Source organism: Streptomyces rubellus (assembly GCF_036323805.1).
Lineage (GTDB): Bacteria > Actinomycetota > Actinomycetes > Streptomycetales > Streptomycetaceae > Streptomyces.
The window spans coordinates 1-55,766 of the sequence record NZ_JAZDCX010000021.1 but is presented as its reverse complement, the minus strand read 5'-3'; the positions used below and the strand labels follow the sequence as shown (position 1 = coordinate 55,766).

Below are 55,766 nucleotides of genomic sequence, written 5' to 3'. Positions count from 1 at the left end.
TCCGGCCGCACACGCGGAGGACAGCAGCTGGGCGTCCAGGAGACTGCCGTCCATGAACCGGCTGCCCCTGGAGTAGGCCCCGAGGACCAGCTTCGCGAGCGGCAGTGCCCCGGCGGGCCGGCGCAGCAGCGGCCCGGTCCACGACGCGACGGACGCGTCGAGCTCCGCGGCCGGTACCACCCTGTGGAGGACGGACAGCTCGTGCGCCCGTTCTGCGTCGAAAGGGGCGCAGGTCAGGATGAGCTCGCGGATCCTGGCGGCCCCCGCCTCGCCGATGAGGCGGGGCAGGACCCCTCCCCAGACCGGTGCCACGCCGAGCGCGACCTCGGGGAGCCGGAAGCGGCAGGTGTCCGCGCCTATTCGCAGGTCGCAGAAGACCGCGAGGGCAAGACCGGCGCCGATGACCCTGCCGTGCAGCCGCGCGACGGTGACCGCGGTCGTGGTGTCCAGGGCCTCGCACACCCGCCGGGCCTTGTCCATGATCACCCGCAGCTCCGCACCGGTGGGGTCGGCCCCGAGTGACGTGGTGAACTCCTCACGGTCCGCACCCAGGCAGAAGTCGTCCCCGGCGCCCGACAGGACAAGCACCCGGATCCCGGGGCGGTCGTTCAGCCCACCGAGCACGGTGAGCAACTCGTCCAGGACCTCGGCGGTCAGGGTGTTGCCCGTCTCGGGGAGGTTCAGCCGGACCCGCAGCACGGGGCCCTCCCGGCTGACGCGGAGTGTCTTGTAGCGGCCTTCGTACCGGTCGCCGGGGTGGTCTTCGGGCCGGTCGTCGATGCTGGGGGTCACGGATACCTCAGGGTGTTGTCACCGGCAGTGTCAGCAGGCGGCGGAAGGCCACCCGCGGCGCCCACTCGGGTCTGCGGGCGAGCCGGAGTGCGGGGAAGCGGCGCAGGAGAGCGGTCAGCAGTGTGGCGGCCTCCAAGCGCGCCAGGGGAGCTCCGAGACAGTAGTGAATGCCGCCGCTGAAGCTCAGGTGGGTCGCCCTGCGGCGGATGTCGAAGACCTCGGGATCGTCGTGGTGGGCGGGATCCCGGTTGGCCGCGCCGACCATGAGGTGCACCATCTGGCCGGCGCGGACATCGATGCCGGCGATGTCCGTGTCCCTGCCGGCGACCCGGCTCACCACATGCGTGGGGGCGTCGTAGCGCAGCACCTCCTCGACCGCCGCGGGCACCTGTCCGGGGTGCGCGCGCAGCCACGCCCACTGCCGGGGGTGCTCCAGGAGGAGCCGCACCATCGTCGACAGCAGCGTCGAGGTCGTCTCCAACGCGGCCAGCAGCACGAACAGGGAGAGGTAGTACACGGCCTCGTCGGCGGCCTCCCGGTCGGGCTCCACCTCGTCCCAGGCGCGTATCCACGCCGACACCGGATCGCCACCGGGCTTCGCGCGCCGCTCGCGCACCAAGGCGGTGAAGTACTCGCGCAGCCGTGCCGTCGCGGCGTCGGAGAGCGCCAGCTGGCTGGCGGAAGGCAGCAGTTCCTGCGCGAACACCTGGTCGTGCGTCAGCTCGCGCAGCAACGGGTAGTCGGCGACGGGCAGCCCGAGCCACCGGCCGATGACGGCCACCGGCAGCTCCTCGCTGACCAGTTCGCCGAAGTCGGCCTCGCCGCACTCCAGTTCGTCCGTGAAGCGGTCGAGCAGTCCCTCGGTGATCTCTTCGGTCGACAGCCGAATGTCCTCCAGGGAGCTGCGGTCGAACATGTTCCCCGCGGTTCTGCGGACCCTGGTGTGCTCCGGGGGGTTGAGTCCCGGCAGTGTCCGGCTCATTTCCCGGGAGGAAGGCGCGTTCCAGCGTCTCGACTCTCCCTGGCGGGCGCGCCATCCGCTGTCCGGCACCAGCCAGTCCCGGCTGCGCAGGATCCGGTCGCACAGCCCGTAGGAGGTGATCAGGTAACCGCCCCAGGGAGCCGGGACGACCTCTCCCAGTGAGCCGAGCTCGGCGTAGTGGGAAAACGGATCGGCCTGTCCCTTCGGTGTCCGCAGCCGGGATAACAGTGCGACCACGGAGCGTCGGTCGACGGACTGAGCTATCGCAGGCTCCACAGCGGGGGACTCCCTTGAACGGTCAACTGAATGGCCAGTTCTGCCTACCCGCGAACTTTATTGTTCATGTGTGTTCAAAGGATTGCATTCTGTTACATACGTCACATTCCCTTCAGCCAGGACAGGAAGGTGCTCCAGCGGTTCGTCCTGGCCTGCTGGGGGTGTTGCCGTCCGGCCGACGCGGGCCCGGCACCCTGGCCGATCGCGGCGGAGGGCCGCCGGGGCGGCGAGACCGGTGTGAAACGGACGGGCAGCGCGGTGAGGGTCCTGCTCCAGGGCGTCGGCTGCCACATCAGGTCCTCGAAGGCCACGGCCAGGTCGACGTCCGTCATACGGTTGAGCAGCCTCTCGATGGCCGCGACCCCGATCAGGATGGCGGGGTCCTTGGCCGGGCAGACGTGCGGGCCCGCGCCGAAGGCAAGATGCGCCTTCCCCCTGAGCGAAGAGGAGTTGTCGGAGAGGACGGGGTCCGTGTTGGCGGCCGCGAAACTGATGACGACGGGCTGGTCGGTCTCCAGCACCCTGCCGTCGAGTTCGGCGTCCTGCACCGGATAGTGAACGGCGTAGTTGGCGATGGGGGCGAACCGCCACAGCACCTCGTTGACGGCGTCCTCGACCAGCAGTCCGGTCGAGTACTGGGTCCCCGAGTACTTCTCGTCGCCGAGCATGAGAGCGGCACCGGTGCTGATGAGGGACATCAGGGGCGCCGTTCCGCCGGACAGCAGCGTGACGAGCTGATTGACCAGTTCGTCGTCGGAGAGACCCGCCGGGTGCTCCATCAGCCGGGACGTCACGTCGTCGCCGGGTGCCTTCCGCTTGAGGGCGACCAGCTCGTGGAGGGCGGTGCCGAGGACCTCGTTGGCCCGCTCGGCGTCGATCCCCTCGAAGATCCCGGAAATGCCGAAGATGACCCGGTCGCCGACATCGGCCGGGCAGCCGAACAGTTCGCTGTACACCAGCAGGGGAAGTTGCTGGGCGTAGTCGGCCACCAGATCGGCCCTTCCCCCGGGCCGGTCGGCGAACCGGTCGATGAGGTAGTCGGCGACGCGCTCGACATGGCGGCTCAGCCGGTGCGGGTCCACCGTGGCCAGGCTGTCCGTCACCGCCTGCCGCAGCCGTGCGTGCTCGGCGCCGTCGGAGAACAGGGCGTTGGGCCGGTACGCCATCATCGGCAGGGCGGGGCTGTCGGCCGGGACCCGGCCCTCCCGCAGGGCGCGCCAGCGGCGCGAGTCCCGCACGAAGGTGCCGGGATTCTGGAGTATCTGCAGAGCGGCCGGATAGCTCGTCACCAGTTCGGCCTCCACCCCCGGGGCCAGCTCCACGGGCGCGCTGGCGCCGAACCGGCGCAGATGGGCGTAGTAGCTCTCCGGGTCGGCCCCGAACTCGGCGGTGTACAGGGGGACTCGGCCGTGGGCCGGGCAGCCGGGCGGGGGCTCCGGGGCTCCGGGGTGCTGCTGCATTGTTTCTTCGTGCTCCTAGCTGAGGCGGGAGTGGAGATACCCCACGAGAGTGATCAGTGCGTCGGCTGAGGACTTCTGGTCGCGGACGTCACAGGGGACGATGGGCACGTCGTCGGGCAGGTTCAGTGCTTCGCGGATCTCGTCCACGGAGAAGGTGCGTGTTCCGTCGAAATGATTCACGGCCACGGTGCACGGCAGTCCGTACTGCTCCACCAGATCCAGGATCGGGAAGGAGTCGCCCAGACGCTCCGGGTCGACGAGGACGAGAGCTCCCAGCGCGCCCAGGGAGAGGTCCTCCCACAGTTGTTTGAAGCGCTCCTGGCCGGGAGTGCCGAACAGGTACAGGACCAGCGTCTCGCTGAGGGTCAGACGGCCGAAGTCCATGGCGACCGTGGTCGTCGTCTTGTCCGGCGTCTCCGAGAGATCGTCGATTCCCACGCTGGCCTGCGTTATTAACTCCTCGGTGCGCAGCGGAGTGATCTCGGAGATGTTTCCGACGAGGGTCGTCTTCCCGACGCCGAAATGACCGACGATGAGAATCTTCACCGCCGTCTGTACGGATGCCCCCACATACAGGTTGTCATGCGAAGTGGCTTCGGAGGCCATGCAGCACATCCTCAAGAAGTTGCCTGTCGGCGCGCTCGGCGACAGGCACCGGCGCGCGGGTGTAGATGAGCTTGCTTTCCGCGAGGTCAGAGAGAACGACCCGGACGACTCCCAGCGGCAGGCCGGTATGCCCGGCGATCTCCGCGATCGAAAGGAAGCCGCCCGAGCACAGTTCCAGGATGCTGCGGCTCTCCGGGTCCAGTACCCGACTCTGCTGAGCCTTCTCGGACGCCGTGACCAGTGTCGTCACCGAGAATTCCCTGTCCGAGGGAAGAGTGCGGCCGCTCGTGATGACGTACGGCCGCACTAACTCGCCGACCACCTCGAAATCAGGCTCTTCAGTCACTTGCCCTCGACATTCTCACGAGGAGGTGTGGTCAGTTCCTTACCGAGTCGCTGTACGAGTTGCTGCATACGGAAAGTGATGTCACCCATGTCGACATCGGCCGACGCCGACACGGCGAGGTACGCGCCCTCGCCGGCGGCGACGAGGAACACCCACCCGTGGGAGAACTCGACGACGGTCTGTCGCCAGCGCGAGGGGTGTCCGGGGTCGACGAACTCGGCCGTGGTGCGGCTGAGGGACTGCAGGGCGCTCATCGCGGCCGACACGGTGTCGGCCAGATCGGGGCTGACGTCCTGGGTCTTCCCCCTGCGCAGTCCGTCGGCGGAGAGAAGGATCGCGTGGCGTGCCCCGGGTACCTTGAGAACGTCCTCCAGCATCCATGACAGGTCCTGTGTGATCATCACGATTCTGTTCCTTCATGGCTTGCGGCGGTGGGCCGTCGACCGGTCTGCGTGCCGCGCTGGAAGGCGGCCATCCGGGCGGCGGCCCGCTCGTTGTCCAGGTCCCCGTGGTCAGGCGTGTCCTCCGGGGCGGACGGCTCCTGCCGGGTGCGCGCGACGGCGACGGGTTCCTGGCGTGCGGCCCGCTTCGGCAGGCCGTTGGTGGTGCGCTGGGGGGAGCGCGGCGTGTCGGCCGGGCCCTGCGGGGTGGCGGTCACGACCGGGCTGTTCCTCCGCTCGGTGCTCTCTGTGGTCAGGAGCTCTTCGGGGAGACGCACAACCGCTCGCACGCCGCCGTAGGGGGAGGTGGAGCTGACGTCCACGCTGAAGCCGAAGCGGTCGGCCAGTTCCGCCACCACCGGGAAGCCGAACTGTGGGGGATTGCCGAGGTCGGAGAGGTCGGGTTTGAAGCTGCCCGAGAAGAGCGCGGCGGCCCTGCGCTTGTCCTCCTCGCTCATGCCGACGCCCGCGTCGTCGATGACGATGCACAGTCCCCGCGGGACGGGCTGGAGATTCACCTCGATGGTCGTCCCGGGAGGCGAGTAGCTCGCGGCGTTCGCCAGCAGCTCGGCGACCGCCAGTGCCACGCCGCTGACCGCGCCGGGGACGACGGCGAAGCTGCTCTGGGAACGGATCTTGACACGCTCGAAGTACCGAATCTGCCCCTGGGCGCTGCGGACCACGTCGTAGACGGAGGCGGGCTGTTTGCGTCGCCCGGAGAACCCGCCGCACAGGACGGCGATGCCCTGGGCGCGCCGGGCGAACTGCGCGTTGGTGTGGTTCACGTCGAGGAGCGACTGCAGGATCCGGTGCCCGCCGTACTCCCGCTGGAGGTTCTCGAGGACGACCTGCTGCTCGCCGGCGAGCCCCTGGAGGGTGCGCATGGCGGACTTCAGGACCGCCGCGGTCCTGGCGTCGGCACTTTCCTGCGCTTCTCTGACCGCCTGGTCGTGCCGCTTCTCGAGCTCGCCGCAGCGGGTTTTCAGTTCTGTTAATTCCGCGCGCTGCTGCACGGCCTTCCGTCTGCCGCGGGTGATTACCACTGCGGCAACGAGCGCTACAGCGATCAGGCTCCAGAGGAGGGGGTCCTGCAAGTGCTGTGTCATGAGCTCTCTTCTGCTGAGGGGCTACAGGGTGGCCGGACGTCGGGTAGCCACAACTGAGGGATGCGAAAGAGTGCACGGGGGGCAGCCGATCATGCTCCTTGCCTTCCGGATGCTACTGGGGCCGTCGGTCACGACGGGTCCCGGTGGAGTAACGGCCGATAGGTGCGGAAAGATGACTGTTTTCCTCGGAGGCATGATTGCGTGGCAAGTGCTCCTCGATCCTAGCCCACGGTTTGACGCTGTGACCAGGGATATCTGTCCGGCTTTGGTGTGCTTGAGATTGTTTCGCCCCCCTCCCTTTTGTGGATGTTTTGAGGGGGCGGCTCGCCGGAAATGTGACCGCGATGCCGTCATGCGAAGTCACCTTCCTCCGGTTGTTCCGGGGAATACCGGACATGGGTGCCTATCGTCCGCTTGGGGGGCCGCGGAGCGGCTCGGCGCGGCGGTCCGCGCGGTCCGCGGAGAAGCCGCTCAGCCGCCGGCCTCAAGCCGGCTTGAGGCCGGCGGCTATGCTCGGCGCCATGACCGACCGAGACGGACGCCTTTCCATCGGCGAGCTGGCCGCCCGTTCCGGCCTGGCCCCCTCCGCCCTGCGCTACTACGAGGAGCTCGGACTGATCCACTCCGAGCGGACCTCGGGCAACCAGCGCCGCTACCCCCGTACCACGCTGCGCCGGGTCGCCTTCGTACGGGCCGCCCAGCGGGTCGGCCTGTCCCTGGAGGAGGCCGGAGCCGCGCTGGACCGGCTGCCCGTGGACCGGGCGCCCACCGCCGGCGAGTGGAACGCCGTGGCCCGCACCTGGCAGCGGCGGATCGACCGAAGGATCGCCGAGCTGGAGCGGCTGAAGGAGCGGCTGACCGGCTGCATCGGCTGCGGCTGCCTGAGCCTGCGCAGGTGCGCTCTGTCCAACCCGCGCGACGTCGCCGGGACGCACGGCCCGGGCGCCCGCTATCTGGTGGAGGAGGACCGGCCGGAGCCGGAGCCCGCCCGCTGAGCCGCGCGGGCACTCCCGGGCCGCGGGACCCGGGCGGGTACGGACCGCGGCCGCCGGACGGAACCGGGGGCCGGTGCCACCGGACGGTACCGCCGGGACACGGCCCGGTCAGGGACACCCGACCCGCCACCGGGCGGCCCCGGCGCTCCGGCGCCCCCGCCGGGACGCCGTCACTGACCGGCCGCCATGGGCATCGCGCACACCAGGCTCTCCGGCGGCCCCGGCCGCGCGTAGTACCAGCCCTGGGCGGAGTCGCAGCCCAGCCGGCGCAGCTGTGCGGCCTGGGCCGCCGTCTCCACGCCCTCGACCGTCACGGCCAGGTCGAGGGCGTGGGCCAGCGAGACGATGCCGTCGACGACCTTGAGGTCGACGGGATCGGCCGGATCCTGCTGGAGCCCCTGGGTGAAGGAGCGGTCCAGCTTCAGCGTGCTCGCGGGCAGCCTGCGCAGACTCGCCAGGTTGGAGTAGCCGGTGCCGAAGTCGTCCAGGGCGATGCGCACCCCCAGGTCGGCGAGCCGTCTTAAAGGCTTCAGCTCGTCGTCGTCGGCCCGGATCAGGGCGCTCTCGGTGACCTCCAGGCACAGCGAGGACGGATCGAGCCCGGCGTCCCGCAGGACCGCCACCGTCTCCGTGACCAGTTCCGGGTGGCGCAGCTGCCGCGGCGAGAGGTTGACGTTCACCCGCAGCGGCCGGGTGCCGCCGATGCCCCGCACCTGCCACTCGCACGCCTGCCGCACCGCCTGTTCCAGCACCCAGCGGCCCAGCGGGACGATCAGCCCGGTGTGCTCGGCCAGCGGGATGAAGCGGTCCGGGCCCAGCACCCCGTGGCGCGGATGGGCCCAGCGCACCAGGGCCTCGGCGCCCTCCACACTGCCGTCCGCCATCCGCACCAGCGGCTGGTACTCGATGAAGAACTCCTCGTTCTCCAGGGCGGCGGGCAGATGGGTGGTCAGCGTGTGGCGGCTGATGGTGCGGGCGTCGGAGTCGGGGTCGGCCAGTTCGTAGCGGTTGCCGCCCCTGGCCTTGGCCCGGTACATGGTGATGTCGGCGCTGCGCAGCACCTCCGCCGGGGTCAGCTCGGCGACCGGACCCTCGACGATGCCGATGCTGGCGCGCACCGTCAGCTCCCGGTCGCCCAGGCAGATCGGGGAGGACAGCGCGTCCAGCGCCCGCCGGGCCAGGTCGGTCACCTCCGAGCGCGCCACCGGGTCGCTGACCAGGGCGACGAACTCGTCGCCGCCGATCCTGGCGACCAGATGGCGCTGCGAGGCCACACAGCTCTGCAGCCGCTCGGCCACGTTCACCAGCAGCCGGTCGCCCATGGCGTGACCGAGGCTGTCGTTGACCGTCTTGAACCCGTCCAGGTCCAGGTAGCACAGGCCGATCCGGGTGGTGCCGGAGCCCGGGGAGAGGGCCTGCTCCAGGCGCTCGAAGAACATCGTGCGGTTGGGCAGGTCCGTCAGCGCGTCATGGGTGGCCTCGTAGCGCAGCCGCAGGTTCAGCAGCCGCCGCTCGGTGATGTCCTCCATCAGCGCCAGCATGTACCGCGGCTCGCCGTCGGGGTCGCGCAGCAGCGAGACGTTCAGGTTGGTCCACAGCACCGTGCCGTCGCTGCGCGTGTACGGCTTCTCCATCCGGTAGTGGTCGCGCTCGCCGCGCACCAGCTCTTCGTGGATCCGCCAGACGCTCGGCGAGTCGTCGGGATGGACCCAGTCGGAGACCTTGCGGCTGCGCACATGGTGCTCCGAGCCGCCGAACATCCTCGCGAGCGCGCCGTTGACGTCGAGGATCCGCCCGTCCATGTCGGCGATCCCGATGCCGATCGTGGCGCCCTCGAAGACCGCCTTGAACCGTGTCTCGCTCTCGTGGAGGGCCTTCTCCACGGCCTCCCGGGCGGCGAGCGCCGCACGGGAGAGGGCCTCCTGCTCGGACCGGGTGCGCTCCTGCAGAGCCTGGGCGAACCCGGCCGAGACCGCGTGCTGGAGCCGGGCGCAGCGCGCCCGCCCCTCCTCGGTGGGCAGCACCGCCGGATCACTGCAGTACAGCAGCAGGTAGGCGTCCACCACGCCGAGCACCTGCGGCAGCGAGTCGGGGGACGTGCAGTGCGCCTCGACCAGCGCCGCACCCACCTCGCGGCCCGGGGAGGGGTCGAAGGGGCGGCCGTGCAGGGCGTCGCCGAGCAGGTGCGCCAGCGGGAGGAGGAAGTCCTCGAACTCCGCGCGGGTCATCGACGTGGCCGTGGCGGGGTAGACCGCGCGGCTCCAGATCCTCGCGAAGCGGCGGTACCCGTCGTTCCGGTCTGTGGAGCCGTCCGGCGCGGGAGCGCGGCCGGACCCGGAGAGCTCCTGGGCGGACGGGTTCACGCCTTGCGTCCCACGCCGCCGAAACCGGTGTAGGCCACTGGGTCCTCCTCCTGGTCGGCCGGGGCCTCCGGATGCCAGTCGGGCATGGAGACCAGGCCGGGCTCGACCATCTCGAAGCCGTCGAAGAACCGTTCCACCTCGGAACGGGAGCGCATGATCAGCGGTGAACCGATGTTGCGGTAGACGCCCTCCACCCGGTCCCCCTGCTCGGGCCGGCGCGGGCCGCCCTCGACCGAGGCGTGGGTGAGGATCAGCAGACTGCCGGGGGCGAGCTCGTCGCGCAGTTCGGCGACCTTCCCCCACGGATCGTCGGCGTCCTGCAGGAAGTGCAGCACCGCCACCAGCAGCAGGGCCACCGGCCGCTTCAGGTCGAGCAGTCGGCCGACCTCCTCGCTGCCGAGGATGTCCCCGGGGTCCCGGAAGTCGGCGGCGACGATCCCGGTGCGGTGCTCGTCGCCCGTCAGGACGGCCCGGCTGTGGGCGACGGCCACCGGGTCGTTGTCCACGTAGACGACCCTGGCCCCGGGGTCGGCGGCCTGGGCGACCTCGTGGACGTTGCCGAAGGTCGGTATCCCCGAGCCGATGTCCAGGAACTGGGTCACCCCCTCGCGGACGGCGAAGCGGACGGCCCGGCGCATGAAGGCCCGGTTGGCCTGCATGATCTTGGGGAGTCCGGGGAACGCCTCGATGGCCCGCCGCGCGGCCTCCCGGTCGGCCTCGAAGTTGTGCGATCCGCCCAGGTAGTAGTCGTAGATGCGGGACACGCTCGGCACGGACAGGTCGATGCCCTGCGGAGCCCAGGCGGGACGCTCCATCAAAGTCTCCAACTGATCGCCGAATATGACAATGGGACTCCAGAGGCTACTGATCCCAGGCGGACAGGTACACGGAAACGAGCCGACGACGTTCCGGTCGCAACCCGCTACGTATAGCTTGCCCCGGTTCCTCCGTCCGGTTAATCGCGGCGGCGGTTGTGTTTTTCGCCGACCGCGGGGGATACCCGGGGAGAATGAGCACCAACGACCACAGCGAACTCCCCTTGCCCGACTACGACCAACTGTCCGTGGGCGAACTGGAGCACCGCGTCCGGTCCCTTCCGCATGAGGCTCTGGAACAGCTGCTCCGTTACGAACGCGAACACGCGGACCGTGCCCATGTGACCGCGGTGCTGACGGCCCGTCTCCGCCAGCTGGAGGAGGGCAGCCCCCAGTCACCCGGCAGCAGTGTGCCGCCCTCCGCGCCCAAGGGCGAGCCCGGCGGCTCCCCGGTCAGTCCGGCGACCTCGCCGGAACCGTACAACCCGCCGCCGCACGGCACCCCCGACCAGCCCGCCAGGCCGGTGGGCAACCGCTTCCGCTGAGGCGGTGACCGGGGAGGCTCCCCGGTCCGCGGCGAGCACGTGTGCCGGGCGCGGAGGCCGTCGGCTTCCCGGCGGAGCTTCCAGGCCACCGCGCCGGCCGTCCGGCCCGCGGTGGCCGCGAGCCCGTGGCGGGCGCCCGCCCCCGGAGGCCTTCCCCTCCGGGGGCTTCGCCGTGGCCGGGCGCCGGTGTCCGGCCGGACGTCAGCCCTCCGCGGCGCGGGTGGTGGGCAGCAGCCGGCGGATGTCCGGCGGCAGGACACGGCAGACCTTGAGCATCAGCTCGGGGGAGACCGCCGCGTCCAGCACCTCCAGCACCGCCGTCGCCTCCCGTATCGCGACGTCCTCCGAGGCCCGGGACCGCCAGGCGACCCGTCCGGCGAAGGCGGTCAGGTCGAACGGCTCGCCGCGGGTACGGGACTCGGCCCGCTGCCGCGGGGACGCCTCGTGCCCGGCCACCACCCTGCGCAGGGGCTCCGCCGCCTCCGTGGGCAGCTGGGCGGCGAGATGGTCGGCCACCCCGTCCGGTACGCGTTCGGCCAGCGTCTCCAGGGTGGCCCGCAGCGCGCGTTCCGCCGCCTGCCGGTCGGGCAGGTCCGCGTGTGCCTGGACCTGACCGGTGAGTTCCTCGTAGCGCATGGTGGACACCTCTCTTCCCGTCTCTCCCGGTGTGCCGGGTCCTCCTCCCCGGCGGGTGACCGCCCGGAGGGGCGCCGACACCTGTCGTTTCCCGTGCGGCACATCGGGCACGCGTCAGAAATCGGACCAATCGGAGGTGAGAGACGTGCCGGGACGGAAGGAGCTCCCCTCGACCCTGGAGCGCTCCCCGGAGGAGGCGCAGCGCACCTGGATCAAGGCCCACGACTCCGCGGTCAAGGAGTACGGCGAGGGCCGGCGCGCCCATCAGACCGCCTACGGCGCCCTCAAGCACAAGTACGAGAAGGTGGGCGACCACTGGGAGCGCAAGGAGGGCGGCCGCAAGGGCCCGTCCGACGAGCGGTCCGCCACCCCGCGCGGGAAGGGCGGACACAGCGGTGAGGGCGTCGACGAGAACGCGAGCAAGGAGCATCTGTACTCCATCGCCCGGCGGCTGGACATCAACGGCCGTTCCCGGATGACCAAGGACGAACTCCTGCGGGCCATCCGCAAGGCCAACCGCTCCAGGACCCGCCAGGCGCGCTCCTGACCCGCTGGTCCCGGGCCCGGTCGGCACCGGGCCGGCACCCGCCCCGCCGTTCCCGCCGCTCCTCGGCGGGAACGGCGGGGCGGTCCTCGTCCGGCGCGGCCGTCGGCGGCCGCGCCCGCGCCGCGCAAAGAGCCGCGTCGGCGGGGAACGCGCGGACCGCCACCGGCGGCATGACCGTCCGCGCCCGCCCGTCACCGAGCGGCGCGGACTCCGCGCGGAGCACGGGCTCCTCCACGGCCGGAACGTGGAGGAGCCCGGCCCGCGGCGGCGCCCCGCGGCCGCTCAGCCCACGTACCGGCGGGCGGTGGAGCGGCGCTGCTCGGCCTCCAGCAGCCGCAGCCGCTCCTCGACCCCCGCGGGCACCACCCGGCGCTCGCGCAGCACCCACGGCAGACCCGCCAGGGCCCGTCCGAACGCCCGCGCCGAGGACGCGTCGCGCGGCACCGTACGGGCCAGGTACCAGGTACGGCGCAGCGCCGCGGACAGCGGACGGCGCAGCCAGGTGAACCACAGCGTGTTCCGCAGCCCGTCCACCCGGCGCCCGGTGGCGTCCCGGACCGCCGAGGGCGCGTGGTGGACCGTCAGCTCCTCGGCGTAGGCCAGCCACCAGCCCCGGACCGCCAGATCGGTGGCCAGCAGCTCCTCCTCGCCGCCCAGCCACAGCCGGGGCGAGAAGCCGCCCGCCGCGCGGAACGCGTCGGTGCGCAGCACCGTCGCGGCGGCGAGGAAGGAGCCCAGCGCCGGACCGGGCAGCCAGTCGGGGCCGGGCAGCGGCGAGTCGCGCAGTTCGGCGACGATCGGGTCCTCGGCGCCCTCGGGTTCCACCACGATGCGCGCCGTGACCGCCGCCAGGTCCGGGTGCCCGTCCAGCAGGTCGGCGGCCGCCGCCAGCGAGCCCGGCTCCCACCAGGAGTCGTCGTCGCAGAAGGCCACATACGGGGTGGTGACCCGCGCCACCGCCACATTGCGGCCCACCGCCCCCAGGTTCCGCTCCGCCCGCAGCAGCCGCACCCACGGATGGACGCGGGCCACGGTCTCGGGGGTGCCGTCCGTGGAGGCGTTGTCGACGACGAACACGGCGGGCCGCTCGGGCAGCTCGGCCAGCCGGCCGAGGGTGCGCAGCAGCTCCGCGCGCCGGTTGTGGGTGATCACCACGACCGAGACCCGCGGATCGGGGCCGGGCGCCCCGGGCGCCTCGGAGGACAGGGGCTTCGCGGTGGGCTCGGAGGTCACGGGACGGGCTGTCCTTCCAGCAGACGGGCGGCTTCCTCGACGTACGGCGGCAGGGGCCGGCGGGCGAGCAGCGCCGTGGGCAGCCGGGCCAGCGCGCCGCGCAGGGCCTGCCCGGACACCGGGTCGCGGCGGGCCCCGGCGGCCAGCGCGAGGGTGCGGCGCGCGGCCAGCGGCAGCGGGCGGCGCAGCCAGCAGGTCAGCAGTTCGTTGCGGAGCTGCAGCGCGCCGCGCCCGGAACGCGGCGCGGGGTCGGGATGGTGGTGGGCGACGACCTCGGGGCAGTGGCTGAGCCCCCAGCCGCGGGCGGACAGGTCGTAGGCCAGCAGGGTCTCCTCGGCGCCGATGAACAGCAGCGGATGGAACCCCCCGGCGTCCAGGAACGCCGTCCGGCGCACCACCGAGGCGCAGGCGAGGAAGCCCAGCACCTGCGGGCCGGGCAGGTCCTCGGCCGGCCCCAGCGGGGAGGCGGCCATGACCTCGTTGAGCGGGTCGGGCTCCTCCTCGGGCCCCACCAGGGTGCGGGCGGCCACCAGGCCCAGCCGGGGGTGCGTCCTGAACAGCTCGGCGGCCTTCGCCAGCGAGCCCGGCTCCCACCAGGAGTCGTCGTCGCTGAAGGCCACATAAGGGGTGTCCAGCTCGGCCACCCCCCGGTTGCGGGCGGCCGCCCCCCGGTTGGCGGGCAGCGCCAGCAGCCGCACCTGGGGGAACAGCACCGGGACCATGGTCCGGGTGTGGTCGGTGGAGGCGTTGTCGACCACCAGCACCCGAGGACGCTCGGGCAGCTCCGTCAGCCGCCGCAGGGTCCGGGCGAGGCGGTCGGCGCGGTTGCGGGTGGCGATGACCACGCCGATCGGCGAGTCCGTCATACGGCGCGCACCTCCGGCAGACGGGACAGCGCAGCCAGCACCTCCTCGGGCCGGACGCGCAGCAGCAGCGGGTCGGGACGGCGGGCGTGCGGATCACCCGGCGGGCCGGGATGCCACAGCGCCCGGTGGCGCTCGGTGCGCGGCGGCCCCCACAGCCGGGGCGCCACCGGACCGAAGAGGGTGACCGACGGGGTGCCCAGGGCCACCGCCAGATGGGCGATGCCGGTGTCGCCGCTCACCACGGCCGAGGCCTCGGCGACCAGCGCGGCCAGTCGGTCCAGGGACGCCGGGCGGTGGATGCCGCCGGGGGGCAGCCCGGCCAGTTCCGCCAGCCGCGCCGTCAGCTCCCGTTCGTCCGGCCCGCCGGTGACCGCCACCCGGTGCCCGGCGCGGCACAGCTCCCGGGCGACGGCCGCGTACCGCTCCACGGGCCAGCGGCGCGACGGCGAGCCGGCGCCCGGGTGGAGCAGGACCGCGCCGGGGGCGGGGGAGGGCTCCACCGCGGGTTCCGGGGGCGGCAGCCGCAGGTCGGCCGCGTCGGCGGGAATGCCGTAGCAGCGCAGGAAGCGGCACCAGCGGTCCCGCTCGTGCTCCTGGGCGTACCACGGGGGCCCGTCGGGCGCGGCGAAGGCCAGCAGCCGGCCCGGCCCCAGCTTCTCCAGCGGCCGCACGCTCTCGGGACCGTTGCCGTGCAGGTCCACGGCGACCTCCGGCGGCGGCCCGGACCAGTCGAGCTCCTCCGGCACGGCGCGGCCCGGCGCCGCCGCGGGCAGCAGGGTGTCCACGGCGCCGGTGCGCCGTGCCAGCGGCGCCAGCCCGGCGGGCGCGGCCAGCACGAGCTCGTGCCCGGGGAAGGCCCGGCGCAGCGCCCGCAGCGCGGGCACCCCGGCCAGCAGATCGCCCAGGCCGAGGGCGCGCAGGACCAGCACCCGGGGGCGGTACGGCGCGCGGCGCGCGGCGTCCGGCGAACCGTTCCCGGGCGTGCCGTCCGCGGACCGGCCGGCGGGGCCGTTCACCGGGCCCCGTCCCGGGCCGCGGGGTTCCGGGCCGCGGAGCCGCCGGAGTTCCGGGCCAGTGCCGCGCGCTCCGCGATGCCGCTGCTGGAGCGGCCGTCCAGGTACGGCAGCAGCACCGCCTGCCCGCCCCAGCTCTCCACCAGCTTCGCCTCGGGCAGGTCGGCGAGCGCGTAGTCGCCGCCCTTGACCCACACGTCCGGGCGCAGCCGTCCCAGGATCTCCTCGGGGGTGTCCTCGTCGAACACCGCCACCGCGTCCACGCACTCCAGCGCGCGCAGCACCCGGATCCGGTCGGCCAGCGGGTTGAGGGGACGGCCCGGCCCCTTGCGGCGCCGCACCGAGTCGTCGGAGTTGAGGCAGACCACCAGGCAGTCACCGGTGCGGCGGGCCTCCTGCAGCAGTCCGACGTGCCCGGCGTGCAGCAGGTCGAAGCAGCCGCCGGTGGCCACGACCGTGCCGCCCGCCGCCCGCACCCGGGCCACGAGCTGTTCGGCGTCCTCGTCCGGCGGGGGCGGGGACGGGGGCGCGGCCCGGTCGGGGAAGGCCAGCGCCCCCGCGCCCCCGGCCGCGACATAGCCGGTGGCGGCCGCCACCGCACCCCGTACGGCCGTCTCGGGAAGCGCCCCGTCGGCGAGCAGTCCGGCGGCGGCCGCCGCGAACTGGTCGCCCGCGCCGCAGGAGTCGCCGCTGTGCCGGGCGGGGGCGGGCACCAGCAGCGGGTGGTCCCCGTAGGACAGCAGCGCGCCCCGCTCGCCCAGGGTGATGCACACCGAGCCCGCCCCCCAGGCGCCGGCCAGCAGCCGGGCGTGCCGGGCGGCGGTGTGCAGGCCCTCCGGACCGTCCGGCCCGCCCCGCCGGGCGTCCGGCGCGGACGGCGGACGGCGGGAGCCGGGCGCGTGGCGGGAGCCGCCGCCGTCGCCGGCGAGTCGGTCGGCGAACAGCTTCGCCTCCTTCGCCGTCGGGGTCACCAGCCGGGTGCCGGGCACCGGCTCCCGGCCGCGCGGATGCGGGTCCCACACCAGCGGGACGCGTCCGGCCCGCTCCGCCAGCAGGGCGCGCACGGCGTCCGCGGTGCCCCGCCCGTAGTCGGAGACCAGCAGGGCCGGGGCCGCGGCGAGCACCGCGCGGACCTCCTCGGGAACCGGGGCGCGGTCGTCGGCCCGGCCGTCCCCGCGGTCCATCCGGACCACCGGGCGGTTCCCGGCCAGCACCCGGGTCTTCTCCGACAGGGTGCCCGCCAGCGGCAGCGCGGCCACCGTCACCCAGGGGTCCAGCAGTTCGCGCAGCCGCCGGCTCGCCGGGTCCTCGCCCAGCGCGGTCACCAGGGTGACCCGGCGGCCGCCGAGCGCGGCCACATAGGCGGCCAGGGCGGCACCGCCCGGCCGCAGCCGCTCCTCGCAGTCGTCCAGCACCGGCACCGGGGCGTCCGGGGCCATCCGCTCGGCCCGCCCCACCAGATCACGGTCCAGCAGGGCGTCGCCGACCACGACGAGCGGCGCGGCGGCGGACGGCCGTGCGGGAGCACCGGACGCCCCGGAAGCACCGGAGACGGGATCAGGCGTCCTCGGCGGCGCCATCGGCATCCCCCCCTTCCGGCAGGTCCGCCAGAGCGGCGTCGAAGGCGGCGCACAGCATGTGCACGGCCACCAGGTGGAGCTCCTGCACCGTCGCGGTGGAGTCCGCGCGGACGCACAGCGCCTCGTCGCAGCCCGCGGCCAGCGGGTTGGGCGCGGGGCCGGTGAGCGCCCACACCGCCATGCCCGCCTCGCGGCCGGCCTCGGCGGCCGACAGCAGGTTGGCGCTGGCGCCGCTGGTGGACAGCAGCACCAGCACGTCACCCCGCCGGCCGTGCGCCCGCACCTGCCGGGCGAACAGCTCGTCCACGCCGTAGTCGTTGGCGATGGCGGTGGTGGTGGAGGTGTCGGCGTGCAGGGCGATGGCGGAGTAGGCCGGACGCTCGTCGCGGTAGCGGCCGACCAGCTCGGCGGTCAGGTGCTGGGCCTGGGCGGCGCTGCCGCCGTTCCCGGCCGCCAGCAGCCGGCCGCCGCCGGCCAGCGCCTTCGCCAGCCGCCGCCCCCAGTCCTCGACACCGGCGGCCTGTTCGTCGCGGAAGCGCACCAGCGCGTCCAGCAGGTCGTCGCAGTGGCCGGTGAGCGGACCCGCGGAACCCGCGGAACCCACCGCCTCCGGGGCGGTGCTCCCGGGCCGCGCCGGAGCGCCGGCCCGGCCCGCGGTCCCGGTTCCGGCCCCGGCCGTGGTCTTGGCCGTCCTCCTGGCCGTGCCCTTGGCCTTGGACGCCGTCCTGGGTGTCGTCATCGGGTCGCCCCCGTCGGAACACGGTGGCGCGAGACCACCTGGGTGTACACCTGCTGAGCGCCGTCGGCGACCCGCCGCCAGGAGAAGCGGGCCAGGGCGCGTTCCCGGCCGGCCGCGCCGTAGCGCCGCAGCAGCTCCGGCGAGCCGGTCAGTTCGTTGACGGCGCGGGCGAGCGCGCCGGCGTCCCCGGGAGGCACCAGCCGTCCGGTCACCCGGTCGGCCACCGAGTCCAGATGGCCGCCGACCCCGGTGGCGACGACCGGCACCCCGCAGGCCATGGCCTCCAGCGGGACGATGCCGAACGGTTCGTACCGCGGCGTGGACAGCACCAGGTCGGCGCCGCGGAGCAGGGCGGGCATCCGCTCGTGCGGTACGGCGCCCAGCAGCCGCACCCGGTCCGCCACTCCCAGCTCCCGCGCCAGCCGCCGCAGCCGCCGGGCCTCGGGGTCCTCGTCCAGCAGCGCGGGCTCCGGGCCGCCGGCGATCAGCAGCTCGGCGCCGGGGACGTCCGCCAGCGCGGCGATCGCCTGGTCGAAGCCCTTGCGCGGCACCAGCCGGCCGACCGCCAGCAGCCGGTGCGCCGGCCGCCCGGGACCGCCGCGCTCCCGCGGCGGGGCACCGCCGGTGTCCCCGGCGGGAGCGAACTCCCCGGTGTCCACCCCGCACGGCACCACCGAGGTCCGCTCCGGCGGCACGCCCATGGTGCTCAGCTCGAACACCTCGTCGGTGCAGGTGGCCAGGACGCGGTCGCACTCGCGTCCGATCCGCCGCTCAGCCTCGATCCGCTCCGGCGGGCTGGTGTCGGCCGCGCCCTGGTGGCGCCGCTTGACGGTGCCCAGGGCGTGATAGGTCTGGACGACGGGGACGCCCGTGGTCCGGGCGCCGGCCAGCGCCGCCAGCCCCGACATCCAGAAGTGCGCGTGCGCCACGTCCGGCGGCCGCTCGGCCCACCGGCGCGCCAGATGGGCGCCGAAGGCGGGCATGTGCGGCAGCAGTTCGTCCTTGGGCACCGCGCACGGCGGGCCGGCGGGCACGTGCTCGACGGTGACGCCGGGGCACATCTCCACCCGGTCGGGCAGTTCCGCGCTGTCGCGGCGGGTGTGGACGGTGACGGTGTGGCCCCGCCGGGCCAGCTCCCGCGACAGCTGCGCGACATACACGTTCTGGCCCCCGGCGTCGGGGCCGCCGAGCGGGGCGAGCGGACTCGCGTGCTCGGACACCATGGCGATCCTCATCGGGCCACCTCCTTGATCAGCCGCTCCCAGTCGTCCAGGAAGCGCGGCAGCCCGTAACGGGCCAGTGCGGCCGTCCGCGCCTGCTCGCCGACATGGCGCGCGTAGGCGGGGTCGGCGATGAAGCCGCGGACGGCGTCGGTCAGTACGTCGAGCCGGTTGGAGAGGACTCCGGCCCCCTCGGGCACGGCCGCGGACGCCTCGGTGGTGTCGAGGGCGACCACGGGCATGCCCAGGTGCATGGCCTCCAGCAGGGACAGGCCGAGCGAGGTCCAGCGGATCGGGTGCACGTACACCCGGCACCTGGCCATCTCCCGGTGCATCTCCTTCTGGGGCAGATCGCGGGAGCGGCAGCGGTCCGCCGGGATGCCCAGCTCCCCGGCCACTTGCCCGGTCCGCATTCCGAAGACGTCCAGCGGGGCCGCGGCGGCGAACCGGGGCAGCAGGTCGGTGCCGGTGGTGCGGCCGCGCCGCAGCGGCTCGTTGACCACCACGGCCGCCCGCGCCAGCTCGCCGGTCCACAGCGGCCCGGGGTCGACGATCCCGTGCTCGACGACGGCTGTGGGGGAGGAACCGCAGTCCCAGAACAGCCGGTTGAAGTGCGTGACATGGACGATCGTCAGGCCCGGGACGTCCGCCATCGGATGCCGGGTGTCGGGCACGTTCCCGTCCGGCGCGTTGTGCTCCAGGTAGACGGCCGGGACGTCGCGGCCCGGCCGCCTGCCGCCCAGCCACTCCTCGGCCAGCTCCAGCTCGTGCGGCCGCTGGAGCACCACCAGGTCGACGTCCGTCTCCCGCAGCTCCTCCGGAGGCAGTTCCACCACGCTGCCGGGCCAGTCGAAGGTGACGGCCCGGCCGAGCCCGTCGGGGCCGCGGTCGGGGGTCACGGGCACCAGGTAGGTGTGCGGGCCCCGGACGAACGCGGTGGTCCAGGAGCCGTGTACGTGCCACAGCAGGATCCTCATGCGGCTCCTCCCTCCGGGCCGCCGCGCTCGGCGGCCGTGCTCTGTCGTCCGCCTTCGGCGGCTGTACCCTGTCGTCCGCCTTCGGCGGCGACCTTCTCCACGGCAGTGACCACGTCCTGCGCGGTCACCCGGTCCAGGCAGGGATGTCCGGGGACGGGGCAGACCCGGGCCCGGCTGTCCGCGCACGGCGCCCGCTGGTCGCCCAGCAGCACCAGCGGCACCCGGAACGGCGCCCAGCGCCCGGCCGGCACCACCGGGGCGAACAGCGAGACCACCGGGGCGCCCACGGCGGCGGCCAGATGGGCCGGCCCGGTGTTCCCGGTGACCACGGCCGCCGCACCGGCCAGCACCCCGGCCAGCTCCGCCGGGGAGGTGCGTCCGCCCAGGTCGAGGGCGTCGTCCCCGGCCACGTACGCGGTCAGCTCGCGTTCCTCGGGCACCCCGGTGACCACCACCCGGTGCCCGCCGGCGGCCAGGGCCCGTACCGCCTCGGCCGACCGCTCCGGGCTCCAGCGGCGGGCGGGCACGCTCGCCCCCGGATGCAGGACGACGTAGCCCGGCGGTCCGGTCAGCCCCGCCACGGGCGGCGGGGGCAGCACCCGCAGCCGTCCGTCGTCGCCGTCGGGCAGCGGGAAGCCCGCCGCTCCGGCCAGCGCGAGGGCGGCCTCGGCCTCGTGCGCGTGCGGGTCCCGCTTGTGCCGCACGTCCAGCAGCGAACCGGGGTAGTGCACGCTGTCGGCGGCGACGCGCGCGATCCCCGCCATCCGCAGCACCAGCGCGGTCGGCAGCGGGCTCTGGTGGGCCGAGGCCAGGATCAGCGCGACCTCGCAGCGCTGCCCGGCGATCTCGGCCACGGCCCGCTCGATGTCCGCGCGGTCGGTGGGGGGCGGGTCGAAGCCGACCCAGGGGGCGTCCCAGACCAGGACCTCGTCCACCCCGGGCAGCATCCGCCCGGCGGGCGCCCCGCGCGGGCCGCACAGCAGCGTCACCCGCTCGGCGCGGGCCGCCACGGCCCGTACCGCCGGGCCCGCCAGCAGCACGTCGCCGAAGCTGTCCAGTCGTGCGACGAGCGCTCTCATGACGGCCTCCGGGCGGCCGCGGCGCGGGCGGGCACCGGAGTGCGGTCCGTGCCGCCGTGCGGGGCGCCCGCCGGACCGCCGGCCAGATCGCCGTCCAGACAGCGGCGCACCGCGGTGAGCAGGTCGGGGGCCACCGCGGGCGCGTCCCGGACCTCCCGGGGCAGCGTCACGGGGGTGGGGACCAGGACGCCCCGGGCGCCCGCGGCCCGGGCCGCGCCCATGTCCGCACCGATGTCGCCGATCACCACGCACTCGGCGGGGGCCACGCCCAGCCGCCGGGCGGCGTCCAGCACCAGCCCGGGCGCGGGCTTGCGGCACGCGCAGCCGTCGCCGGGGCCGTGCGGGCAGACGGCCCAGACGTTCACCGGGCCCAGCAGTTCGTCGATCCGGGCGTGCACCCGGCCCATGTCGTCCCAGCCGAACAGGCCGCGGGCGATGCCGGACTGGTTGGTGACCACCGCGGTCGGCACCCCGCGGGAGCGCAGCAGCGCCATGGCCTCGACGGCACCCGGCATGGGGCGCACCAGTTCCGGGTCGCCGTTGTAGGGGACGTCCTCCACCAGGGTGCCGTCCCGGTCCAGCAGCACCGCGCGCAACACCGTCATGCCTCGACCTCCGGGACGGCCTCCGGGATCCGTTCCTGCTCCTCCGCCGCGGCGGCCGTGCCGTCCCAGGGCGCGGCACGGCGGTGGCGCAGTGTCCCGGCCAGCCGGTGGTACACCGCCAGCGGGGGTATGAGCGCGCTGGTCGCCAGCATGGCCAGTACCTCCTCGCGGGTCCGGGGTCCCGGCGCGATCCGGGCCCGGGCGAACTCCGCGGTGCCCAGCAGCCAGCCGGCCCCGGCCAGCGCGGCGGCCCGCCGCCGCCCGGCGGCGGCCAGGACGAGCGCCGCGGCACCGGCGGCGGCGGTCGCCGCGTGGCGGCGGATGCGGCCCTTCGGCGCGGCGGCCCGCTGCCACCAGGTGGGGCCGTGCAGCCGCAGCATCAGCGCGTCGTCGGCGTTGCCGCGCTGCATGCGCAGCGACACCCAGCGGTCCGCGGGCCGCACCGGGTGGGTGGTCAGCCGGCTGCCGCGCCGGATGCGCCAGCCGTCGTCCAGCACCCGCAGCGCCAGGTCGGCGTCCTCGCGGAAGGCGCGGGGGAAGCGCTCGTCGAAGCCGCCGACGGCCTTGAGCGCCTCGGTGCGGTAGGCCATGTCGGCCGTCGCCCACTGGGCGCGGGCCAGCCCGGCGGTGTTGCGCTCCCAGTCGGTGGGGCGCCGCCCGGTGGGCAGCGGTATGTCCAGGACGCCCTGCACCCCGGCGACGGTGGGGTCGGCCTCACCCAGATCGCGGGCCAGGGCCTCGCGCCAGCGGGCGCCGACCCGTACGTCGTCGTCGAGGAAGGCCACCCAGGGGGCGGTGACCAGCCGCCAGCCGGCGTTGCGGGCGCCGGCCGGGCCGCGTCCGCCGGTCTGCACCACGACGGCGCGCTCCCGCAGCGGTCCGAGCGCGTCCAGCGGCAGGTCGCCGCGGAGCGGCTCGGGCTGCGGCCGGTCGTCCACGAGCACGATCTCGCGCGGCTCGGGGCCGAGCGACCCGGCGAGCGAGGCCAGGCAGTCGGTCAGGCAGGGGCGTCCGACGGTGGGTATCACCACGGAGTAGCCGGCGGCCGCCCGGTTGGAGCCGGTCATGCGAAGAACCTCCCGCGGCGGACGGCGAACGGGCCGATGGCCAGCAGGTCCACGGGCGAGGAGCCGAAGCACTCCAGCGCGTCGCGCGGGGTGTCCACCATCGGCCGTCCGGCGGTGTTGAGGCTGGTGTTGACCACCACGGGCAGTCCGGTGCGCCGTTCGAAGGCGTCCAGCATCCGGGCCACCAGCGGCTCGTCCTCCGGTGCGACGGTCTGCACGCGGGCGGTGCCGTCCACGTGCACCACGGCCGGGATGCGGTCCCGCCACTGCTGGGCCACCTCGTGCACGAACAGCATGTACGGGCTGGGGATCGGCCCGTCGAAGATCTCGGCGGCGCGGTGCTCGGCGACCATGGGGGCCACCGGGCGGAACTCCTCGCGCCCCTTCACCCGGTTGAGCCGGTCCAGGTTCTCCGCCCGGCCCGGGTGGGCCAGCAGCGAGCGGTGGCCCAGCGCCCGCGGACCGTACTCGCTGCGGCCCTGGAACCAGGCGACGATCCCGTCGGCGGCCAGCGTCTCGGCGACCGTCCCGGCGATGTCGGCGGGCCGCTCGTAGGGGACGGCGGCCTCCTTCAGGAAGCCCTCGATCTCCTCGTCCGACCAGCCGCGGCCCAGGTCGGCGCCGGGCATCGGCCGCGGCGAGAGGCCCTCGGCGGCGGCCAGGTGCAGGGCCGCGCCCAGCGCGGTGCCCGCATCCCCCGCGGCCGGCTGCACCCACACCCGGCGGTAGGGGCCCTCGGCGGCGATCCGGGAGTTGGCCACGCAGTTGAGGGCGACGCCGCCGGCCATGGTCAGCTCCTCGCCGCCGCCCTCGGCGTGCAGCCAGCTCACCAGGTCCAGCAGCGCCTCCTCCAGCACCTCCTGGGCACTGGCGGCCAGGTCGGCGTGGTCCTGGGTCCACTCGGCGCCCGGTTTGCGGGCCGGGGCCAGCGCGGCCCACTCCACGCCGTGGGCCCGGAAGCCGCCGTCGCCGGTGGAGTGCACCCACTGGCGCAGTTCGGGCAGGAAGCGCGGCTTGCCGTAGGAGGCCAGCGCCATCACCTTGTACTCGTCCGAGGAGCGCAGGAAGCCCAGGTGCTCGGTCAGCTCCTCGTAGACCAGGCCGAGCGAGTGGGGCAGCCGCTGGGCGGACAGCACCTGGAGCTGGTCGCCGTGATAGCGCCCGGACAGGTGCGAGGCGGCCTCGCCGCGCCCGTCGAGCACCAGCACCGCGGTGTCGCGGTGCGGCCCGGCGATCCCGGCGGAGGCGGCGTGCGCCACATGGTGGGGCACGAAGCGGACGATGGACGGGTCCAGGCCCGGCAGCGCCTCGGCCAGGAAGGACGGGGCGAGGCGGGCGTACTCCCGGCGCAGGTGGTCCCAGGGGTCGTCCAGGCCGAGGGTCTCGGCGGGCTCGGTCAGGGCCGGGTCGAAGGAGTAGGCGACGGCGTCCAGGTCGGCGGGGGCCAGCCCGGCCTGCCGCAGGCACCAGGCCGCGGAGAGCTCGGGCATCTCCCAGGCGGAGAAGGGCACCGGACGCTTGCCGTGCTTGCGGCGGCTGAATCGTTCCTCCTCCGCCGCCGCGACCGTCCGGCCGTCGATCACGAGCGCCGCCGCCGGGTCGTGGAAGACGGCGTTGATGCCGAGGATGCGCATAAGGGGAGTCCTCCGTGTGTCGGTCCCGTCGGCCCTGCCGGCTCCCGGCCTGCGCGGGAGCGATGGCCTCCGTGGTTACCGTCAGCAGTCGAGACAAACTTTTCTTTATCGACTCTTTAGGGGGGAACTGACTCCCCAAAGTGACGGCGGAGGGCCCCGGAAGGCCCTCCGCCGCGGGGGTGGAGAGGGTCAGGCGGCGGCCCGGCCGGCGAACCAGTCGATGGTCCGCTCCAGGCCCTCCTGCCAGCCGACCCGGGGCTCCCAGCCCAGCTTCTCCCTGGCCAGCGTGGTGTCCGGGCAGCGCCGGGCGGGGTCGTCGCCGGGGCGCTCGACGAAGGCGACCGGGGAGGAGGAGCCGGTCAGTTTGATGATCCGGCGGGCGATGTCGAGGACCGTGGTCTCCTCCTCGCCGCCGATGTTGACCGGCCCGGTGAGGTCACTCTCCGCAAGCGCGAGAACACCCGCCACCGTGTCGTCCACGTAGCACAGCGAACGGGTCTGGCTGCCGTCCCCGGCCACCGTCAGCGGCTCGCCGGCCAGCGCCTGCCGGACGAAGGTCGGCACCGCGCGGCCGTCCCCGGCCCGCATCCGGGGACCGTAGGAGTTGAAGATCCGCACGATCGCGGCATCGGTGCCGCGGGTGTTGCGGTGGGCGGTGACCAGCGCCTCGGCGTACCGCTTGGCCTCGTCGTAGACGCTGCGCGGACCGACGGGATTGACGTGCCCCCAGTAGTCCTCGCGCTGCGGGTGCACCTGCGGGTCGCCGTACACCTCGGAGGTGGAGGCCAGCACCATCCGGGCACCGTCCCGGGCGGCGAGCTCCAGCGCGTTGCGGGTGCCGCTGCTGCCGGTCTCCAGGGTCTCCAGCGGCAGCCGCAGATAGTCCGCGGGGGAGGCCGGGCAGGCCAGGTGGAACACCAGGCCGCAGGGACCGCCCGGCAGGTCCGCCAGGGCGTTCGGGGCGCACACGTCCCGGCGCAGGAAGGTGAAGCCCGGACGGCCGAGCAACCGGGTGAGGTTGCGCTCGGTCCCCGAGAGCAGATTGTCCACGGCGACCACCTCGTGGCCGTCGTCCAGCAGCCTCTCGCACAGATGTGAGCCGAGGAAGCCGGCCCCGCCGGTCACCACGGCCCGGCGCCGGTCACGTCCACCGTTCATCGAGGAACCTCTTCCTTCTTTCTTCGGCGTCTCCGGTCGGCCCGGATCGCTCATTGGTGCCCTCCGGCTGGTGTAAGAGGGCGGTTCGCCGTGCACTCGGGAGGCATGGACAACACGCATCCGGACCCCGACCCCCGCCGGACCCCGGGCCTCGAGGGCGGCGGCGGGGTGCCGCCGGGCGAGACACCGCCCGGCGAGAGCAGCACCCCCGCGGGGGCTCCCGACCAGAACGCCAACACACCGAGCGGCTGGGGGCCGCTGCCACTGGTCCTGCTGCTGGTGCTGGGCGCCCTTGTCGCTGCGTTCTTCCTCGCCTACGCAGTGGCACTGTGACCACGAGTCCCCTGACGGCGGCACGGAAAACCCGGGACACGACGGCGACCACGGCGGAAACGGTGGCAACAGCAGTGGGAACGGCAGGAACCGCGCGGAGCCCGAGAGCCCTGCTGACCGGCTGGTTCACCTTCCTGCACGGCGAGGTCACCGCCGGCGACGAACTGGCGCTGCGCCGTGTCCAGGAGGTCCTGGACCGGGCCGGCATCCCGTACGACACCGCCTGGAGCCCGGGCTTCCGGCCGGACGCCCTCCATCTGGAGGACGCCGCCCCCGAGCGGTACAGCCACGTGGTCTTCCTCTGCGGGCCCCTGCACGGCTCCCAGGTCGCCGCCCTCCACGAGCGCTACCCCCACTGCGTGCGCGTCGCCGTGGGGGTCTCCGTCCCCGACCCGGGGGACGCGGCCGTGACGGGTTTCCACCGCGTACTGGCGCGCGACGCCCCCGGTACGGCACCGGCCGCCGACCTGGCCGCCGCCGCGCCGGGGACGCCGGCGGTCCCGGTGGCCGGGGTGGTCCTCACCCACGGGCAGGGGGAGTACGGGCCGCGCCGCCGCCACGAGGAGGTGGCACGCCGGGTGACCGGCTGGCTGGCCGGGGCCGACTGCGCCCGGCTGGAGCTGGACACCCGGCTGGCCCGCGGCGACTGGCGGCTGTGCGGCACCCCCGCCCAGCTCCAGTCCGTCCTCGCCCGGCTCGACGTGGTGGTCACCGACCGGCTGCACGGCCTGGTCCTCGCGCTGCGCGCGGGGGTGCCGGCACTGGCCGTGGACCCGGTGGCGGGCGGCGCGAAGGTGACGGCCCAGGCACGGGTGCACCGGTGGCCCGCCCTGATACCGGCCGAGCGGCTCACGGAGGAGGAACTGGACCGCTGGTGGCGGTGGTGCCTGGGACCGGGCCGGGCCGCGGCCCGGCGGCGGCGGGCCCTCCAGCGCCGCCACGGGCGCGACGGGTACGACCGGGCCGACGAGGTGGTGGCGGCCCTGCGGGCCGCACCGACGGGCACCTCCGGCTGACGGCCCCGGGCCCGCCCGCCGACCGCCGGTCCGGTCCTGCCGCGGTCCGTGGGGGGGGGCGGCTGCGGGAGCAGGGTGCCGGACCGCTCCGGCGGGTGCGCGCGGCCGGCGGAGCAGGGTCCGGCCCCCCGGGGCGGGCGGGCCCGCCCGCCGGTCAGGACCGCCGGCCCACCCCGGTGGCGAGCTCGCCCAGTCGTCCGCCCCGGACCCGGGACACCAGCGGTGGGGTCGGTCCGCCGGCCCGCTCCCGCATTCCGGTCAGCAGCGCGCCGAGGGCCTCGGCCGCCGACCGCCCGGGCGTCCAGCCCAGTTCCTGCCCGGCCCGGCCGCAGTCCATCAGCGGCAGCCGCAGGAACGCGTCGAACAGCTCCGGCGAGGCGGGCGCCAGCCGCAGCCGCCAGGCGGCCGCCACCGCGGCCCGCACCGGCCCCAGCGGCAGCCGCACCACCCGGGCGCCCAGCACCTCGGCCAGCACCTCGGCGTCGACCACCGGGTCGGCGGCCAGATTGAAGGCGCCGTGCACCGGCTGGGTGACCGCGAGCCGGTACGCCTCGGCGGCGTCGTCGGTGTGCAGCACCTGGAAGCGCAGCCCGGGCAGGTCCGGGACCACGGGCAGCAGGCCGGGCCGCATCAGCCGCTGGGGCACCAGCGGACCGGCGAACAGCCGCCGCTGCTCGCTCGACGCCGCCTCCTTGAACAGGAAACCGGGGCGCACACGCACCACACGCACCTCGGGCCGGTCGTGCTCGAAGCCGTCCAGCAGCCGCTCCACGTACGCCTTCTCCCGGCAGTACGCGGTGTCCGGCCGGCCGCCGTGGGTCGGCCAGGACTCGTCCACGGCGCGGTCCTTCGGACCGGGGGAGTAGGCACCCACCGAGGACGCGTACACCAGCGCGGGCACCTCGGCCGCCACCACCGCGCGCAGCACCCGGGCGGTGCCCAGCACGTTGGTGCGCCAGGTGGCCAGCGGATCGCGCAGCGGCTGGATCAGCCAGGCCAGGTGCACCACGGCGTCGGCGCCCCGGAAGAGGTCGGTCAGCCGCTCCTCGACCAGCCGGCCGGCGCGGTCCTCGTCACCGTCCGTCCCGTGGTCCCCACCGCCCCCGCCGAGGTCCACGCTCGCCCACTCGGTCTTCGCGGGGGTCCACCCGGGGGTACGGCGGGCGAGACCCAGCACCGAGGCGATGTGCGGATCGGCGGCCAGCCGCTCCACCACGGAGGTGCCCACGTTGCCGGTGGCGCCCAGGACCACCACCCGCAGCCCGTCGCCGCCGGTACCCGAGTCGCCGTCCACCGCTGTGCCCATCTCGTCCCTCTCCTCGCGCGTCCTGCCGCCGTGCCGGGCCCCGGCCCGGCGGCGGCGTCGTCCCGGTCCCGCCGGGGGTAGGGCGGAGTACCCCCGTGGGAAGGGGGGAAACGATCCGCCCGGGGAGTCCGGCGGTCTTCCCGCCGAATGCGTTCGTTTGGTTACCGGGCGGCGGGTTACGCGGTACGCGGCCACGGCAGAGCGGGACAGCGGGCAGGAGAGTGCAGAACGCCATGACCGATGTGGACGAGGCACGGGGAGGCGAGGAGACCCGCACTCCGGCGGGGAGCACCGGCACGGGGTTCGGCCGGGCGCTGCTGCGCTGGCTGACGACCACCGACCACAAGGTGATCGGCAACCTGTACATCACCACCGCCTTCGGCTTCTTCCTGACCGGCGGGGTGATGGCCCTGCTGATGCGGGCCGAGCTGGCCGCGCCCGGACTCCAGATGCTGTCGTACCACCAGTACAACCAGCTCGTCACCATCCACGGCACGATCATGATGCTGCTGTTCGCGACCCCGATGTTCGCGGGATTCGCCAACGCCGTCATGCCGCTGCAGATCGGCGCCCCCGACGTGGCGTTCCCCCGGGTGAACGCCCTCACCTACTGGCTGTTCCTCTTCGGCGGCCTGCTGGTCCTCTCCGGCTTCCTCACCCCCGCCGGCGCCGCGGACTTCGGCTGGTTCGCCTACGCCCCGCTCAACCAGGAGGAGTACACCCCGACCCTCGGCGCCGACCTGTGGACCATGGGCCTGGTGGCCGCGGGGCTGGGCACGGTGCTGGGCGCGGTCAACTTCATCGCCACGATCATCTGCCTGCGCGCCCCCGGCATGACGATGTTCCGGATGCCGATCTTCACCTGGAACGTGCTGTTCACCTCGATCCTGGTGCTGATCGCCTTCCCCGTGCTGACCGCCGCCCTGCTCGCCCTGCAGGCCGACCGGACCTTCGGATCGCACATCTTCGACCCGTCCAACGGCGGGGCGATCCTGTGGCAGCACCTGTTCTGGTTCTTCGGCCATCCGGAGGTCTACATCGTCGCCCTGCCGTTCTTCGGCATCATCACCGAGATCATCCCGGTCTTCAGCCGCAAGCCGATCTTCGGCTACATCGGGCTGATCGGCGCGACCATCGCGATCACCATGCTCTCGGCGGTGGTGTGGGCGCACCACATGTTCGCCACCGGCGCGGTGCTGCTGCCGTTCTTCTCCCTGATGTCCTTCCTGATCGCGGTGCCCACCGGGGTGAAGTTCTTCAACTGGATCGGCACCATGTGGAAGGGCTCCCTCAGCTTCGAGACGCCGATGCTGTGGGTGCTGGGCTTCCTGATCACCTTCCTGCTCGGCGGCCTCACCGGCGTCATCCTGGCCTCCCCGCCGCTGGACTGGCCCACGCACGACACCTACTTCGTCGTCGCCCACATGCACTACGTGCTGTTCGGCACCGTCGTGTTCGCCATGTTCGGCGGCTTCTACTTCTGGTGGCCCAAGTTCACCGGCCGGATGCTCAACGAGCGGCTGGGGAAGATCCACTTCTCGCTGACGCTGGTGGGCTTCCAGGTCACCTTCCTGGTCCAGCACTGGCTGGGCCAGTTCGGCATGCCGCGCCGCTACGCCGACTACCTGGAGGCCGACGGCTTCACCGTCCTCCACCTGATCTCCACGGTCGGCGCGGCGATCCTGGGCGTCTCCACCCTGGTGTTCCTCTACAACGTCTGGTGGACCGCCCGGTACGGCGACAAGGCGCCCGGCGACGACCCCTGGGGCTACGGCCGTTCGCTGGAGTGGGCCACCTCGTGCCCGCCGCCGCGGCACAACTTCACCACCCTGCCGCGCATCCGCACCGAGTCCCCGGCCTTCCACCTGCACCACCCGGAGATCACCCCGCACGAGCAGCGCAAGCCGCTGGAGCCCCCGGACGCGGGCGGACAGTGACACGGCGACGGCGGACACGACGGCGGGAACGGCACGAACGACACACGCGGCACGGCGGGAGGCACGGAGGACGATGAGGGCCGAGACCTATCTCTTCGGCGGTGTGGCGCTGTTCTTCGCGCTGATCTCAGTCGGGTACGGACTGCTCTCCGACGACGCGGCCGGGACCGCCGCCCTGTCCGTCGCCTTCCTGATGGCCGCCATGGTCGCCCTCTTCCTCGGCGTCCAGCACCGCAGGCACGGCGGGCGCCCGGAGGACCGGCGCGACGGTGAGATCGCCGACCGGGCGGGACCGCTGGACTTCTTCCCCGACGGCAGTCCATGGCCGGTCGTCACCGCGCTCGGGACCACCCTGCTGGGTGCCGGGGTGGCGTTCGGGCTGTGGCTGTTCCTGCTCGGCTTCGGTGTGCTGGCGGCCGGGGTGTTCGGGTTCGTCTTCCAGTACGCCAGGAGGGGCTGAGGACGGGCCGGGAAGGGAGCCGGACCCGGCACTCCTGATCCGGCCCGCCCCCTGCCGGCCCGCTCAGTCCCGGGAGGAGGCCCCCGGCTCGTACGGGGCCGGCTCCTCGGAGGCGTGCGGCGGCAGTTCGCGCGCCTCCCGCTCCTCACGTGCCAACCCCTCCCGCTCCTCACGTGCCAGCCGCTGCCGGTACGCGTCCCGGTAGTACCAGTGGTTCAGCCTCGTCCGCAGCCGCCGTACCGGCCCGGCGTCCCCGTCGGCCGCCATCGGCCGCGGCAGTTCCCGGGCCCGGGCCAGCAGCGTGTAGCGCTCCTGCTCGGGCAGCGGCCGGTGGCCGGGGTGGAAGGCGCCCTCGACCGACTGGACGACCTCCCCGGTCGGCTCGCCCTCGGCCAGCCGCTCGGCGTCCCGGTCCCGCAGTGCCAGGCAGATCCGCTTGGTGAGCAGGAAGGCGAGCACGGGAGCGACCACCAGGGCCACCCGGGTCGCCACCACCAGCCCGTTCAGGGAGACGTTGAACGCGTAGGCGATCACGTCGTCGCCCCCGGCGAAGAGCAGGACCGCGTAGAAGGTGGCACCGGCGGCGCCCAGGCCGGTGCGCACCGGCCGGTCGCGGGGCCGGTCGCACAGGTGGTGCTCCCGGCTGTCGCCGGTCACCCACCTCTCGAAGAACGGGTACAGGTACAGCAGCAGGAACAGCACGGCGGGCAGCACCACGGCGGGCAGCAGCACGCTCCACGCGATCGTGTGGCCCCACAGCGTGGTCTCCATCGCCGGCACCAGCCGCAGCGACCCCTCCAGGAAGCCGATGTACCAGTCGGGCTGGGAGCCGAAGGAGACCTTGTCGGCGCGGTAGGGGCCGTACGCCCACACCGGATTGATCTGGAACAGGCCGGCGACGAGCACCAGCACCCCGGTGACGAGGAAGAACAGACCGGTGGACTTGGTGACGAACTGGGGGAACATCGGCTGTCCGACGACGTTGCGGCCGGTGCGGCCCGGACCGGCCCACTGGGTGTGCTTGTGGTAGACCACCAGGATCAGGTGGAGGGTGATCAGCCCGACCAGCAGCCCCGGCACCAGCAGGATGTGCAGCGAGTACAGCCGGGGGATGATCTCCTCCCCGGGGTACTCGCCGCCGAAGGCGAAGAAGGCCAGGTAGGTGCCGACGACCGGGATGGACAGCATGATCCCGTGGGCGATCCGCAGCCCCGTCCCCGACAGCAGGTCGTCGGGGAGCGAGTAGCCGCTGAAGCCCTCCAGCATCGCCAGCGCGAACAGGGTGACCCCGACCACCCAGTTGACCTCACGCGGCCTGCGGAACGCCCCGGTGAGGAAGACCCGCAGCATGTGCACGGCGGCCGAGGCGACGAAGAGCAGCGCCGCCCAGTGGTGCACCTGCCGCACCAGCAGCCCGCCGCGCACGTCGAAGCTGATGTCCAGCGTGGAGGCGTACGCCTCGGACATCCGGGTGCCACGCAGCGGCTCGTACGAGCCGGTGTACGTGGTCTGGGCCATGCTCGGCTCGAAGAACAGCGTGAGGTAGACCCCGGTGAGCAGCAGCGCCACGAAGCTGTACAGGACCAGCTCGCCCAGCAGGAACGACCAGTGGTCGGGGAACGCCTTGCGCAGCAGCCCCCGGGCGGCCTCGGACACCGGCAGCCGCCCGTCCACCGACCCGTATCCGCGCCACTCCGCCTTCCGTACCTTCGCCCTCCAGCGTGCTCGTCTTCTCGACAGGAACATGAACAGCCCTCTCCACCGCGGGACATCACGCGGTGTGCGCCAGTGCCCGCAGCATGCCGCGCCAAACGCCGGGCACCCGGCGGCGGAGACGAAGCACCGCAAGGAGCGACCGGAAGGAGGGCCGAATGCCCACGACAGCGCAGGAGGAGGGCGGCGGGCCGCCGGTGGAGGAGGTCCGCACCCGCGTCTGGACGGTCCCCACCGACCGACCGGAGTCCGACGGCACCCTGGAGTGGGACTCCACCACCGTGGTCCTGGTGGAGACGCGCGCCGCCGGGCGCACCGGTACGGGCTGGACCTACGCCCAGCGGGCCACCGCCGAACTGATCGACACCCAGCTCGCGCCGCTGGTGACGGGCGCCGACGCGCTGCGGCCCGGGCACGTCTGGTCCCTGATGCGCCGCTCCCTGCGCAACGCCGGCTACCCGGGGGTGGGCGCGCTGGCGGTCTCGGCCGTGGACACCGCGCTGTGGGATCTCAAGAGCAGGCTGCTGGACATCTCCCTGGCCACCGCCCTGGACACGGTGCACGAGGCCGTTCCCGTCTACGGCAGCGGCGGTTTCACCTCCTACGGTCCCGCCGAGGTCGCCGAGCAGCTCGCCGGCTGGGTCGAGGAGGGCATCCCCCGGGTGAAGATGAAGGTCGGGCGCGACGACGCGGCGGACGCCGAGCGGCTGCGCGCGGCCCGCGCCGCGATCGGCGACCCGGCCGAGCTGTACGCGGACGCCAACGGCGCCTGGACCCGCAAGCAGGCCCTGGACCACGCCGGGCGCCTCCGCGACGCGGGCGTCACCTGGCTGGAGGAGCCGGTCTCCTCCGACGATCTGGAGGGGCTGCGGCTGCTGCGCGACCGCGGCCCGGCGGGCCTGGACATCGCGGCGGGGGAGTACGGCTTCACCCTGCCGTACTTCCGCCGCATGCTCGAGGCCGGGGCGGTGGACTGCCTCCAGGCCGACGTCACCCGCTGCGGCGGGTTCACCGGCTTCCGCGCCGCCGCCGCGCTGTGCGACGCCCACGGCATCGGCCTGTCGGCGCACTGCGCGCCGCAGCTGAGCGCGCACGCGTGCGCCGCGGCGTCCCGGCTGCGGCATCTGGAGTACTTCCACGACCACGTGCGCATCGAGGAAGCGCTCTTCGACGGCGTGCTCACCCCCGGCCCCGGCGGTGCGCTGCGCCCGGACCGCTCCCGCGCCGGGCACGGGCTGACGCTGCGCGCCGACCGGCTGGAACGCCACCGGGTGCGGTGACGGGCGGCGGCGGTGCCGCAGCGGCCCGGTCCCACTCCGGCCGCCCGGTTCGCCCCGGGGTGCCGGCCGGGGTGCTGCGGCGGCCGGTGTGGTGCGCGCCCGCAGGAGCGTCGCGGGGCCTCCGGCGGGTGCGGTTCGGCGGGCGCCGCCCGCCGTACGGCCGCGGCCGCCGCCGTGCCCGCCCTTCCCGGCCCTCCCCGGGATGCCCCGGGGAGGGTGCCTCCGGGTGTGGTCAGCGGGCGCCGCCCGCGGTGCGCCGCAGCGCCCGCCGTACGGCCGCCGCCGAGACCGTGCCCGCCGCCGCGGCCGCCGACAGCACGGCCGCCGCCGCGACCGTCGCCGCGGCCCGCGCCCGGGACGGCGGCGCGGTCCGCTCCGGCTCCGGCACCGCGCCGTCCCGGGCGGGCGCCGTGCCGCGCCGCTCCCGCAACCCGGCGGCCAGCGCCTCCGCCAGGTGCAGCGGGGCGCGGCCGGTGTCCGACTGCTCGGTCTGGGTGCGGCAGCTGAAGCCGTCGGCGAGGACCAGGGCACCGGCGTCCGCCTCGCGCACCGCGGGCAGCAGCGCGTGCTCGGCGCAGGCGGCGGAGACCTCGTAGTGGCCGCGCTCGAAGCCGAAGTTGCCCGCCAGACCGCAGCAGCCCTCCACCATCGACGCGTCCACCCCGGCGCGCTCCAGCAGTGCCCGGTCGGCGTCGAAGCCGAGGACGGCGTGCTGGTGGCAGTGCGGCTGGACCACGGCGGAGCGGTCCAGGCGGGGCGGTTCCCAGTCGGGCGCGCGTTCGGTCAGTACCTCGGCCAGGGTGCGGGTCTGCCGCTTCAGCCGCCCGATGTCCGGGTCGTCCGGGAGCAGTTCCGGGCCGTCCGCCCGGAAGACGGCCGTGCAGCTCGGCTCCAGGCCGACCACCGGGACGCCGCGCCGCAGATCGTCCCGGAGCACCTCCGCGGTGTGCCGCAGCACCCGCTTGGCGACCGTCAGCTGGCCGGTGGAGATCCAGGTCAGCCCGCAGCAGACCGCCGCGTCCGGGACCTTCACATGGAAGCCGGCGTCCTCCAGGACCTCCACCGCGGCCCGTCCGACCGCCGGGTGGAAGAAGTTGGTGAAGGTGTCGGGCCACACCACCACCTCGCCCCGCCGGCCGCCGCCGCGGGTCCCGCCGCGGGCCCGCCACCAGTCGGTGAACGTCTCGTCGGCGAAGACCGGCAGCTCGCGCTCGGGGGCGATCCCGCCCAGCCGTTTGGCGGCCCGCTCCAGCAACGGCGTGCGGGTGACGGCGTTGACCAGGCCGGACAGCCGGGCCGCCGGCCGGGCCAGGACGGGCAGCCAGCCCATGGAGTAGTGCGCCGCCGGCCGCGGGCGGCCCGCGTAGTGGTGGTGCAGGAACTCGGCCTTGTAGGTCGCCATGTCGACATTGACCGGGCAGTCGCTCTTGCAGCCCTTGCAGGCCAGGCAGAGGTCGAGGGCGTCGTGCACCTCCTTCGAGCGCCAGCCGTCCTCGATCGGCCCGGAGTTGTTCACCATCTCGAACAGCAGCCGGGCCCGGCCGCGGGTGGAGTGCTCCTCCTCGCGGGTGGCCCGGTAGCTGGGGCACATCACCCCGCCCTCCAGCGAGCGGCACTTGCCGACCCCGACGCAGCGCAGCGCGGCCCCGCTGAACCTCCCCTCGTCGTGGGGGTAGGAGAAGGCGGTCTCCGGCTCGTGGGGGTGGAAGTCCGCGCCCAGCCGCAGATGCTGGTCCAGCTTCGCGGGGAAGACCACCTTTCCCGGGTTCATCCGGTTGCGCGGGTCGAAGATCCCCTTCAACTCCTCGAACGTCCGGACGACCTCGGGACCGAACATCCTCTCCAGCAGCTCGCCCCGGGCCTGTCCGTCGCCGTGTTCGCCGGAGAGCGAGCCCCCGTACGACACCACGAGGTCGGCGGCCCGCTCGACGAAGTCGCGCATGGTGGCGACGCCCTCGGCGGAGGTGAGGTCGAAGGGGATGCGGGTGTGCAGGCAGCCGTGCCCGTAGTGCCCGTAGACGGCCGGATCGCCGTAGCCGAACTCCCGGAACAGCTCGCTGAGGTCCCGCAGGTAGTCGCCGACGCGGTCGGGGGGTACGGCCGAGTCCTCCCAGCCCTCCCAGGTGTCGGGGAGTCCCGGTACGTGCGCGGTCGCGCCGAGCCCGGCCTCGCGGACCTTCCACAGCAGGTGCTTGGGTCCGCTTCCGTGGTACCAGGTGGCGTCGGTCGCCTCGGGGAAGGCGCCGACCAGGGACCGGGCCCTCCGGGCCGCCTCCTCCCGGGTGTCGGCGGCGAACTCCGCCATCAGCCAGGACCCGCCGCCGGGCAGCATCTCGCGGCCGGCCGGGTTGAGCCCCTTGAGCTCCTCGAACCACACCAGCCGGTCGTCGACGCCCTCCAGCGCGTGCGGTCCGTGCTCCGCGACGGCCGGCACGTGGTCGGCGGCCGTCGCCGCGTCGGGAAAGCCGAGCACCGCCATGGCGGTGTGCCCGGGGACGTCGGCCAGTTCCAGCTCGGCCCGCAGCACGGTGACGAGCGTGGACTCCGAACCGACGAGCAGCCCGGCGACGTCGAAGCCGTTCTCCGGCAGCAGCGCGTCCAGGTTGTAGCCGGACACCCGCCGGGGGATGTCGGGGAACCGCTCGCGGACCAGCTCGGCGTAGCGGTCGCGCAGCGCGGCCAGCCCCCGGTAGACCTCCCCCCGGCGCCCCGGCTCGGCGCACAGCCGTGCCAGCTCCTCCTCGCCGGTGGACCCCACCCACATCCGCAGCCCGTCGTAGGTGAGCACCTCCAGGCGCCGGATGTTGTCCGAGACCTTGCCGTACCACTGGGCCGTCGAGCCGCAGGAGTTGTTGCCGATCATCCCGCCCAGCGTGCAGTTGGGATGGGTCGCGGGGCGCGGCCCGTACTGCAGCCCGTGGGGCGCGAGCAGCCGGTTCAGCTCGTCCAGCACGATCCCCGGCTCCACCACGCAGGTGCGGCTCTCCGGGGCGACGGAGACCAGCCGGTGGCAGTACTTGCTCCAGTCGAGTACGACACCGGTGTTGCAGCTCTGGCCGGCCAGGCTGGTGCCGCCGCCCCGGGAGAGCACCGGCACGTCGTGCTCCCGGCACACCTCCAGCGCGGCCACGGCGTCGTCCACCGCTTCGGGCAGCACCACCCCCAGTGGTGTCTGCCGGTAGTTCGACGCGTCGGTGGCGTAGGTGGCCCGGGTACCGGCATCGAACCGGACCTCGCCCTTCACTCTTCTCCGCAGTTCCTTCTCCAGGGCAAGCACGCGCGTCGATTACCTCATCCGGGTGCATCGAAACCGGACACAACCGGTGTTTCCGTCCCTCTGTCGCGGGTACCGCGAAGAACCGGAAGGAGGGAGAAACGGCATGCTGGTCAGCCTCCTGGTGTTGTTACTGATGTTCCTGGGCTACCTGACGGTGGCCCTGCTGACGGCTCGTGTGGCGTACGGCATGGAACGCGCCCGGATCATCGAGCAGGAGCGCGACTGGCACACCGACGAGGACCCGGTGGAGCGCTTCCGCGAACAGGGTCAGTCGGTGGCCGCCACCACGGGCTTCCTGTACGGGTTCGCCTGGCCCGTCGTCATACCCGGCTACCTCTTCTACCGCTGCGCCGCACTGGTGATCACCCGGCGCCCCCCGCCCACCCCGTACGAGCGCGCGGCCCGGACCGAACGGCTCGACGAACGCATTCGGGAGCTGGAGGAGTCGCTGGGAATGCGCGGACGGCCGCACGGGCAGGCGGATCACTGACGACGCGTCGTGCGCGGAGGCATGAACCGCACGGTATGGGTACCGTTCTGTGCGCATATGCGTGGCTACGTCAGGAGTGCCCTTGCTGGTTCTGATCGCCGCCCATGCCGTCGTGGCCGCCGTCCTTCCCGCCCTCGCCGGACGGATCGGCCGGGCCGTCTGGGCGGTCGCGGCAGCGGTGCCGCTGACGGCACTGGTCTGGGCCGCGGCACACGCGCCCGACGCCCTGGACGGCGACGCGCCCGTCGAGCGCTTCGGCTGGGCCCCCTCGCTGGGACTCGAGGTCGTCCTCCGGCTGGACGCGCTCTCCCTGCTGATGGTGGGTGTCGTCACCGGGGTCGGAGCCGCCGTCCTGGTCTACGGCGCCCGCTACACCGAGGAGGGCCACGGCCGCGAGTCCGCACTGCTGCTCGCCTTCGCCGGGGTGATGCTCGGCCTGGTCACCGCCGACAACCTGCTGGTCCTGTACGTCTTCTGGGAACTGACCACCGTGGTGTCGTTCCTGCTCATCGCGGGCCGCGGGAAGAGCCGGGAACACCGTGCCGCCGCCGAGCAGGCCCTGGTGGTCACCACCGGCGGCGGACTGGCGATGCTGCTCGGTTTCGTGATGCTGGGCGAGTCCGCGGGCACCTACCGGATCTCGGAACTGGTCGCCGATCCCCCGAGCGGGGGACACGTGCCCGCCGCGCTGGTGCTCGTCCTGCTCGGGGCGTTCACCAAGTCGGCGCAGCTGCCGCTGCACGGCTGGCTGCCCGCCGCGATGGTGGCGCCCACCACCGTGAGCGCCTATCTGCACGCCGCCGCCATGGTCAAGGCGGGTGTGTACCTGGTGGCCCGGCTCGCCCCGGGGTTCGCCGAGACCGCGCCCTGGCGGCCCCTGGTCCTGACCGTCGGCCTGGCCTCCCTGCTGTTCGGCGCCTGGCAGGCGCTGTGGGAGAAGGACCTCAAACGGGTGCTGGCGTACGGCACCATCAGCGAACTCGGCCTGCTCACCGCCCTGTTCGGCTACGGCACCCGCAACGCCGCCCTGGCCGGCGCGGTGATGCTGCTGGCGCACGCCACCTTCAAGTCGGCGCTGTTCCTCACCACCGGACTGGTGGAGCACCACACCGGCACCCGGGAGATCGACCGGCTGTCCGGGGTGGGCCGGCGCAGGCCGGTGCTGCTGACGCTCGCCGCGCTCGCCGCCGCCTCCATGGCCGGGCTGCCGCCGCTGGCCGGCTATCTGGGGCACGAGACGTATCTGCACACCTTCTGGGAGGCGGCCCTGCACGGTTCCGGAGCGGGCGGGGCATGGATCCTGGCCGCCCTGCTCGCCGGCTCGGCGCTCACCGTGACGTACTCCGCCCGCTATCTGTGGGGCGCCTTCGCCGCCAAGCCCGGGGTGCCGACCACCCCGGCCGGCGATCCGGCCGCCGAACGGGCCCTCGGCATGGCGGTGCCCATCGCGGCCCTGGTGGCGGCCGCCCTGGCGCTGGGGGTGTGGTACCCCGGCACCACCGCGCTCACCGAGCCCTACGCCGACACCCTGACGGCGGAGCAGAAGCCGTACCATCTGGCGCTCTGGCACGGCCTGACCCCCTCCCTGGCGCTGACCGCCGCCACCCTGGCCGCCGGACTCGCCCTGTACCGCGCGCTCCCCGCCCTCGGCCGGGCCGGGGAGCGGCTGCCCGCCCGGCGGCCCGACGCCCAGGAGGGCTACGCCCGGGCGGTCCGCGGCCTGGACCGGACCGCCGTGGAGGTCACCAGCCACACCCAGGTCGGTTCCCTGCCGGTCTACCTCACCGTGCTGCTGCTGACCGTCCTGCTCGTGCCCGGCACCGCCCTGCTGCTGCGGGACACCCCCGTGTCCGCCCCGCCGCTGTGGGCTTCGGCCCTCCAACTGCCGCTGGCGGTGGTGGTACTGACCGCGGCGCTGGTGCTCGCCGGGACCCGGCACCGGCTGGCGGCCACCCTGCTGGCCGGTGCGGTCGGCTACGGGGTCGCCGGGTTCTTCCTGCTCCACGGGGCGCCGGACCTGGCGCTCACCCAGTTCCTCGTCGAGACGCTGACCCTGGTGCTCATCGTGCTGGTGCTGCGCGGGCTGCCGGCCGAACTCGGGCAGCGCACCGGCTCCCACCGGGTGCGCCGGCTGCGCACGGCGGTGGCCGTGTCCGCCGGCGCCTTCGTCGGGCTGCTCGCCGTGGTCCTCTCCGCGGCCCGCGGCGCGTCGCCGGTGTCCGACTACTACGCCGAACACGTCAAGGAGGCCGGCGCGCACAACGTCGTCAACGCCATCCTGGTGGACTTCCGCGCCCTGGACACCCTCGGCGAGATCTCCGTGCTGATGGTGGCGGCGATCGGGGTGGCCGCCCTGATCGGGGCGCTGGGCGGCAAGAGGGCGATCCGGGCCCGGCCCCCCGCGGCGGACCGCCACGAACCGACCGCCCGCTGGGCGGTGCCGCACGAGCCGTGGCTGCCGGAGGCACGCGAACTGCCCGCCCACGACCGCTCGCTGCTGCTGGAGGTCCTCACCCGGCTGCTGTTCCCGGCCATCCTGGTGTTCTCGGTCTACCTGCTCTACTCGGGCCATCTGCGCCCCGGCGGCGGCTTCGCCGGCGGCCTGGTGGCCGGGCAGGCGTTCACCCTGCGCTATCTGGTGGGCGGCCGGGCCGACACGGTGTTCCGCGGCCCGCTCGACCCCCGGATCGTCGCGGGCGCCGGTCTGGCCCTCGCGGCGGTCGCCGGACTGGGGCCGCTGGCCTTCGGCGGCGCCCCCCTGGCGAGCGCGGTCCTCACCGGGACGCTGCCGCTGTTCGGCCATGTGGAGGTGGCCACCACCCTGGTCTTCGACACCGGGGTCTACCTGCTGGTGGTGGGGGTGTGCCTGAAGCTGCTGTCCGCCGTGGGGCCCGCCCAGCTGACCGCCGGGGAGGCCGCCGCCGGTCCCGGCGGCCGGCTCGCGACGACCGCCGCCACGACCGACGAGACCGGGAGCCGTGACCGATGACGACACTCGACCTGACGGGGGCCGTGGTGGTGGGCGGCCTGTTCGCCATCGGCTTCCACCTGCTGCTGCAGCGCTCCCTGATGCGCCTGCTGTTCGGCTTCCTCGTGCTGGGGCACAGCACCAACCTGCTGGTGCTGCTGGCCGCCGGGCCGCCGGGCGAGCCCCCGGTCACCGGGGAGGGGCACGGGACGGAGGAGTTCGCCGATCCGCTGCCGCAGGCCATGGCCCTGACCGCCATCGTGATCACCTTCGGCATCACCATCCTGCTGCTCGCGCTCGTCTACCGGGGATGGCGGCTGCAGGGCCATGACGAGGTCCGTGACGACGTCGAGGACCGCAGGGTGGGGGAGCAGTGACCCAGTGGCTTCTGATCGCACCCGTCCTGCTGCCGGTGCTGGCGGCCGGACTGTCCCTGGCCGTGTGGCGCAGCGCCGCCGCCCAGCGGCTGCTGGGCACCGCGGTGCTGACCGCGGTGCTGGTCGACGCGGTGGTCCTGCTGGTGCTCGCCGACCGGCGCGGCCCGCTGGTCCTGGAGGTCGGCGACTGGCCGGCCCCGGCCGGGATCGCGCTGGTGGCCGACCGCCTGTCGACGCTGCTGCTGACGGTGGCGCTGGCGGTGGCGCTGGCCGTGCTGGTCTTCGCCATCGGGCAGGGCACCGCCGAGGGGGACGCGCCCCGCACCCCCTTCCATCCGGCGTACCTGCTGCTGGTGGCCGGGGTCGGCCTGGCGTTCCTCACCGGTGACCTGTTCAACCTCTTCGTGGCCTTCGAGCTGATGCTCGCCGCCTCCTACGTGCTGATCAACCTGGACGCCGACGAGGGCCGCATCCGGGCCGGGATGACGTACACCATCACCAGCCTGCTGTCGTCGCTGCTGTTCCTCACCGCCATCGGACTGGTCTACGCGGCCACCGGCACGGTCAACCTGGCCGACCTCGGAAACCGGATCCCGGAACTCTCCGACGGGGTGCGCGGTGTGCTCAGCCTGCTGCTGCTGATCGTGTTCGGCATCAAGGCGGCGATGGTGCCGCTGCACTTCTGGCTGCCGGACAGCTACCCGACGGCCCCGGCACCGATCACGGCCGTACTGGCCGCGCTGCTGACCAAGGTCGGCCTGTACGCCATGGTGCGCACCCAGACGCTGCTCTTCCCCCGCACGGAGACCTGGACCCCCCTGCTGGTCGCGGCGGCCCTCACCCTCCTGGTGGGCATCCTGGGCGCCATCGCCCAGCAGGACATCAACCGGCTGCTGTCCTTCGTGCTGGTCAGCCACATCGGTTTCATGCTCTTCGGACTCTCGCTGTACACCGTCGACGGGCTCACCGGGACCGTCCTGTACGCCGTCCACCACATCGCGGTCCAGGCTGCGCTGTTCCTCGTCGCCGGCCTGGTGGTGAGCTGGGGCGGCAGCGCCGCGCTGCCGAAACTGGCCGGCACGGCCCCGCCGCCCGGGCTGCTGGCCGGACTGTTCGCGCTCGCCGCCCTCAGCCTCGCCGGGATCCCACCGCTGTCCGGCTTCGTCGCCAAACTGGCCCTGCTGCGCGCCGGGATCGAGCAGGGCGGTGCGGCGGTCCTGGCCCTGCTGGCCGCCGCCCTGCTCACCAGCCTCCTCACCCTCTACGCGATGGCCCGGGTGTGGCGGGCGGCGTTCGCCGCGGGAACCGAGCACCCGTCCTCCTCGCGGTGGCGCGGCGGCGGACTGCGTCTGATGGTCGGCTCCACGGTCGGCGCCGTGCTGATCGGCGTGGTGGTGGCGGCGGGTGCCGGACCGCTGGCCCGGCTCAGCGAGCGCGCCGCGGTGGACATCCTGGAGCGCGACGCGTACCAGGAGGCCGTGCTCCAGGGAGCCGGACGGGACGACCCGGACAGGAGTGGCGAATGACCCCGACAAGTGCCTCCGCGAGCGCTTCCGCGCCCCGGGGCGGCTCCCCGCCGCCCCGGCGGATCGCCCGGCTGTGGCCGCAGGTCCTGTGGCTGTGGCTGCTGTGGATCGTGCTGTGGGGCTCGGTGAGCCCGGTCGTCCTGCTGTGCGGGGCGGTGGTGGCCGTGCTGGTGCCGGTCCTCTTCCCGCTGCCGCCGGTCACCCGGCGGGCGCACCTGCACCCGCTGTGGCTGCTGGCCCTGCCGGGGCATCTGCTGGTGGAACTGGTCGGCTCGGCCCTCATCGTGGCCCGGGAGGCCGTGCTGCGCGGTCCGCGGGCGAAGGCGGCGGTGCTGGAGGTCCCGCTGTGGGTGGAGAGCGACCTGATGGTCTCCGCCACGGCCAGTCTGGCCTCGCTGACGCCGGGCACCCTCGTCCTGGAGATCGACCGCGACGGGCGGCTGCTCTACGTCCACGCCCTGCCGGTGCGGGACAAGGAGCACCTCGGGGCCCGGCGCGACGAGGTGGTGGACGCCGAGAGCTGGGTGGTGCGGGTCTTCGGCCCCTCCGGGGCACGCGGGGAGCTGGACCGGTGGCGGGAGTTGCCGAAGGCCCGGGGGAAGCGGTCGGGGGAGGGGACGCGGTGAACGTGGTCGGGATCGTCGCCCTGGCCGTGCTGGCCGCCGCCGCCCTGCTCACCCTCGTCCGCCTGGCCCGGGGCCCGGGCACCCTGGACCGCGCCATGGCGGTGGAGGTCCTGGTGACGACGATCGTCGCCGGGGCCGGAGTCGCGGTGGCCGTGTGGCAGTACACCACGGCCGTGTTCGTCCTGCTGGTGCTGGCGCTGCTCGGCTTCATCGGGGCGGTGACGGCGGCACGGCTCGTCGAGGAGCGGGAGGACATGCGATGAGGGTGCTGCTGGAGGTCTTCGCGGCCGTTCTGCTGCTGGGCGGTGCCTTCTTCTGCCTGCTGGGCGCCATCGGCCTGGTGCGCTTCCCGGACACCGTCACCCGGCTCCAGGCGGGCGCCAAGGCCCAGACCCTGGGCCTGGTGCTGATCATGATCGCGGCGGCCCTGCTGGTGCCCGCGCCCTACTCCGCCCTGCTGCTGCTCATCGCGGTCTTCCAGCTCGTCACCGCGCCCGTCCTCGGCCAGGTCGTCGGCCGGGTGGCCTACCGCACCGGCGCGGTGGACCGGCGCACCCTGGTCGTGGACGAGCTGGCCGGGCGGCTCGCGCCCCCGGACCGGGACCCCGGATCCTCCGCCGGGGAACCGGAGGACACCACCGCGGGGCAGGACCCCGGGGACGGCCGGGAACGCGAGCCGTGAACGGGCGAGCGGGGAGCTCAGCGGCGGGCCGGACGCAGCACCACCGCCGAGCCCCCGCCGCGCCGCTCGGGCTCGGCGACGGCCTGGTACCGGCCGCCGCCCAGCACCTCCAGCGCGGCCGCCGCCCCGATCTCCGGCGCGGGGGTGAAGGCCCGCGGCGGCGGGACGAACCGGTGGCCCAGTGCCTCCAGCGCCGCCCGCTCGGGAGCGGAGTCCAGGAAGTCCGGCTCGGCCAGGGTGTCGGCGGTGTTGCGCTGCGAGAGCCGGGGCGCGGCCACCGCCTCCGGCAGTGTCATGCCCAGGTCGAGCCGGTTCACCAGGGTCTGCAGCACGGTGGTGATGATGGTGGACCCGCCCGGCGTGCCCAGCGCGAGCAGCGGACGGCCGTCGTCCAGCACGATCGTGGGCGCCATGCTGCTGCGCGGCCGCTTGCCCGGACCGGGCAGGTTCGGCCCGTCCACCTCCGGTGACAGCGGTGTGAAGTCGAAGTCGGTGAGCTCGTTGTTGAGCAGGAAGCCCCGGCCGGGCACGGTGATCGCCGAGCCGCCGGTCTGCTCGATGGTCAGCGTGTAGGACACCACGTTCCCCCAGCGGTCCGCGGTCACCAGGTGCGTGGTGGACGGGCCCTCGTACGGCTCGGGGCCGCCGTGCCCGGCCGCGCACTCCCCGGAGCCGGGGGCACGCGGATCGGCGGGCGCCACCGGACCGGGCAGCGCCCGGCCCGGGTCGATCAGACAGGCCCGCTCCTTGGCGAACCGCTCCGAGAGCAGCTCCTCGGTCGGCACCTCGGAGAACGCCGGATCACCCACCCACCGGTTGCGGTCGGCGTACGCCAGCCGGCTCGCCTCCAGGTAGTGGTGGAGCGCCCGGGCGCGGTCCATCCCGGCCAGGTCGAAGTTCTCCAGGATGTTCAGCGCCTCGCCGACCGTGGTGCCGCCGGAGGAGGACGGGGCCATGGAGTACACCTCCACACCCCGGTAGTCCACCTTCGTCGGTTCCTGGAACAGCACGCGGTAGCGGTCCAGGTCGGCGGTGGTCATCAGCCCGGGCCGCACCGTGCGGTCCGCGTCCGGCGCCACGGGCGGGCGCCGCACCGTACGGGTGATCTCGCGGGCCAGCGGCCCCTCGTAGAGCGCGTCGGTGCCCTCGCGGGCCAGCAGCCGGTAGGTGCCGGCCAGATCGGGGTTGCGGAACACCGAGCCGACCTCGGGCGGCTCCCCGCCGGGCAGGAACAGCTCGGCGGTGGGGGTGAAGTCGCGGAAGCGGTCCTCGTTCAGCTCGGTCTGGGCCCGGAACTCCGGGCTGACGGTGAAGCCGCGCTCGGCGATCCGGGTGGCCGGCCGCAGCGCCGCCGCCAGCGGGACGGTGCCCCAGCGCTCCAGGGCCGCCTCCCAGGTGGCGGGCGTACCCGGCACCCCCACCGACAGGCCCGAGTTCACCGCCTCGCCGAAGGGGATCGGTTCGCCGGTGGCCGGGTCGAGGAAGGCGTCCGGCCGCATGGCGGCCGGCGCGGTCTCCCGCCCGTCGACGGTGTGCACCCGCCCGGTGCGGGCCTGGTAGTGGACGAGGTAGTCGCCGCCCCCGATTCCCGCCGAGTAGGGCTCGACGACACCGAGCGCCGCCGCGGTGGCCACCGCGGCGTCCACCGCGTTGCCGCCCGCGCGCAGCACCTCCAGACCGGCCCGGGAGGCGTACGGGTTGACGCTGGCCACGGCGCCGCCGTAACCGGTCGCGACGGGGGCGGCGGGCGGTCTGCGGACCGTGTCGGCCGCCGTGGCGGCCGTGGTGGGTGGTGGCAGCAGCAGGGCCAGGGCGAGGGCCAGGACCACTGCCGCCGTCAGGACCGGGGCCGGGCCGAGGCGGAACGGGACGGGCAGGGCCGGAAAGGAGCGAGGGGGGAAAGGCGATCGGGCGGGCATGGAGCCTCCGTGGTCTCCCGGGGACGCTCAGACGACGGGAAACCCTGTCAGCCGCGGCGGTCCGGGGCAACGGTGCCGCGCCGGTCCGGGCGGAGGCTGCATGACGGGATGCCGGGCCGGGTACCCGGCCCGGCATCCCGTCAGGAGGTGCGCCGACCATGCGGATTCCCGGCCGGTCCCGGACCGGTACCGAGCCCGTCACCGCCCGCAGTGCCCTGGGGCTGCGGCTGCTGCTGTCCTTGGTGTACGTCCCGGTGTTCCTGGCCGGGACGGTGCTCTTCGCCGTCTGGGCCTCCCGGGCCGGTCCGGGCGACGCACCGGCCCCGGACTCGCTGCGCACGCTGGCCTGGATCTGCGGGGTGCTGACCGTGCTGGGGCTGGTGGACCTGTCCGTCGTCCTGGCCCGCCGCAGGCGCGAGCGGTCCGCGGCACCGGGGCGGGGGAGCGGGCGGTCCTGACCCCCGCCCCGGCGCCGTCCGGGTGGTGCCGGGCGGTGCCGGGCCTAGGCTCAGGGCTGGAGGATGACCTTCACCGCGCCGTCGGTCTTCTTCTGGAACATCTCGTACGCCTCCGGGGCCTTGGCCAGCGGCATGTGGTGGGTGGCGAAGCCGTCCACGCCCAGCACGTCCTCGTCCGTCAGCAGCGGCAGGACGTCCGGCACCCAGCGCCGCACGTTGGCCTGCCCCATGCGCAACTGGATCTGCTTGTCGAACAGGGTGAGCATCGGCAGCGGATCGGACATCCCGCCGTAGACACCGCTGAGCGAGATCGTGCCGCCGCGCCGCACGGCGTCGATGGCGAGCTGGAACGCGGCGAGCCGGTCCACCCCCGCCGTGGTCATCAGCTTCTCAGCGAGCTTCTTCGGCAGCAGCTTGGTCGACTTCTGCGCCGCCTCGGCCACCGCGCTGCCGTGGGCCTCCATGCCCACCGCGTCGATCACCGCGTCGGTGCCGCGCCCGCCGGTCCGGTCGCGGATGACGTCGGCGACCCCCTCGGCGCCGTGCTCGGTGAGGTCCAGCACCTCCACACCGCGCGCCCGGGCCCGCTCCAGGCGTTCGGGCACCAGGTCGACGCCGATCACCTTCGAGGCACCCCGGTGCAGCGCGATCCGGCACGCCATGTCACCGATGGGACCCAGGCCCAGCACCGTCAGGGTGCCGCCCTCGGGGACGTCCGCGTACGCCACCGCCTGCCAGGCGGTCGGCAGCACGTCCGACAGGTACAGGAAGCGGTCGTCCGCCGGCCCCTCGGGCACCTTGACCGGCCCGTAGTGGGCCTGCGGCACCCGCAGGTACTCGGCCTGGCCGCCGGGCACCTGCCCGTAGAGCTTGGTGTAGCCGAAGAGCGAGCCACCCGTGCCGTACTCGCGGTTCTGGGTGGTCTCGCACTGGGTCTGCAGGTCCCGGGAGCACATGAAGCACGAGCCGCAGGCGATCTGGAAGGGCATCACCACCCGGTCGCCGGGGGAGAGGTTGGGCACCTCCGGCCCGACCTCCTCCACCACGCCCATCGGCTCGTGCCCGAGGATGTCGCCCTCCGTCATGAAGGGGGTGAGCGGGTCGTACAGATGCAGGTCCGAGCCGCACAGCCCGGACGAGGTGACGCGCACGATCGCGTCCGTGGGCTCCTGGATCACCGGATCGGGCACCTCGTCCACCCGTACGTCGCCCCGACCGTGCCAGACCACTGCCTTCATCAGACTTCACCTCCGGATAGGGAACCGGACGGGTACCCGCGAGCGGGGCGGCCAGTCCCGCGACGTCACCACACCCGCGGGCGTGTTAGCTCTGCGGCAAACGAGGTATTCGGTGGCCATGTTCTTGCTCAGGCCCCCCGGGGTTTACGCGCCGCAGGACGACACCTGGCTGCTGCGGCAGGCGCTGCGGGACGCCGCACTGGCCCCCCGCGCCCGCGTGCTCGATCTGTGCACGGGCACCGGAGTGCTCGCCATGTCCGCCCTGCGGATGGGCGCCGCCGAGGCGGTGGCGCTGGACGCCTCGCCCCGCGCGGTGCTCGCCGCCCGCTGCAACGCCCGGCTGCACCGGCTGCCGCTGCGGGTGCGGCGCGGCGACCTCGCCGACGCCGTGACCGAGGCGGCCCGGGGCGGACGCTTCGACGTGGTCCTCGCCAACCCGCCGTACGTGCCCTCGCCGGACGCGGAGCCGCCCCGCCGGGGACCCGCCCTGTGCTGGGACGCCGGCCCGGACGGCCGCACCGTGCTGGACCGGCTGTGCGGGAGCGCGCCGGAGCTGCTGGTGCGGGGCGGGGCGCTGCTGCTGGTCCACTCCGAGCTGTGCGGCACCGAGACCACCCTGGCCATGCTGCGGGAGCGGGGGATGAAGTCCTCGGTGGTGGCCCGGGCCGTCATCCCCTTCGGCCCGGTACTGCGCGGACGTGCCGCCTGGCTGGAGGAGCGGGGGCTGATCGCTCCGGGGCAGCGCACCGAGGAACTGGTGGTGGTCCGTGGCGACCTCCCCTGAGGCCCGTGACCTGGCGGAGGAGACGGTGGTGGAACCCGTGGCGGAGCCCGCGGACCGGCGTGCCCGGCGTGTGGTGGTCGACCCCGAGGGGCCGGTGCTGATCGAGGGGCCGGTGGAGGTCGAGCTCCCCGACGGCCGTACCGCCCGCTCGGACCGCTTCGTGGTGGCCGTGTGCGTCTGCCGCCGCAGCCACCGCTACCCGTGGTGCGACACCAGCCACCGCCGCCGGGAGCGCCGCCCCCGTCCGGCCGCCGAGGGGAAGGACCCGGACCGGGGCCCGGACGGGGACCGGGACACCTGACGGCGGCGGACCGCCGCCGCACCCCTCCCGGCACCCCTCCCGGTGCAGCACCCGCCGCAGCGCGGCGGCGTGCGCCAGCCGGACCTCCCGGGACTCCTCGACCAGTCCCGGCTCGGGGATCCGGAACGCGTCGCCCGCGAAGCGCGGGATCACCGAGACGTGCAGGTGGTGGAAGACCTGGCCGGGCACGGTGCTGTTCTGCACGACCGTGCTGCCCACCGTCCCGTACGCCTCGCGCACGGCGGACGCCACGGCGGCGACGGCCCCGAAGAGCTCGGCGAGGAGAGCGGGCGGCGCCTCGTACAGTGCGGTCACATGGGCCGCCGGCAGGACCACGGTGCGGCCGGGGTCGTTCTCCCGCCGCATGAGGTTCGGGACGGCGCGGACGTTCCCCGAGCGGTACACGACCAGGTCGGTGTCGGCCTCGTCCCGGCCGATCCGGCAGAAGGCGCAGTCCGCCACCGGAGCGTCCCGGGGGACGGGTGGCGGGGCGGACGGTGTGCTCACGGGGGAACTCCTCACCGGGACCGGCGGACGGCTCCGCGGCATCCCGCTCAGCGTGCCGGACCGGCCCAGCCCCGGGTGTGCCGGTGCCGCCCCGGCCCCACCGCCGCGAACTCGTCGAAGGACTCCGCGTCGCGCACCGCGCCCGGCCGCCGCAGGGCCTGCGAGAGCGGACTGCCCTCGGCGGGGAACGGCTCGCCCTCGGCCGTGTGCAGCGGGCCCGGCACCAGGGCGCCGGCGTCCCACACGGCGGCGCGCTGCTCGCCGTGGCCGCCGAAGAAATCGGCCCCGGCGTAGGCGACGGGACCGGCGGCGGACCAACGGGCGAGCGTGCGGTCGAAGCCGCCGGGCAGCTTCCGGAACCCCGGCGGGCAGGCGGCCGGACCCGCGGTGCCGCCGGGGGGAGAGGACGTCGGAGAGCTCGTCCGTCATGGGCAGCAGCGCCAGCCCCTGGCGCAGCGGCGCCGTCCGCGCGGCGGCGATGCCCGCCGCGGCCCGCAGCGGCTCCTCGCGGGCGATCACCGCCTCCAGGACGTATCCCATGGACTCGTCCTCCGCCTCCGCGCCCGGGCCCTCCGGCGAGAGGCGTTCTGGCAGCGGCCCCCGCTCCCGGCGCCGGGAATCCCGGTGCCGGAAGCGGGGGGCCTCAGCCCGCCGACGGCGCGTCCAGGGGGCGCCGCAGCGAGGAGTCGCCGCCGCGCCAGGCACCCAGCAGGTGCTCCGCCAGCCGCTCCTCCAGCAGTTCGGTGGCCCTGATCCCGAACACCACGTCGGCGGCCAGGTGCGGCTCACGGGCCAGCAGATCGCCGATGACGTCCCGGCGCATCACCTGCTCGTGGACGGCGTCCGCCTCGATGTGCTCGGTGAAGAACAGCACGCACCGCTCGTCGGCACCCAGCCGCTCCAGCGCCCGGGCCATCTTCCGGGCGCTGGGCGCGGTGCTGATCTCGGCGGCGGCGAAGTGTCCCACCAGCGCGCCGCGCAGCGACCGGTGCAGCCCGCACAGCGACATCAGGTTCACCGTGGCCAGCGCCGGGGCGGGCACCCGGTCCAGGTAGCCCAGATAGGACGGGTCCAGCCCGGCGCCCGCCAGCAGGTCGGCGAAGAGCCGCGCGTGCACCCGCTCGCCGCGGCCCCCGCCGTACTCGTCGTACTCCACCGCCACCAGCGACGCCTTGGCCTGGCCGTCGAGGCGGGGGATGGCGAAGGCGTGCGGATCGGCCTCCTTGAGGTGGTAGACCGAGCGGTGCGCGAAGTACTCGCGCAGCTGCCACCACTCGCCCTCGCGCAGCAGGAAGTCCGACACCCCGCCGCCCTCGGCGGGCTGCACCAGCAGCGGATCCAGTGCGGCGGCCACATCGGAGTCCGAGGAGGCGCCGCTGCCGGTGTCGCGGCGCAGCGCGGCCAGGAAGACCCGCTCCAGGGCGGCGCGCAGCCGCAGGAGGTCCGGGTCCCACTCCCAGTCGGGTGACACACCCGCGAAGCCCCGGTAGTGCAGCTCGTAGCAGAGGTACAGGGCCAGCTGCAGATCGTCGCCGTACGGATCGGCGTCCGCCACCGCCGGGTCCTGGACGGAGGGAAAACCCGCGGGCCCAGTCGGTGCGCCCGGCGCGCCCGGTGCCCCCGGCGCGGGCGGCGGGGCGGCCAGGGCGTCCAGCACCGCAGCGCTCAGCGCGCCGCGCGCCCCGGGGAGCGCGGCGGTGTCGGCGCTGGTCAGGGCGCCGGTCACGGTGTTCGTGGTACTCGGGGAAAGAGAACCGGTCGTCATGACTGGTCGTGTGCCCGCGCGTCGGTCAGTGAAGCCAGCAGCTCCACCACGGCCCGCGGCCCGCCCCGCGCCCAGGCGCGCCGCTGCCGCTCGGCACCGGTGCCGTCCCGGCGCACCGCGTCCAGCAGCCGCCGTACGGTCCCGGTGTCGCCGGTCTCCTCCAGGGCGGGCGCCACGTGCCGCAGCAGGGCGCCGACCAGGTCGGCGGCCGGCACCCGGGTGCGGGTGACGGGATCCACCCCGTCACCCGCCGTCCCGTACCGCGCCGCGGACCACACCGCGGCGCGGGCCGTCCCCTCGTCCAGCTCCGGCTCGGGCAGCCCCGCCGCCAGCTCGGCCAGGGCCCGGCGCACCAGGGCGCGGCCGAGCGCGGCCTGCAGCACGGCCTCGTCGACGGTGGCCGCCGCGTCCGCGACCCGGAACTCCACGGTGGGCAGCCAGGGGGAGGGGCGCATCAGCCAGAAGCTCATCCGGTCGTCGATGAGCGCGCCGCAGGACACCAGCCGCTCGACCGCGGCGTCGTGGGCGGCGGCGTCGGGGAAGCGGGGCGGGATGCCAGCGGCGGGGAAACGGAACTGCTCCATCATGCGCCAGCTGGCGTATCCGCGGTCCAGGCCGTGCGAGAAGGGCGAGTTCACCGAGAGCGCCAGCAGGGTCGGCAGCCAGGGGCGCACCCGGTTGACCACGGCCACCGCGGTCTCCCGGTCGGGCACTCCCACATGGACGTGGCAGCCGCAGACCTGGTAGTCGTCCACGATGTCGGCGAACCGCTCCGAGATGCGCCGGAACCGCTCCCCGTCGGCCACCGGAACGCGCCCGTCGCTGAGCGGCGCCGAGCCGGCGGACAGCAGGTACAGGCCCTCCTCCCGGGCGGCGTCCACCAGCCGGGCGCGGTCCGCCGCCAGCACGTGGCGCAGCTCCTCCAGCGAGGTGCACACCCGGGTGGCGGACTCCACCTGGCTGGCGAGGAACTCGGCCTTGCACCCGGAGCCGTCGGCCGGGGACGCCTCCTGATGGGCGCGGCGCAGCACCGCCCGTGCGGCGGGCACGGTGCGCGCGGTGGTCGGGTCGGCCAGGAGGAACTCCTCCTCGACCCCCATGGTCAGCCCCCCGGCGGTTCCTTCCCTGGTCACGGCAGTGTGCGTACCCCCGGACCGGGTGGTGAAACGAACGGCCGGGTTTTCCGGGGCGGGCCCACGGGTACCGCGGGTGGCCGCACCGGCGACGGCCGGCGGACACCGGCTACACGAAGGGAACCCACGTGGCGGAACGGCAGCAGGAACTGGGCGAGATCAGCGGCGACGGGAACGACGAGAACGTCGTGGCGCTGCTGATGCGGCAGCACGGCGAGATCCGGAACCTCTTCGACGAGGTGGAGGCGACCGAGGGCGACACCCGGCGGGACGCCTTCCACCGTCTGGTGCGGTTGCTGGCGGTGCACGAGACCGCCGAGGAGGAGGTGGTCCACCCCTACGCCCGGCGCAGCATCGACGGCGGGGAGGCGGTGGTGGAGGACCGCCTGGCGGAGGAGAGGAAGGCGAAGGAGACGCTGAAGGACATGGAGGACATGGACCCGGACAGCCCGGAGTTCATGCCCCGGCTGGCGGCACTGCGGCACGACGTGGAGTCGCACGCGCGCGCCGAGGAGCGCTACGAGTTCGTCCAGATCAGCCGCAACACCGAACCCGAGCGGCTCCGCACCATGGCGAAGGCGCTCAGGGCGGCGGAGGCGACGGCCCCCACCCGCCCGCATCCCGGCGCGGAGACGGCCGCGGAGAACCTGGCGGTCGGTCCGCTCGTCGCCGTGGCCGACCGCGCCCGGGACGCCGTGCGCAAGGTCATGGGCGGGCACTGAGGGCGGGTGCCGGGCGCGGTACGGCACCCGCGTCCGGCGCCGTACCGCGGCCGGGCCGCCGTCCTCCGGGAGGACGGCGGCCCGGCACATCGGGGGCGTGGGGTCCCGGGGTCAGGTCCGCTGGTGCTCGCGCAGCGACGGGGCCGGGTGCTCGCCCTCGGTGCTCAGCCGGTACTCGCCCCCGAACATCTCCCGGTGCCGGTCGATCACCTGCTCGCTCGGCGGCTCCTCGCCGCCGTGGATCTGCTCCTGCATCCGCTCGAAGCGCTCGTGGGCCTCGCGCACGTAGCCCGCGCCCAGCGTCGTCAGGTCCAGCTGGGTGTCCAGCAGCTCCCGGATGTACCCCTTGTTGGGTTCGAAGGTCAGGACGTTGGGGAGGGCCGGCGCCAGGACCTCCTCGGGTTCACGCCCGTCGTGCCGCCGCATCAGGTCGCAGGCGATGTGCAGGTGCTCCAGCTCCATGTTCAGGTGCAGCTCCCAGATCGCCTTGACCTTCGGGTCGCTCTCCTGCTGCATGAAGGAGTAGTACAGGTAGCACTCGTTGTACTCGTGGTTGACCAGCCGCTCCCACCAGGTCTCGCCCGGGTCCACCAGGGACTCGTAGTGCGTGACGTGCTCCTCCTCGATGAGCCCGATCTCCTGGTAGAGCTGCCGGGCGATCGGCTCCATGTACTGGGGGCCGACGTTCATGTAGAAGTTCATGGTCTGCTGCTCCGCCGACATGATCGTCAGGGCGTGCAGCTTGGACAGCGGGTCGGTCCGCTGCCGGTCGTAGGGCTCGCGGACGTTGTCGGCCGGGTGCCGGTGGTGGTACTTCGTCGGCCGGCCGGGGATGACCTCGGTGAGCTGGTCGACGATCTTCTCGGCCTTGCGGTGTTCGATCATCTCGTACAGGTTCGAGTACCGGTACAGGTGGTCGAAGTCCTCCAGGACACCGAACTGGTACGCCTGCTTGAGGTACGGGTCGGGCTCCATCCGGGCGACCCAGGCGGTGAGGTCGACGGCCACCTGCTCGTAGGCGATCGTCGTCTCCAGCACCGAGGACAGCCCCGGCAGCAGCCAGTTGACGGTCTTCTGCTGCTGCTGCTCGGTGTACCGGACCTCCGCCAGCTTCCGCTTCACCTCCATGTCCGGGCAGACCCGGGCGAAGTGGTGGCTGAACATGATCGCCTCGACCTCGATGCCGTTCATGGTGATGATGCGGCAGCGGGTGTAGGGGTCGGCGTGGTTGGGGTCGATCGGCTCGACGTTCAGTTCGCGCCAGTTGCGGATCTGCCGGTCCAGCGGGATACCGCGCTGTTCCAGGGGGTTGAAGGTCACCTGGGTCCTCCTGCTCGTGTACGGCTGGCCGCGCCCGGCTCGCTGCTCCGGTTCTCCACCGGCCTTCGCCGGCCTCCATCGGTCTTCCCCGTGTCGGGCGCAGGCGCCGGGGTACCCCTGACCCCACCCCCGAAACGGGGCGAACGGGTGCGGCCCGGGCCCGGGACGCGTTTCCGCCGGGAGTCGGCGGGTACCGGCGGGGCGATGAGAACCGACCGGATCACCGACGTGTTCACGCCCCTGACCTGCACCGGGACCCGGAGGGAGAAGGACCATGGCTGACGAGAACGACCCCATCGAGACGGACGAGACCGGGCCGGAACTGAGCGAGGAAGGCGCCACCGCCACCGACGACGAGACCCCTGGCCTCCCGCCCGACGACAGCCCCGCCACCGGTCCCAGTCCGGGTGACTCCGCACTGTCCGGCCCCGACGACCCGGGTGCCGCCCCGGAGGACGCGGGCCTCCCCGACCTGCAGGACGGCGCGCCCGAGCAGGCGTGGACGAACGATCCGCAGCAGATGCCCGTCCCCGGTGAGCGGCCGGTGGCCGCCGAGGAGTGGGGCACCACCTACTCCGAGCAGGTCGAGGGCAAGCCCCTGTCCGACCGGCTGGCCGAGGAGGAGCCCGACGTGGGCCGGGAGGCCGCCTACGGCGCCCCGGCGGACGAGGCGGGCCAGCTCAGCGACGACCCGCTGGAGGACCGGCCCGCCAACCAGGACGTGTTCTCCCACGAGTCCCCGGCCGAGGGGCTGGGACCGGAGGAGACGGCCGTCCACATCGTCGACGACGGCCGCGACATCGGGCAGCTGCGCGGCGAGGAGGACGAGGACCAGACCGGCCCGCCCGAGGGCGTGGGAGAGGTCGGCGAGTCCGGCCGGGGCGAGGGCACCGGAGTGCGTCCGGAAGGAAGGGGAACACGGAACCCGTGAGCGAACTCCCCTCCGACCACGAGTCGTACTGGCTGGCATCCGCCCCCGTCACCCCGGAGACCTCCCACCCGCCGCTGGAACCCGGCAGCGAGACCGACACCGACGTCGTGGTGATCGGCGGCGGCATCGCGGGCCTGTGCACCGCCTGGGAGCTGGCCCGGGCCGGCCGCGGGGTCACCGTGGTCGAGGCCGACCGGATCGCCGCCGGGGTGACGGGGCACACCACCGCCAAGGTCACCGCCCAGCACTCGCTGATCTACGACGAGCTGCGGAGCAAACACGGCGCCGAGGGCGCCCGGCACTACGCGCGATCCCAGCAGGAGGCCCTGGAGCACCTCGTCGCCGTGGTGGGCGAACTGGGCGTCGACTGCGAGCTGGAGCGGGTGGCGGCCTACACCTGGGCCGAGTCCGAGGAACAGGACGAGAAGGTGCGCGCCGAGGCCGAGGCCGCCGCCGAGGCCGGGCTGCCCGCCTCCTACGTCACCGACACCGGACTGCCCTTCCCGGTGCGGGGCGCGGTGCGGGTGGCCGACCAGGCGCAGTTCCACCCCCGCAGGTATCTGCTGGCGCTCGCCGCGGACCTGCTGCGGCGCGGCGGGCGGATCGCCGAACGCACCCGGGTGGTCGGGCTGGAGGAGGGCGAACCGTGCCGGGTGACCGCCGAGAACGGTGCGGTGGTCACCGCGCGCGAGGTGGTCGTCGCCACCCACTACCCGGTCTTCGACCGGGCGATGCTCTTCTCCCGGCTGGAGCCGCACCGGGAGCTGGTCGTCGCCGCCGCGATCCCCGCCGACCAGGACCCGGCCGGGATGTACATCACCCCCGAGGACAACACCCGCTCGGTGCGCACCGCGCCGTACGGTGACGGGCAGCGGCTGCTCATCGTCACCGGCGAGAGCTTCCTGCCCGGCACCGCGGACGTCCCCGAGCGCTTCGCGCGGCTGGCCGGCTGGACGGCCGAGCGCTTCCCCGACGCCCGGATCGTCCACCGCTGGGCCACCCAGGACAACGCCTCCACCGACCGGGTCCCCTACATCGGCCCCTTCCACCCCGGGGCGCGGCACACCTATGTCGCCGCCGGCTTCGGCGGCTGGGGGATGACCAGCGGGGTGCTCGCCGGGCAACTGCTCACCGCGTACCTCACCGAGAGCGAACTGCCGCCGTGGGCCGGCCTGTACGACCCCAGGCGGCTGCCGGGGGTACGCGAGGCCCCGGCACTGCTGGGGCTGCAGGCCACCGTCGCCAAGCACTTCGTCGGCGACCGGCTGGGCGGCTCCACCCATGTGGACTCCGTGGAGGACATCCGGCCCGGGAGCGGCGCCCTGGTGCGGGTCGGCGGCCGGCGCTGCGCCGTCCACCGGGACGCCCAGGGGCGGCTGCACGCCGTCTCGGACCGCTGCACACATCTGGGCTGCCTGGTCCACTTCAACGACGCGGAACTGGCCTGGGAGTGCCCGTGCCACGGCTCGCGCTTCGCTCCCGACGGCTCGGTGCTCCAGGGCCCGGCCGTCCGGCCCCTGGAACGGCGCGATCTCGACGGGGCGGAGGAGGCCGGGGGGACGGAGACGGAGAGCGCCGGGGAGTGAGCGCGGTCCTGGGGGCGGGGCGCCGGGCCGC

General features: G+C 74.1%; 52 protein-coding genes and 1 pseudogene (1 of these 53 running past the window's edge). 21 read left to right on the top strand and 32 right to left on the bottom strand.

The window, feature by feature from the left end; translation table 11 throughout:
- The 7 genes from V1L54_RS22450 to V1L54_RS22420 form a co-directional block, all read right to left on the bottom strand.
- Nucleotides 1–792 carry the 5' portion of an enoyl-CoA hydratase/isomerase family protein gene (locus V1L54_RS22450; RefSeq protein ID WP_330119888.1) on the bottom strand. 18 nt of this gene lie to the left of the window's left edge, so only the first 792 of its 810 coding nucleotides appear in the window; its start codon is at nucleotides 790–792; its stop codon lies beyond the left edge, outside the window.
- Nucleotides 793–799: 7 nt separating this feature from the next.
- Nucleotides 800–2,011, bottom strand: coding sequence for a cytochrome P450 (locus V1L54_RS22445; RefSeq protein WP_330119887.1), 1,212 nt, complete (start codon nucleotides 2,009–2,011; stop codon nucleotides 800–802).
- Nucleotides 2,012–2,151: 140 nt separating this feature from the next.
- Nucleotides 2,152–3,510 (bottom strand): cytochrome P450, encoded by a 1,359-nt coding sequence (locus tag V1L54_RS22440; RefSeq protein ID WP_330119886.1) that lies wholly within the window; start codon nucleotides 3,508–3,510, stop codon nucleotides 2,152–2,154.
- A gap of 15 nt (nucleotides 3,511–3,525) precedes the next feature.
- A complete protein-coding gene (locus V1L54_RS22435; RefSeq protein ID WP_330119941.1) occupies nucleotides 3,526–4,116 on the bottom strand; it encodes a GTP-binding protein in 591 nt (196 codons plus the stop codon).
- Nucleotides 4,091–4,462: a DUF742 domain-containing protein gene (locus V1L54_RS22430; protein WP_330119885.1), complete on the bottom strand. Its 372-nt coding sequence runs from the start codon at nucleotides 4,460–4,462 to the stop codon at nucleotides 4,091–4,093. The genes V1L54_RS22435 and V1L54_RS22430 overlap by 26 nt, the downstream gene beginning before the upstream one ends.
- Nucleotides 4,459–4,860, bottom strand: a complete 402-nt coding sequence (locus V1L54_RS22425) for a roadblock/LC7 domain-containing protein (RefSeq protein WP_330119940.1) — start codon at nucleotides 4,858–4,860, stop codon at nucleotides 4,459–4,461. The genes V1L54_RS22430 and V1L54_RS22425 overlap by 4 nt, the downstream gene beginning before the upstream one ends.
- A gap of 2 nt (nucleotides 4,861–4,862) precedes the next feature.
- Complete coding sequence (locus V1L54_RS22420) at nucleotides 4,863–6,008, bottom strand: sensor histidine kinase (protein ID WP_330119884.1); 1,146 nt, start codon at nucleotides 6,006–6,008, stop codon at nucleotides 4,863–4,865.
- Nucleotides 6,009–6,529: 521 nt separating this feature from the next.
- Between V1L54_RS22420 and soxR the strand changes: the two genes are divergently transcribed.
- Nucleotides 6,530–7,003 (top strand): redox-sensitive transcriptional activator SoxR, encoded by a 474-nt coding sequence (gene soxR, locus V1L54_RS22415; protein WP_330119883.1) that lies wholly within the window; start codon nucleotides 6,530–6,532, stop codon nucleotides 7,001–7,003.
- A gap of 170 nt (nucleotides 7,004–7,173) precedes the next feature.
- Here soxR and V1L54_RS22410 read toward each other — a convergent pair whose 3' ends face one another.
- Together V1L54_RS22410 and V1L54_RS22405 are read right to left on the bottom strand one after the other, a co-directional pair.
- On the bottom strand, nucleotides 7,174–9,366 hold the full coding sequence (locus V1L54_RS22410; protein ID WP_330119882.1) for a putative bifunctional diguanylate cyclase/phosphodiesterase: 2,193 nt from the start codon (nucleotides 9,364–9,366) through the stop codon (nucleotides 7,174–7,176).
- Nucleotides 9,363–10,181, bottom strand: a complete 819-nt coding sequence (locus V1L54_RS22405) for an SAM-dependent methyltransferase (protein WP_330119881.1) — start codon at nucleotides 10,179–10,181, stop codon at nucleotides 9,363–9,365. Before V1L54_RS22405 ends, V1L54_RS22410 begins: the two co-directional genes overlap by 4 nt.
- Before the next feature lie 194 nt (nucleotides 10,182–10,375).
- Here V1L54_RS22405 and V1L54_RS22400 point away from each other — a divergent pair, with 194 nt between their 5' ends.
- Nucleotides 10,376–10,726 carry a DUF8129 domain-containing protein gene (locus V1L54_RS22400; protein ID WP_330119880.1) on the top strand — a complete coding sequence of 117 codons (351 nt, stop codon included), beginning with the start codon at nucleotides 10,376–10,378 and terminating at the stop codon, nucleotides 10,724–10,726.
- 201 nt (nucleotides 10,727–10,927) lie between these two features.
- On the opposite strand, the gene V1L54_RS22395 is transcribed toward V1L54_RS22400, so the two are convergent.
- Nucleotides 10,928–11,362 carry a DUF2267 domain-containing protein gene (locus V1L54_RS22395; RefSeq protein WP_330119879.1) on the bottom strand — a complete coding sequence of 145 codons (435 nt, stop codon included), beginning with the start codon at nucleotides 11,360–11,362 and terminating at the stop codon, nucleotides 10,928–10,930.
- Nucleotides 11,363–11,507: 145 nt separating this feature from the next.
- Here V1L54_RS22395 and V1L54_RS22390 point away from each other — a divergent pair, with 145 nt between their 5' ends.
- A complete protein-coding gene (locus V1L54_RS22390; RefSeq protein WP_330119878.1) occupies nucleotides 11,508–11,909 on the top strand; it encodes a ChaB family protein in 402 nt (133 codons plus the stop codon).
- Nucleotides 11,910–12,191: 282 nt separating this feature from the next.
- Here the strand turns inward: V1L54_RS22390 and V1L54_RS22385 are convergent, their stop codons facing one another.
- The 12 genes from V1L54_RS22385 to V1L54_RS22330 form a co-directional block, all read right to left on the bottom strand.
- On the bottom strand, nucleotides 12,192–13,115 hold the full coding sequence (locus V1L54_RS22385; RefSeq protein WP_330119939.1) for a glycosyltransferase family 2 protein: 924 nt from the start codon (nucleotides 13,113–13,115) through the stop codon (nucleotides 12,192–12,194).
- Between the two features lie 23 nt (nucleotides 13,116–13,138).
- Nucleotides 13,139–14,008 carry a glycosyltransferase family 2 protein gene (locus tag V1L54_RS22380; RefSeq protein WP_330119877.1) on the bottom strand — a complete coding sequence of 290 codons (870 nt, stop codon included), beginning with the start codon at nucleotides 14,006–14,008 and terminating at the stop codon, nucleotides 13,139–13,141.
- Complete coding sequence (locus V1L54_RS22375) at nucleotides 14,005–15,024, bottom strand: glycosyltransferase family 9 protein (protein ID WP_443076744.1); 1,020 nt, start codon at nucleotides 15,022–15,024, stop codon at nucleotides 14,005–14,007. Before V1L54_RS22375 ends, V1L54_RS22380 begins: the two co-directional genes overlap by 4 nt.
- On the bottom strand, nucleotides 15,021–16,601 hold the full coding sequence (rfaE2, locus tag V1L54_RS22370; protein ID WP_330119876.1) for a D-glycero-beta-D-manno-heptose 1-phosphate adenylyltransferase: 1,581 nt from the start codon (nucleotides 16,599–16,601) through the stop codon (nucleotides 15,021–15,023). The genes V1L54_RS22375 and rfaE2 overlap by 4 nt, the downstream gene beginning before the upstream one ends.
- Nucleotides 16,579–17,340, bottom strand: a complete 762-nt coding sequence (locus tag V1L54_RS22365) for a D-sedoheptulose-7-phosphate isomerase (RefSeq protein ID WP_330119875.1) — start codon at nucleotides 17,338–17,340, stop codon at nucleotides 16,579–16,581. Before V1L54_RS22365 ends, rfaE2 begins: the two co-directional genes overlap by 23 nt.
- Nucleotides 17,337–18,575: a glycosyltransferase gene (locus V1L54_RS22360; protein WP_330119874.1), complete on the bottom strand. Its 1,239-nt coding sequence runs from the start codon at nucleotides 18,573–18,575 to the stop codon at nucleotides 17,337–17,339. Before V1L54_RS22360 ends, V1L54_RS22365 begins: the two co-directional genes overlap by 4 nt.
- Entirely contained in the window at nucleotides 18,572–19,537 is a 966-nt protein-coding gene (locus V1L54_RS22355; protein ID WP_330119873.1) for a glycosyltransferase, read from the bottom strand. The genes V1L54_RS22360 and V1L54_RS22355 overlap by 4 nt, the downstream gene beginning before the upstream one ends.
- The gene (locus tag V1L54_RS22350) at nucleotides 19,534–20,616 is read right to left on the bottom strand and encodes a glycosyltransferase family 9 protein (RefSeq protein ID WP_330119872.1); all 1,083 of its coding nucleotides are present in this window, start codon (nucleotides 20,614–20,616) and stop codon (nucleotides 19,534–19,536) included. Before V1L54_RS22350 ends, V1L54_RS22355 begins: the two co-directional genes overlap by 4 nt.
- Nucleotides 20,613–21,221: a D-glycero-alpha-D-manno-heptose-1,7-bisphosphate 7-phosphatase gene (locus V1L54_RS22345; RefSeq protein ID WP_330119871.1), complete on the bottom strand. Its 609-nt coding sequence runs from the start codon at nucleotides 21,219–21,221 to the stop codon at nucleotides 20,613–20,615. The genes V1L54_RS22350 and V1L54_RS22345 overlap by 4 nt, the downstream gene beginning before the upstream one ends.
- On the bottom strand, nucleotides 21,218–22,288 hold the full coding sequence (locus V1L54_RS22340; protein WP_330119870.1) for a glycosyltransferase family 2 protein: 1,071 nt from the start codon (nucleotides 22,286–22,288) through the stop codon (nucleotides 21,218–21,220). Before V1L54_RS22340 ends, V1L54_RS22345 begins: the two co-directional genes overlap by 4 nt.
- Nucleotides 22,285–23,922, bottom strand: a complete 1,638-nt coding sequence (locus V1L54_RS22335) for a carbamoyltransferase family protein (RefSeq protein WP_330119869.1) — start codon at nucleotides 23,920–23,922, stop codon at nucleotides 22,285–22,287. The genes V1L54_RS22340 and V1L54_RS22335 overlap by 4 nt, the downstream gene beginning before the upstream one ends.
- Before the next feature lie 189 nt (nucleotides 23,923–24,111).
- Entirely contained in the window at nucleotides 24,112–25,080 is a 969-nt protein-coding gene (locus V1L54_RS22330; protein ID WP_330119868.1) for an NAD-dependent epimerase/dehydratase family protein, read from the bottom strand.
- 105 nt (nucleotides 25,081–25,185) lie between these two features.
- Between V1L54_RS22330 and V1L54_RS22325 the strand changes: the two genes are divergently transcribed.
- On the top strand, nucleotides 25,186–25,413 hold the full coding sequence (locus V1L54_RS22325; protein ID WP_330119867.1) for a DUF6480 family protein: 228 nt from the start codon (nucleotides 25,186–25,188) through the stop codon (nucleotides 25,411–25,413).
- Nucleotides 25,414–25,487: 74 nt separating this feature from the next.
- Nucleotides 25,488–26,429, top strand: a complete 942-nt coding sequence (locus V1L54_RS22320) for a polysaccharide pyruvyl transferase family protein (RefSeq protein ID WP_330119866.1) — start codon at nucleotides 25,488–25,490, stop codon at nucleotides 26,427–26,429.
- Nucleotides 26,430–26,583: 154 nt separating this feature from the next.
- Here the strand turns inward: V1L54_RS22320 and V1L54_RS22315 are convergent, their stop codons facing one another.
- Nucleotides 26,584–27,735: an NAD-dependent epimerase/dehydratase family protein gene (locus tag V1L54_RS22315; RefSeq protein ID WP_330119865.1), complete on the bottom strand. Its 1,152-nt coding sequence runs from the start codon at nucleotides 27,733–27,735 to the stop codon at nucleotides 26,584–26,586.
- A gap of 233 nt (nucleotides 27,736–27,968) precedes the next feature.
- Here V1L54_RS22315 and ctaD point away from each other — a divergent pair, with 233 nt between their 5' ends.
- Nucleotides 27,969–29,672, top strand: a complete 1,704-nt coding sequence (gene ctaD / locus V1L54_RS22310) for an aa3-type cytochrome oxidase subunit I (protein WP_330119864.1) — start codon at nucleotides 27,969–27,971, stop codon at nucleotides 29,670–29,672.
- Between the two features lie 73 nt (nucleotides 29,673–29,745).
- Nucleotides 29,746–30,132 (top strand): aa3-type cytochrome oxidase subunit IV, encoded by a 387-nt coding sequence (ctaF, locus tag V1L54_RS22305; RefSeq protein ID WP_330119863.1) that lies wholly within the window; start codon nucleotides 29,746–29,748, stop codon nucleotides 30,130–30,132.
- 63 nt (nucleotides 30,133–30,195) lie between these two features.
- Here the strand turns inward: ctaF and qcrB are convergent, their stop codons facing one another.
- On the bottom strand, nucleotides 30,196–31,878 hold the full coding sequence (gene qcrB, locus V1L54_RS22300; RefSeq protein ID WP_330119862.1) for a cytochrome bc1 complex cytochrome b subunit: 1,683 nt from the start codon (nucleotides 31,876–31,878) through the stop codon (nucleotides 30,196–30,198).
- A gap of 125 nt (nucleotides 31,879–32,003) precedes the next feature.
- On the opposite strand from qcrB, the gene V1L54_RS22295 reads away from it, so the two are divergent.
- Nucleotides 32,004–33,125: an enolase C-terminal domain-like protein gene (locus V1L54_RS22295; RefSeq protein ID WP_330119861.1), complete on the top strand. Its 1,122-nt coding sequence runs from the start codon at nucleotides 32,004–32,006 to the stop codon at nucleotides 33,123–33,125.
- A gap of 232 nt (nucleotides 33,126–33,357) precedes the next feature.
- On the opposite strand, the gene V1L54_RS22290 is transcribed toward V1L54_RS22295, so the two are convergent.
- A complete protein-coding gene (locus V1L54_RS22290; protein ID WP_330119860.1) occupies nucleotides 33,358–36,402 on the bottom strand; it encodes an FAD-binding and (Fe-S)-binding domain-containing protein in 3,045 nt (1,014 codons plus the stop codon).
- Nucleotides 36,403–36,505: 103 nt separating this feature from the next.
- Here V1L54_RS22290 and V1L54_RS22285 point away from each other — a divergent pair, with 103 nt between their 5' ends.
- The 7 genes from V1L54_RS22285 (at nucleotide 36,506) to mnhG (ending at nucleotide 43,071) form a co-directional block, all read left to right on the top strand.
- Nucleotides 36,506–36,892 (top strand): hypothetical protein, encoded by a 387-nt coding sequence (locus V1L54_RS22285; protein ID WP_330119859.1) that lies wholly within the window; start codon nucleotides 36,506–36,508, stop codon nucleotides 36,890–36,892.
- 82 nt (nucleotides 36,893–36,974) lie between these two features.
- On the top strand, nucleotides 36,975–39,881 hold the full coding sequence (locus tag V1L54_RS22280) for a Na+/H+ antiporter subunit A (protein WP_330119858.1): 2,907 nt from the start codon (nucleotides 36,975–36,977) through the stop codon (nucleotides 39,879–39,881).
- Nucleotides 39,878–40,237: a Na(+)/H(+) antiporter subunit C gene (locus V1L54_RS22275; RefSeq protein WP_330119857.1), complete on the top strand. Its 360-nt coding sequence runs from the start codon at nucleotides 39,878–39,880 to the stop codon at nucleotides 40,235–40,237. The genes V1L54_RS22280 and V1L54_RS22275 overlap by 4 nt, the downstream gene beginning before the upstream one ends.
- The gene (locus V1L54_RS22270) at nucleotides 40,234–41,763 is read left to right on the top strand and encodes a Na+/H+ antiporter subunit D (protein ID WP_330119856.1); all 1,530 of its coding nucleotides are present in this window, start codon (nucleotides 40,234–40,236) and stop codon (nucleotides 41,761–41,763) included. The genes V1L54_RS22275 and V1L54_RS22270 overlap by 4 nt, the downstream gene beginning before the upstream one ends.
- Nucleotides 41,760–42,389, top strand: a complete 630-nt coding sequence (locus V1L54_RS22265; protein ID WP_330119855.1) for a Na+/H+ antiporter subunit E — start codon at nucleotides 41,760–41,762, stop codon at nucleotides 42,387–42,389. The genes V1L54_RS22270 and V1L54_RS22265 overlap by 4 nt, the downstream gene beginning before the upstream one ends.
- Entirely contained in the window at nucleotides 42,386–42,652 is a 267-nt protein-coding gene (locus V1L54_RS22260) for a monovalent cation/H+ antiporter complex subunit F (RefSeq protein WP_330119854.1), read from the top strand. The genes V1L54_RS22265 and V1L54_RS22260 overlap by 4 nt, the downstream gene beginning before the upstream one ends.
- Complete coding sequence (gene mnhG, locus V1L54_RS22255; RefSeq protein ID WP_330119853.1) at nucleotides 42,649–43,071, top strand: monovalent cation/H(+) antiporter subunit G; 423 nt, start codon at nucleotides 42,649–42,651, stop codon at nucleotides 43,069–43,071. The genes V1L54_RS22260 and mnhG overlap by 4 nt, the downstream gene beginning before the upstream one ends.
- Nucleotides 43,072–43,088: 17 nt before the next feature.
- Here the strand turns inward: mnhG and ggt are convergent, their stop codons facing one another.
- The gene (ggt, locus tag V1L54_RS22250; RefSeq protein ID WP_330119852.1) at nucleotides 43,089–44,990 is read right to left on the bottom strand and encodes a gamma-glutamyltransferase; all 1,902 of its coding nucleotides are present in this window, start codon (nucleotides 44,988–44,990) and stop codon (nucleotides 43,089–43,091) included.
- Between the two features lie 158 nt (nucleotides 44,991–45,148).
- On the opposite strand from ggt, the gene V1L54_RS22245 reads away from it, so the two are divergent.
- Nucleotides 45,149–45,448, top strand: coding sequence for a DUF6343 family protein (locus V1L54_RS22245; protein WP_330119851.1), 300 nt, complete (start codon nucleotides 45,149–45,151; stop codon nucleotides 45,446–45,448).
- A gap of 50 nt (nucleotides 45,449–45,498) precedes the next feature.
- Here the strand turns inward: V1L54_RS22245 and V1L54_RS22240 are convergent, their stop codons facing one another.
- Entirely contained in the window at nucleotides 45,499–46,686 is a 1,188-nt protein-coding gene (locus V1L54_RS22240; protein WP_330119850.1) for a zinc-dependent alcohol dehydrogenase, read from the bottom strand.
- A 118-nt stretch (nucleotides 46,687–46,804) separates the two neighbouring features.
- Here V1L54_RS22240 and V1L54_RS22235 point away from each other — a divergent pair, with 118 nt between their 5' ends.
- Nucleotides 46,805–47,470, top strand: a complete 666-nt coding sequence (locus tag V1L54_RS22235; RefSeq protein WP_330119849.1) for a HemK2/MTQ2 family protein methyltransferase — start codon at nucleotides 46,805–46,807, stop codon at nucleotides 47,468–47,470.
- Nucleotides 47,471–47,480: 10 nt separating this feature from the next.
- On the top strand, nucleotides 47,481–47,771 hold the full coding sequence (locus tag V1L54_RS22230) for a CDGSH iron-sulfur domain-containing protein (RefSeq protein ID WP_330119937.1): 291 nt from the start codon (nucleotides 47,481–47,483) through the stop codon (nucleotides 47,769–47,771).
- A gap of 150 nt (nucleotides 47,772–47,921) precedes the next feature.
- Here the strand turns inward: V1L54_RS22230 and V1L54_RS29530 are convergent.
- The 4 genes and pseudogenes from V1L54_RS29530 to V1L54_RS22210 all read right to left on the bottom strand — a co-directional run.
- A pseudogene (locus tag V1L54_RS29530) lies at nucleotides 47,922–48,320 on the bottom strand (HIT family protein); the annotation flags it as partial.
- Nucleotides 48,321–48,325: 5 nt separating this feature from the next.
- Nucleotides 48,326–48,523 carry a hypothetical protein gene (locus tag V1L54_RS22220; protein WP_330119848.1) on the bottom strand — a complete coding sequence of 66 codons (198 nt, stop codon included), beginning with the start codon at nucleotides 48,521–48,523 and terminating at the stop codon, nucleotides 48,326–48,328.
- Between the two features lie 398 nt (nucleotides 48,524–48,921).
- Nucleotides 48,922–50,004, bottom strand: coding sequence for an iron-containing redox enzyme family protein (locus tag V1L54_RS22215; RefSeq protein ID WP_330119847.1), 1,083 nt, complete (start codon nucleotides 50,002–50,004; stop codon nucleotides 48,922–48,924).
- A 35-nt stretch (nucleotides 50,005–50,039) separates the two neighbouring features.
- Complete coding sequence (locus V1L54_RS22210) at nucleotides 50,040–51,176, bottom strand: carboxylate-amine ligase (RefSeq protein WP_330119846.1); 1,137 nt, start codon at nucleotides 51,174–51,176, stop codon at nucleotides 50,040–50,042.
- A gap of 200 nt (nucleotides 51,177–51,376) precedes the next feature.
- Between V1L54_RS22210 and V1L54_RS22205 the strand changes: the two genes are divergently transcribed.
- Nucleotides 51,377–51,898, top strand: a complete 522-nt coding sequence (locus tag V1L54_RS22205; RefSeq protein WP_330119936.1) for a hemerythrin domain-containing protein — start codon at nucleotides 51,377–51,379, stop codon at nucleotides 51,896–51,898.
- Between the two features lie 111 nt (nucleotides 51,899–52,009).
- On the opposite strand, the gene V1L54_RS22200 is transcribed toward V1L54_RS22205, so the two are convergent.
- On the bottom strand, nucleotides 52,010–53,218 hold the full coding sequence (locus V1L54_RS22200; protein WP_330119845.1) for a hypothetical protein: 1,209 nt from the start codon (nucleotides 53,216–53,218) through the stop codon (nucleotides 52,010–52,012).
- Nucleotides 53,219–53,492: 274 nt separating this feature from the next.
- On the opposite strand from V1L54_RS22200, the gene V1L54_RS22195 reads away from it, so the two are divergent.
- Both V1L54_RS22195 and V1L54_RS22190 read left to right on the top strand, forming a co-directional pair.
- Nucleotides 53,493–54,149 (top strand): hypothetical protein, encoded by a 657-nt coding sequence (locus tag V1L54_RS22195; protein ID WP_330119844.1) that lies wholly within the window; start codon nucleotides 53,493–53,495, stop codon nucleotides 54,147–54,149.
- Nucleotides 54,146–55,735 (top strand): FAD-dependent oxidoreductase, encoded by a 1,590-nt coding sequence (locus V1L54_RS22190; RefSeq protein WP_330119843.1) that lies wholly within the window; start codon nucleotides 54,146–54,148, stop codon nucleotides 55,733–55,735. The genes V1L54_RS22195 and V1L54_RS22190 overlap by 4 nt, the downstream gene beginning before the upstream one ends.
- The last annotated feature ends 31 nt before the right edge of the window (nucleotides 55,736–55,766 follow it).

Coding starts and splice junctions, on each gene's coding strand:
- V1L54_RS22440 (WP_330119886.1), bottom strand. CDS start 3,510: ATGCAGCAGCACCCCGGAGCCCCGGAGCCCCCGCCCGGCTGCCCGGCC.
- V1L54_RS22435 (WP_330119941.1), bottom strand. CDS start 4,116: ATGGCCTCCGAAGCCACTTCGCATGACAACCTGTATGTGGGGGCATCC.
- V1L54_RS22420 (WP_330119884.1), bottom strand. CDS start 6,008: ATGACACAGCACTTGCAGGACCCCCTCCTCTGGAGCCTGATCGCTGTA.
- soxR (WP_330119883.1), top strand. CDS start 6,530: ATGACCGACCGAGACGGACGCCTTTCCATCGGCGAGCTGGCCGCCCGT.
- V1L54_RS22405 (WP_330119881.1), bottom strand. CDS start 10,181: ATGGAGCGTCCCGCCTGGGCTCCGCAGGGCATCGACCTGTCCGTGCCG.
- V1L54_RS22400 (WP_330119880.1), top strand. CDS start 10,376: ATGAGCACCAACGACCACAGCGAACTCCCCTTGCCCGACTACGACCAA.
- V1L54_RS22395 (WP_330119879.1), bottom strand. CDS start 11,362: ATGCGCTACGAGGAACTCACCGGTCAGGTCCAGGCACACGCGGACCTG.
- V1L54_RS22380 (WP_330119877.1), bottom strand. CDS start 14,008: ATGACGGACTCGCCGATCGGCGTGGTCATCGCCACCCGCAACCGCGCC.
- rfaE2 (WP_330119876.1), bottom strand. CDS start 16,601: ATGGCGCCGCCGAGGACGCCTGATCCCGTCTCCGGTGCTTCCGGGGCG.
- V1L54_RS22365 (WP_330119875.1), bottom strand. CDS start 17,340: ATGACGACACCCAGGACGGCGTCCAAGGCCAAGGGCACGGCCAGGAGG.
- V1L54_RS22360 (WP_330119874.1), bottom strand. CDS start 18,575: ATGAGGATCGCCATGGTGTCCGAGCACGCGAGTCCGCTCGCCCCGCTC.
- V1L54_RS22355 (WP_330119873.1), bottom strand. CDS start 19,537: ATGAGGATCCTGCTGTGGCACGTACACGGCTCCTGGACCACCGCGTTC.
- V1L54_RS22350 (WP_330119872.1), bottom strand. CDS start 20,616: ATGAGAGCGCTCGTCGCACGACTGGACAGCTTCGGCGACGTGCTGCTG.
- V1L54_RS22345 (WP_330119871.1), bottom strand. CDS start 21,221: ATGACGGTGTTGCGCGCGGTGCTGCTGGACCGGGACGGCACCCTGGTG.
- V1L54_RS22340 (WP_330119870.1), bottom strand. CDS start 22,288: ATGACCGGCTCCAACCGGGCGGCCGCCGGCTACTCCGTGGTGATACCC.
- V1L54_RS22335 (WP_330119869.1), bottom strand. CDS start 23,922: ATGCGCATCCTCGGCATCAACGCCGTCTTCCACGACCCGGCGGCGGCG.
- V1L54_RS22330 (WP_330119868.1), bottom strand. CDS start 25,080: ATGAACGGTGGACGTGACCGGCGCCGGGCCGTGGTGACCGGCGGGGCC.
- V1L54_RS22325 (WP_330119867.1), top strand. CDS start 25,186: ATGGACAACACGCATCCGGACCCCGACCCCCGCCGGACCCCGGGCCTC.
- V1L54_RS22315 (WP_330119865.1), bottom strand. CDS start 27,735: ATGGGCACAGCGGTGGACGGCGACTCGGGTACCGGCGGCGACGGGCTG.
- ctaD (WP_330119864.1), top strand. CDS start 27,969: ATGACCGATGTGGACGAGGCACGGGGAGGCGAGGAGACCCGCACTCCG.
- ctaF (WP_330119863.1), top strand. CDS start 29,746: ATGAGGGCCGAGACCTATCTCTTCGGCGGTGTGGCGCTGTTCTTCGCG.
- qcrB (WP_330119862.1), bottom strand. CDS start 31,878: ATGTTCCTGTCGAGAAGACGAGCACGCTGGAGGGCGAAGGTACGGAAG.
- V1L54_RS22295 (WP_330119861.1), top strand. CDS start 32,004: ATGCCCACGACAGCGCAGGAGGAGGGCGGCGGGCCGCCGGTGGAGGAG.
- V1L54_RS22285 (WP_330119859.1), top strand. CDS start 36,506: ATGCTGGTCAGCCTCCTGGTGTTGTTACTGATGTTCCTGGGCTACCTG.
- V1L54_RS22275 (WP_330119857.1), top strand. CDS start 39,878: ATGACGACACTCGACCTGACGGGGGCCGTGGTGGTGGGCGGCCTGTTC.
- V1L54_RS22265 (WP_330119855.1), top strand. CDS start 41,760: ATGACCCCGACAAGTGCCTCCGCGAGCGCTTCCGCGCCCCGGGGCGGC.
- mnhG (WP_330119853.1), top strand. CDS start 42,649: ATGAGGGTGCTGCTGGAGGTCTTCGCGGCCGTTCTGCTGCTGGGCGGT.
- ggt (WP_330119852.1), bottom strand. CDS start 44,990: ATGCCCGCCCGATCGCCTTTCCCCCCTCGCTCCTTTCCGGCCCTGCCC.
- V1L54_RS22245 (WP_330119851.1), top strand. CDS start 45,149: ATGCGGATTCCCGGCCGGTCCCGGACCGGTACCGAGCCCGTCACCGCC.
- V1L54_RS22240 (WP_330119850.1), bottom strand. CDS start 46,686: ATGAAGGCAGTGGTCTGGCACGGTCGGGGCGACGTACGGGTGGACGAG.
- V1L54_RS22235 (WP_330119849.1), top strand. CDS start 46,805: ATGTTCTTGCTCAGGCCCCCCGGGGTTTACGCGCCGCAGGACGACACC.
- V1L54_RS22205 (WP_330119936.1), top strand. CDS start 51,377: ATGCGGCAGCACGGCGAGATCCGGAACCTCTTCGACGAGGTGGAGGCG.
- V1L54_RS22195 (WP_330119844.1), top strand. CDS start 53,493: ATGGCTGACGAGAACGACCCCATCGAGACGGACGAGACCGGGCCGGAA.